This is a genomic window from Rhizobium sp. S163 (assembly GCF_030380805.1).
In the GTDB taxonomy this organism is placed as follows: Bacteria; Pseudomonadota; Alphaproteobacteria; order Rhizobiales; family Rhizobiaceae; genus Rhizobium.
The window spans coordinates 228,080-285,750 of the sequence record NZ_JAUDSA010000014.1 but is presented as its reverse complement, the minus strand read 5'-3'; the positions used below and the strand labels follow the sequence as shown (position 1 = coordinate 285,750).

The 57,671-nt window shown below is 58.8% G+C and carries 52 protein-coding genes and 3 pseudogenes (2 of these 55 running past the window's edge); 15 read left to right on the top strand and 40 right to left on the bottom strand.

The features are described from left to right. From QTL96_RS14210 to cyoA, 6 genes are all read right to left on the bottom strand, one after another. Window positions 1-742: the 5' portion of a phosphoglycerate mutase family protein gene (locus QTL96_RS14210; protein ID WP_289728115.1), read on the bottom strand. It extends 20 nt beyond the left edge of the window; 742 of the gene's 762 nt are visible here — the first part of the coding sequence; the start codon lies at window positions 740-742; its stop codon lies off the left edge, out of view. A 97-nt stretch (window positions 743-839) separates the two neighbouring features. Next, window positions 840-1,592, bottom strand: coding sequence for an SURF1 family protein (locus QTL96_RS14205; protein ID WP_113012143.1), 753 nt, complete (start codon window positions 1,590-1,592; stop codon window positions 840-842). A gap of 50 nt (window positions 1,593-1,642) precedes the next feature. Continuing rightward, the gene (cyoD, locus tag QTL96_RS14200) at window positions 1,643-2,044 is read right to left on the bottom strand and encodes a cytochrome o ubiquinol oxidase subunit IV (protein WP_112822537.1); all 402 of its coding nucleotides are present in this window, start codon (window positions 2,042-2,044) and stop codon (window positions 1,643-1,645) included. Then, window positions 2,041-2,661 (bottom strand): cytochrome o ubiquinol oxidase subunit III, encoded by a 621-nt coding sequence (gene cyoC / locus QTL96_RS14195; protein ID WP_112944094.1) that lies wholly within the window; start codon window positions 2,659-2,661, stop codon window positions 2,041-2,043. Before cyoC ends, cyoD begins: the two co-directional genes overlap by 4 nt. A 4-nt stretch (window positions 2,662-2,665) precedes the next feature. Further along, window positions 2,666-4,669, bottom strand: coding sequence for a cytochrome o ubiquinol oxidase subunit I (gene cyoB / locus QTL96_RS14190; protein WP_018896980.1), 2,004 nt, complete (start codon window positions 4,667-4,669; stop codon window positions 2,666-2,668). Window positions 4,670-4,718: 49 nt separating this feature from the next. After that, window positions 4,719-5,855 carry a ubiquinol oxidase subunit II gene (gene cyoA / locus QTL96_RS14185; RefSeq protein WP_112944093.1) on the bottom strand — a complete coding sequence of 379 codons (1,137 nt, stop codon included), beginning with the start codon at window positions 5,853-5,855 and terminating at the stop codon, window positions 4,719-4,721. A 387-nt stretch (window positions 5,856-6,242) separates the two neighbouring features. On the opposite strand from cyoA, the gene QTL96_RS14180 reads away from it, so the two are divergent. Then, complete coding sequence (locus QTL96_RS14180; protein ID WP_112972813.1) at window positions 6,243-7,574, top strand: MFS transporter; 1,332 nt, start codon at window positions 6,243-6,245, stop codon at window positions 7,572-7,574. An 87-nt stretch (window positions 7,575-7,661) separates the two neighbouring features. On the opposite strand, the gene QTL96_RS14175 is transcribed toward QTL96_RS14180, so the two are convergent. From QTL96_RS14175 to QTL96_RS14130, 10 genes are all read right to left on the bottom strand, one after another. After that, on the bottom strand, window positions 7,662-8,129 hold the full coding sequence (locus QTL96_RS14175) for a cyclic nucleotide-binding domain-containing protein (protein ID WP_112944091.1): 468 nt from the start codon (window positions 8,127-8,129) through the stop codon (window positions 7,662-7,664). Between the two features lie 94 nt (window positions 8,130-8,223). Then, window positions 8,224-10,938, bottom strand: a complete 2,715-nt coding sequence (locus QTL96_RS14170) for an ABC transporter ATP-binding protein (RefSeq protein ID WP_289728114.1) — start codon at window positions 10,936-10,938, stop codon at window positions 8,224-8,226. Between the two features lie 184 nt (window positions 10,939-11,122). Further along, the gene (locus QTL96_RS14165; protein ID WP_289728113.1) at window positions 11,123-12,262 is read right to left on the bottom strand and encodes a glycosyltransferase; all 1,140 of its coding nucleotides are present in this window, start codon (window positions 12,260-12,262) and stop codon (window positions 11,123-11,125) included. Continuing rightward, window positions 12,259-13,506 (bottom strand): glycosyltransferase, encoded by a 1,248-nt coding sequence (locus QTL96_RS14160; RefSeq protein ID WP_112972817.1) that lies wholly within the window; start codon window positions 13,504-13,506, stop codon window positions 12,259-12,261. The genes QTL96_RS14165 and QTL96_RS14160 overlap by 4 nt, the downstream gene beginning before the upstream one ends. 11 nt (window positions 13,507-13,517) lie before the next feature. After that, window positions 13,518-14,726, bottom strand: a complete 1,209-nt coding sequence (locus QTL96_RS14155) for a glycosyltransferase family protein (RefSeq protein ID WP_112822656.1) — start codon at window positions 14,724-14,726, stop codon at window positions 13,518-13,520. Window positions 14,727-14,813: 87 nt separating this feature from the next. Next, window positions 14,814-15,986, bottom strand: coding sequence for an ABC transporter permease (locus QTL96_RS14150; RefSeq protein ID WP_289728112.1), 1,173 nt, complete (start codon window positions 15,984-15,986; stop codon window positions 14,814-14,816). Continuing rightward, window positions 15,986-16,984: an ABC transporter permease gene (locus QTL96_RS14145; protein WP_112822545.1), complete on the bottom strand. Its 999-nt coding sequence runs from the start codon at window positions 16,982-16,984 to the stop codon at window positions 15,986-15,988. Before QTL96_RS14145 ends, QTL96_RS14150 begins: the two co-directional genes overlap by 1 nt. A gap of 3 nt (window positions 16,985-16,987) precedes the next feature. Continuing rightward, window positions 16,988-18,898 carry an ABC transporter substrate-binding protein gene (locus QTL96_RS14140; RefSeq protein WP_112822546.1) on the bottom strand — a complete coding sequence of 637 codons (1,911 nt, stop codon included), beginning with the start codon at window positions 18,896-18,898 and terminating at the stop codon, window positions 16,988-16,990. Next, complete coding sequence (locus QTL96_RS14135; protein WP_289728111.1) at window positions 18,892-20,790, bottom strand: ABC transporter ATP-binding protein; 1,899 nt, start codon at window positions 20,788-20,790, stop codon at window positions 18,892-18,894. Before QTL96_RS14135 ends, QTL96_RS14140 begins: the two co-directional genes overlap by 7 nt. A 146-nt stretch (window positions 20,791-20,936) precedes the next feature. Next, window positions 20,937-22,280 (bottom strand): adenylate/guanylate cyclase domain-containing protein, encoded by a 1,344-nt coding sequence (locus tag QTL96_RS14130; protein ID WP_112944083.1) that lies wholly within the window; start codon window positions 22,278-22,280, stop codon window positions 20,937-20,939. Between the two features lie 429 nt (window positions 22,281-22,709). Between QTL96_RS14130 and QTL96_RS14125 the strand changes: the two genes are divergently transcribed. Beyond that, on the top strand, window positions 22,710-24,050 hold the full coding sequence (locus QTL96_RS14125) for a nucleotide sugar dehydrogenase (RefSeq protein WP_113198992.1): 1,341 nt from the start codon (window positions 22,710-22,712) through the stop codon (window positions 24,048-24,050). Here the strand turns inward: QTL96_RS14125 and QTL96_RS14120 are convergent. Continuing rightward, window positions 24,040-25,215, bottom strand: coding sequence for a DUF3095 domain-containing protein (locus tag QTL96_RS14120; RefSeq protein ID WP_113198991.1), 1,176 nt, complete (start codon window positions 25,213-25,215; stop codon window positions 24,040-24,042). The genes QTL96_RS14125 and QTL96_RS14120 overlap by 11 nt on opposite strands. A 387-nt stretch (window positions 25,216-25,602) precedes the next feature. Between QTL96_RS14120 and QTL96_RS14115 the strand changes: the two genes are divergently transcribed. Beyond that, a complete protein-coding gene (locus QTL96_RS14115; RefSeq protein ID WP_113198990.1) occupies window positions 25,603-26,082 on the top strand; it encodes a class I SAM-dependent methyltransferase in 480 nt (159 codons plus the stop codon). Here QTL96_RS14115 and QTL96_RS14110 read toward each other — a convergent pair whose 3' ends face one another. Continuing rightward, on the bottom strand, window positions 26,083-26,961 hold the full coding sequence (locus QTL96_RS14110) for an FkbM family methyltransferase (protein ID WP_289728110.1): 879 nt from the start codon (window positions 26,959-26,961) through the stop codon (window positions 26,083-26,085). Then, window positions 26,961-28,677 (bottom strand): annotated as a pseudogene (locus tag QTL96_RS14105) (adenylate/guanylate cyclase domain-containing protein). Before QTL96_RS14105 ends, QTL96_RS14110 begins: the two are co-directional and overlap by 1 nt. 192 nt (window positions 28,678-28,869) lie before the next feature. Here QTL96_RS14105 and QTL96_RS14100 point away from each other — a divergent pair. Both QTL96_RS14100 and QTL96_RS14095 read left to right on the top strand, forming a co-directional pair. After that, window positions 28,870-29,958, top strand: a complete 1,089-nt coding sequence (locus tag QTL96_RS14100) for a glycosyltransferase family 4 protein (RefSeq protein ID WP_289728109.1) — start codon at window positions 28,870-28,872, stop codon at window positions 29,956-29,958. Then, the gene (locus QTL96_RS14095) at window positions 29,955-30,707 is read left to right on the top strand and encodes a polysaccharide deacetylase family protein (RefSeq protein WP_113198986.1); all 753 of its coding nucleotides are present in this window, start codon (window positions 29,955-29,957) and stop codon (window positions 30,705-30,707) included. The genes QTL96_RS14100 and QTL96_RS14095 overlap by 4 nt, the downstream gene beginning before the upstream one ends. Here QTL96_RS14095 and QTL96_RS14090 read toward each other — a convergent pair. Beyond that, complete coding sequence (locus QTL96_RS14090) at window positions 30,704-31,534, bottom strand: MBL fold metallo-hydrolase (protein ID WP_113198985.1); 831 nt, start codon at window positions 31,532-31,534, stop codon at window positions 30,704-30,706. The genes QTL96_RS14095 and QTL96_RS14090 overlap by 4 nt on opposite strands. A gap of 446 nt (window positions 31,535-31,980) precedes the next feature. Here QTL96_RS14090 and QTL96_RS14085 point away from each other — a divergent pair, with 446 nt between their 5' ends. Further along, entirely contained in the window at window positions 31,981-33,573 is a 1,593-nt protein-coding gene (locus QTL96_RS14085) for an adenylate/guanylate cyclase domain-containing protein (protein ID WP_112972829.1), read from the top strand. A gap of 28 nt (window positions 33,574-33,601) precedes the next feature. On the opposite strand, the gene glgX is transcribed toward QTL96_RS14085, so the two are convergent. The 5 genes from glgX to QTL96_RS14060 all read right to left on the bottom strand — a co-directional run bounded on the left by glgX (window position 33,602) and on the right by QTL96_RS14060 (window position 38,220). Then, window positions 33,602-35,692 carry a glycogen debranching protein GlgX gene (gene glgX, locus QTL96_RS14080; RefSeq protein WP_289728108.1) on the bottom strand — a complete coding sequence of 697 codons (2,091 nt, stop codon included), beginning with the start codon at window positions 35,690-35,692 and terminating at the stop codon, window positions 33,602-33,604. Window positions 35,693-35,788: 96 nt separating this feature from the next. Further along, window positions 35,789-36,583: an SDR family oxidoreductase gene (locus QTL96_RS14075; RefSeq protein ID WP_289728107.1), complete on the bottom strand. Its 795-nt coding sequence runs from the start codon at window positions 36,581-36,583 to the stop codon at window positions 35,789-35,791. A 77-nt stretch (window positions 36,584-36,660) separates the two neighbouring features. After that, window positions 36,661-37,392 carry a glutathione S-transferase gene (locus tag QTL96_RS14070; protein WP_289728106.1) on the bottom strand — a complete coding sequence of 244 codons (732 nt, stop codon included), beginning with the start codon at window positions 37,390-37,392 and terminating at the stop codon, window positions 36,661-36,663. A gap of 93 nt (window positions 37,393-37,485) precedes the next feature. Then, on the bottom strand, window positions 37,486-37,659 hold the full coding sequence (locus tag QTL96_RS14065; RefSeq protein WP_289728105.1) for a hypothetical protein: 174 nt from the start codon (window positions 37,657-37,659) through the stop codon (window positions 37,486-37,488). A gap of 297 nt (window positions 37,660-37,956) precedes the next feature. Beyond that, on the bottom strand, window positions 37,957-38,220 hold the full coding sequence (locus tag QTL96_RS14060) for a DUF2934 domain-containing protein (RefSeq protein ID WP_112944071.1): 264 nt from the start codon (window positions 38,218-38,220) through the stop codon (window positions 37,957-37,959). 299 nt (window positions 38,221-38,519) lie between these two features. Between QTL96_RS14060 and QTL96_RS14055 the strand changes: the two genes are divergently transcribed. From QTL96_RS14055 to QTL96_RS14045, 3 genes are all read left to right on the top strand, one after another. Then, the gene (locus QTL96_RS14055) at window positions 38,520-39,983 is read left to right on the top strand and encodes a phospholipase D-like domain-containing protein (RefSeq protein ID WP_289728104.1); all 1,464 of its coding nucleotides are present in this window, start codon (window positions 38,520-38,522) and stop codon (window positions 39,981-39,983) included. A 97-nt stretch (window positions 39,984-40,080) separates the two neighbouring features. Continuing rightward, window positions 40,081-40,902, top strand: coding sequence for an endonuclease/exonuclease/phosphatase family protein (locus QTL96_RS14050; protein WP_112944150.1), 822 nt, complete (start codon window positions 40,081-40,083; stop codon window positions 40,900-40,902). Window positions 40,903-41,098: 196 nt separating this feature from the next. Beyond that, window positions 41,099-42,067, top strand: a complete 969-nt coding sequence (locus tag QTL96_RS14045; RefSeq protein WP_289728162.1) for an alpha/beta hydrolase — start codon at window positions 41,099-41,101, stop codon at window positions 42,065-42,067. Between the two features lie 102 nt (window positions 42,068-42,169). On the opposite strand, the gene QTL96_RS14040 is transcribed toward QTL96_RS14045, so the two are convergent. After that, window positions 42,170-42,658, bottom strand: a complete 489-nt coding sequence (locus QTL96_RS14040; RefSeq protein WP_289728103.1) for a sigma-70 family RNA polymerase sigma factor — start codon at window positions 42,656-42,658, stop codon at window positions 42,170-42,172. A gap of 273 nt (window positions 42,659-42,931) precedes the next feature. Between QTL96_RS14040 and QTL96_RS14035 the strand changes: the two genes are divergently transcribed. Together QTL96_RS14035 and QTL96_RS14030 are read left to right on the top strand one after the other, a co-directional pair. Then, a complete protein-coding gene (locus QTL96_RS14035; protein ID WP_289728102.1) occupies window positions 42,932-43,321 on the top strand; it encodes a response regulator in 390 nt (129 codons plus the stop codon). A gap of 161 nt (window positions 43,322-43,482) precedes the next feature. Continuing rightward, on the top strand, window positions 43,483-44,214 hold the full coding sequence (locus tag QTL96_RS14030; RefSeq protein ID WP_289728101.1) for a Crp/Fnr family transcriptional regulator: 732 nt from the start codon (window positions 43,483-43,485) through the stop codon (window positions 44,212-44,214). 259 nt (window positions 44,215-44,473) lie between these two features. Here the strand turns inward: QTL96_RS14030 and QTL96_RS14025 are convergent, their stop codons facing one another. The 12 genes and pseudogenes from QTL96_RS14025 to QTL96_RS13970 form a co-directional block, all read right to left on the bottom strand. Further along, on the bottom strand, window positions 44,474-45,211 hold the full coding sequence (locus QTL96_RS14025) for a Crp/Fnr family transcriptional regulator (RefSeq protein WP_289728100.1): 738 nt from the start codon (window positions 45,209-45,211) through the stop codon (window positions 44,474-44,476). Between the two features lie 185 nt (window positions 45,212-45,396). Continuing rightward, window positions 45,397-45,750 carry a PAS domain-containing protein gene (locus tag QTL96_RS14020; RefSeq protein WP_289728099.1) on the bottom strand — a complete coding sequence of 118 codons (354 nt, stop codon included), beginning with the start codon at window positions 45,748-45,750 and terminating at the stop codon, window positions 45,397-45,399. Between the two features lie 186 nt (window positions 45,751-45,936). Beyond that, the gene (locus tag QTL96_RS14015; protein ID WP_289728098.1) at window positions 45,937-46,197 is read right to left on the bottom strand and encodes a DUF982 domain-containing protein; all 261 of its coding nucleotides are present in this window, start codon (window positions 46,195-46,197) and stop codon (window positions 45,937-45,939) included. Between the two features lie 130 nt (window positions 46,198-46,327). After that, window positions 46,328-47,026, bottom strand: a complete 699-nt coding sequence (locus QTL96_RS14010) for an MgtC/SapB family protein (protein WP_354669135.1) — start codon at window positions 47,024-47,026, stop codon at window positions 46,328-46,330. 7 nt (window positions 47,027-47,033) lie between these two features. Continuing rightward, window positions 47,034-47,414, bottom strand: coding sequence for a hypothetical protein (locus QTL96_RS14005; protein WP_113199046.1), 381 nt, complete (start codon window positions 47,412-47,414; stop codon window positions 47,034-47,036). 135 nt (window positions 47,415-47,549) lie between these two features. Continuing rightward, on the bottom strand, window positions 47,550-48,203 hold the full coding sequence (locus QTL96_RS14000) for a hypothetical protein (protein ID WP_289728160.1): 654 nt from the start codon (window positions 48,201-48,203) through the stop codon (window positions 47,550-47,552). Window positions 48,204-48,589: 386 nt separating this feature from the next. Further along, window positions 48,590-48,805: a response regulator gene (locus QTL96_RS31275; RefSeq protein WP_354669134.1), complete on the bottom strand. Its 216-nt coding sequence runs from the start codon at window positions 48,803-48,805 to the stop codon at window positions 48,590-48,592. Then, window positions 48,805-49,371: pseudogene (locus QTL96_RS13990) on the bottom strand (sensor histidine kinase). The gene QTL96_RS31275 and the pseudogene QTL96_RS13990 overlap by 1 nt, the downstream one beginning before the upstream one ends. Window positions 49,372-49,378: 7 nt before the next feature. Then, entirely contained in the window at window positions 49,379-50,146 is a 768-nt protein-coding gene (locus QTL96_RS13985) for a PAS domain-containing protein (RefSeq protein ID WP_289728097.1), read from the bottom strand. 517 nt (window positions 50,147-50,663) lie between these two features. Then, window positions 50,664-51,266, bottom strand: coding sequence for a general stress protein (locus tag QTL96_RS13980; protein WP_289728096.1), 603 nt, complete (start codon window positions 51,264-51,266; stop codon window positions 50,664-50,666). A gap of 43 nt (window positions 51,267-51,309) precedes the next feature. Next, a complete protein-coding gene (locus QTL96_RS13975; protein WP_289728095.1) occupies window positions 51,310-51,621 on the bottom strand; it encodes a PepSY domain-containing protein in 312 nt (103 codons plus the stop codon). A gap of 226 nt (window positions 51,622-51,847) precedes the next feature. Then, a pseudogene (locus QTL96_RS13970) lies at window positions 51,848-52,733 on the bottom strand (L,D-transpeptidase). Window positions 52,734-53,018: 285 nt separating this feature from the next. On the opposite strand from QTL96_RS13970, the gene QTL96_RS13965 reads away from it, so the two are divergent. Further along, entirely contained in the window at window positions 53,019-53,180 is a 162-nt protein-coding gene (locus QTL96_RS13965; RefSeq protein WP_289728094.1) for a hypothetical protein, read from the top strand. A 495-nt stretch (window positions 53,181-53,675) separates the two neighbouring features. Next, entirely contained in the window at window positions 53,676-54,092 is a 417-nt protein-coding gene (locus QTL96_RS13960) for a response regulator (RefSeq protein WP_289728093.1), read from the top strand. 76 nt (window positions 54,093-54,168) lie between these two features. Here the strand turns inward: QTL96_RS13960 and QTL96_RS13955 are convergent, their stop codons facing one another. Further along, a complete protein-coding gene (locus QTL96_RS13955) occupies window positions 54,169-54,528 on the bottom strand; it encodes a response regulator (protein ID WP_289728092.1) in 360 nt (119 codons plus the stop codon). A gap of 514 nt (window positions 54,529-55,042) precedes the next feature. Beyond that, window positions 55,043-55,585 (bottom strand): transcriptional regulator, encoded by a 543-nt coding sequence (locus QTL96_RS13950; RefSeq protein WP_289728091.1) that lies wholly within the window; start codon window positions 55,583-55,585, stop codon window positions 55,043-55,045. A 321-nt stretch (window positions 55,586-55,906) separates the two neighbouring features. Here QTL96_RS13950 and QTL96_RS13945 point away from each other — a divergent pair, with 321 nt between their 5' ends. After that, window positions 55,907-56,350 (top strand): DUF2231 domain-containing protein, encoded by a 444-nt coding sequence (locus QTL96_RS13945; protein ID WP_113198961.1) that lies wholly within the window; start codon window positions 55,907-55,909, stop codon window positions 56,348-56,350. A 1-nt stretch (window position 56,351) separates the two neighbouring features. After that, window positions 56,352-57,671: the 5' portion of a sorbosone dehydrogenase family protein gene (locus QTL96_RS13940; RefSeq protein WP_289728159.1), read on the top strand. 18 nt of this gene lie beyond the right edge of the window; the window shows 1,320 of its 1,338 coding nt (coding positions 1-1,320); its start codon is at window positions 56,352-56,354; the stop codon falls past the right edge of the window.

Below are 57,671 nucleotides of genomic sequence, written 5' to 3'. Positions count from 1 at the left end.
GAAGACCTGATCTCGGTGCGATCGTGACCTCCGCACCATAGGCCTCACGCATGTCATGGTCCTCGCCCGGCCCGCGATCGGCGGCGTGGTGAAGCAGTGTCGAGGCGTATCCCTGCGCATTCGATCCCTGGATTAGCGTCACGTCGGCATTGCCGGGATTATAGGATCGCTCGAACCAGTCGACCGGTTGCTGCAGGAAGTTCATTTCGAACGCCCGGTTGGTGACACCGTGGCCGACGATGACGACGGTTTCGTCTCCATCGCGGCTGTCGTGCAGTGCCGTCTGGATAAACAGGCGCATGCGCTGGGCGACATCGGCGCGGCTCTCGCCATCGGGGGGTCGTGCGTAGAATTTTCCACTATTGTTGCGCAGCCTTGCCCATTTCTCGAATTCGTCGGGAAACTTCTGCCTCTGCTCCGCGTGGTCGTAGATCTCGGTGAAGAGGCCGAAATCCTGCTCGCGCAACAGATAGTCTTCGCGGACCTTGCCTATGAGGTTGGGCGACAGAACCGAAAGCAGGGCATCCTTGGTCTGGCGCGTTCGCAAGAATGGGGAATACCAGATCTGCAACTGCGGGACGTCGGCCAACGTCTTCAGGTGGGAGGCTATCGCCTCGGCCGCGCCAATCGCCTGCCGGTGTCCCCATCTGGTCAGCGGGACATTGTGATCGCCGAACTGGCCGTAAGCCCGCTCATCAATATTGCCGAGGGATTCGCCGTGGCGAACAAGAAATATGCGCATCATGCGGCCCAGATTGTCCGGAATGGAATCGCCGTATCATGAACGGTGCGGCCGCCCGGGGCAACGCCGGGGATGTCGGGCCCAAAGGCCCGACCCGCTATCGACGTCGGCGCAGCTCGCTGCGCAACACGAAAACCAGAAGACCGGCCACCATCGCGGCAAGCGCGAACCAGGTAAGCGCATACTGCAGGTGGTTGTTGGGGAAGCTCACCTGCGTCAGCCCCCCGACGGGAAAGCCACCCGGATTGGCGGTGGCATCGGCGTCGATGAAGTATGGGGCGATATCGGTGACGCCCCGCTTTGCAGCCATCGCCTCCACGTCGCGCGAGTACCAGCGATCGTTCGCCGGATCGTTCGACTTGATGAAGGTGCCGCCCGGCTCGTTGAGACGTAGTAAGCCGGTAATCTTCACCGGGCCGGAGACCTGACCCTCAAGGCGCGTGTTCACGTCGCGTTTGTCCGTCGGCACGAAGCCGCGGTTGATCATCACGGATGTCCCGTCGGCAAGCGTCAGGGGCGTGATCACCCAATATCCGGCGCCCAGCGTCGTGGCCGCGAAGACGAGGCTTTCCTTGTCGTTCTGCAAGGCGCCTTCAGCCGTGACGCGGCGGTATTCGTCATTTTCTTTTGTGATATTTCCCCAGTCAGCGCGGGCGGGGGCGGCCAACGGTTCGGCATGGATGCGCTGATCGACACGGGCGATCAGATCCAGTTTCCAGGCGCGGCGTTCGACCTGCCAGACACCAAGCGCGAAAACCGCACAAAGGACGACGACGAGGAAGCCGCAGAAGATCGTAAGTGCGATCGCCGAACGACGTTTGGGAGCTTGGTCTGCAGGGGAGTTTGTCAAGGTCTTGAACCGTAACGGGCGGCGTTGCCGCCGCCCGTCCATTGTGCCCGTCAGGGCATGTTTTTCATCATTTCCGGGTTCATCGGCATCATGTTCGTATTGAGATGATGCATGACCCAGAGCGAGCCGGAGAGTGCGATGACCACGAGCAGGATCGTGAAGATCAGCGCCAGCAACGTCCAGCCACCCTCGGAGCGAGAGTTCATGTGCAGGAAGAAGATCATGTGAACGACGATCTGGATCACGCCGAAAATCATGATCAACGCAGCAGTGACAGCCTTGTTGTCGAAGACGCCGGCCATGACGAGCCAGAATGGAATGGCCGTCAGGATGACCGACAGGACAAAGCCGATCATGTAGCTCTTGAAGGTGCCGTGAGCGGCTTCATGCCCATGGCTGTGCCCATGATGGGCTTCGTGAGCATCCTCGTGTGCGGGTGCGTGCGAACTCATCCGAGTACTCCCATAAGATAAACAATCGAGAAGACGCCAATCCAGACCACGTCGAGGAAGTGCCAGAACATCGAAAGGCACATCAGGCGGCGCTTATTTTCGGGGATCAAGCCATGCATCGAAACCTGCACCATCAGCGTCACCAGCCAGATGATGCCGAAGGTCACGTGCAGACCGTGGGTCCCGACCAGCGTGAAGAAGGCCGACAAGAACGCCGAACGCTGCGGGCCCGCACCTTCATGGATCAGGTGGATGAACTCGTAAAGTTCGAGCGCGATGAACACGGCGCCAAACACGCCGGTGACGGCGAGCCAGAACAGTGTTTCAGCCTTCTTTGCCCGCTCCATCTGCAGCATGGCGAAGCCATAGGTGATGGAGGAGAGGAGCAGCATGGAGGTGTTGATCGCCACCAACGGCAGATCGAAGAGATCTGCCGGCGATGGGCCGGCCGCATAGCTGCGGCCGAGAACAGCGTAGGTTGCGAACAGGATCGCGAAGATCAGGCAGTCGCTCATCAGGTAGAGCCAGAAACCCAGCATCGTGCTGTTTTCGGGGTGATGCTCTTCCGTCAGGTAGAATTCGGGCTTCTCAGCCGTGTCGATTGCAGAGTTGCTCATGATCTTACACCTGCTCGGCAAGCAGCTTGGTGCGCTTGTCTTCCGTTTCCACGACTTCCTCTACGGGGATGTAGAAGTCACGCTTGTAGTTGAACGTGTGACCGATGGTGACCACGAGCATGGCAAGCGCGGACGCCGCGACCAGCCACCAGATGTACCAGATCATCGCGAAGCCGAAGACGACGCTCAGAGCACCGAGAATGACACCGGTACCGGTGTTCTTCGGCATGTGGATCGGCTTGAAGCCTTCCGTCGGACGAACGTGGCCGCGAGCCTTCATGTCGTACCAGCTGTCGTGGTCGTAGACGATCGGCGTCATCGCGAAGTTGTAGGCTGGAGGCGGCGACGAGGTCGACCACTCGAGCGTACGGGCACCCCACGGGTCGCCGGTTGTGTCACGCAGCTCTTCGCGCTTCAGGAAGCTGACGACGAGCTGGATCAGGAACGAACCGATGCCGAGCGCGATGAGGAAGGCGCCGAAGGCAGCGATGATGAACCAGATCTGCAGCGACGGATCTTCGAACTGCGACATGCGGCGGGTCACGCCCATCAGGCCGAGAACGTAAAGCGGCATGAAGGCGAAGTAGAAGCCGACCAGCCAGAACCAGAAGGACATCTTGCCCCAGAAAGGATCGAGCTTGAAGCCGAAAGCCTTCGGGAACCAGTAGGTCACACCGGCCATCAGACCGAATACCACGCCGCCGATGATGACGTTGTGGAAGTGGGCGATGAGGAACAGCGAGTTGTGCAGCACGAAGTCAGCCGGCGGGATCGCCAGCATGACACCGGTCATGCCGCCGATGACGAAGGTCACCATGAAGCCGATCGTCCACAGCATCGGGACTTCGTAGCGGATACGACCGCGATACATCGTAAACAGCCAGTTGAACATCTTCGCCCCTGTCGGGATGGAAATGATCATCGTGGTGATGCCGAAGAAGGAGTTCACGCTTGCGCCCGAACCCATGGTGAAGAAGTGGTGCAGCCAGACGAGGTACGACAGGATGGTGATGACGACGGTGGCGTAAACCATCGAGGCATAGCCAAACAGGCGCTTGCCGGTGAAGGTGGCGACGACTTCGGAGAAGATACCGAAGGCAGGCAGCACGAGGATATAGACTTCCGGGTGACCCCAGATCCAGATGAGGTTCACATACATCATCGGGTTGCCACCAAGGTCGTTGGTGAAGAAGTTCGTGCCGGCGTAGCGGTCGAGCGACAGCAGCGCGAGCGTTGCGGTCAGGATCGGGAAGGAGGCGACGATCAGCACGTTGGTGCAGAGCGAGGTCCAGGTGAAGACGGGCATCTTCATCATGGTCATGCCAGGCGCGCGCATCTTAACGATCGTCGCGATCAGGTTGATACCCGACAACGTCGTTCCGATACCGGCGACCTGCAGGCCCCAGATGTAATAGTCGACACCAACGCCGGGGCTATATTCGACGCCCGAGAGCGGCGGATAGGCCAGCCAGCCGGTACGAGCGAACTCGCCGATGAACAGCGACATCATGATCAGGACCGCGCCGGCCGTCGTCATCCAGAACGAGAAGTTGTTCAGGAATGGGAAGGACACGTCGCGTGCGCCGATCTGAAGCGGAACCACGAGGTTCATCAAGCCGGTGACGAACGGCATTGCCATGAAGAAAATCATGATGACACCGTGGGCCGTGAAGACCTGGTCGTAGTGGTGAGGCGGGAAAATGCCGGGATTGCCGTTGAAGGCCATCGCCTGCTGGGTACGCATCATGAGAGCGTCGGCAAAGCCGCGCAGAAGCATGACCAGGGCAAGAATGACATACATGATGCCGATCTTCTTGTGGTCGACGCTGGTGAACCACTCTTTCCAGAGATAGGTCCAGAGTTTGAAGTAGGTGATGAGACCGAGGACCGCGATCCCGCCGACCACGACCGCGCCAAACGTGGCGACGAGAATCGGCTCGTGATAGGGGATTGCCTCGATCGTCAACCGGCCGAAGATCAACTTCAGAAGGTCAGGATTGGAAAACATGGAGTAACCCGTTCATTGGTGTCTTTTCGACGCAAAGCGCCAGGTTGAATTATTTGGTCGCAGCAGGCGCGCTCGCGTCGGACGACGGCATAGTATGGCCGTCGTGCTGCATGGTTGTTCCGGACATGGTCATGCCGGGCATGTTTTCCATGTTGCCGGCACCATGGGCGGGGGCTTCGCCTGCGGCAGCTGGCTCGGGAAGGTGGATGCCGTCGATCGGCTCACCGTCGAATTTCAGCTTGTCGCGGTTCTCATGGCTTTCCTTGCCGGCGCCGCCCATCATGTCGATGTGCATCATTTCGCTCATGCACATTTTGCCGGGGGTGGCGCACATGTTCAGGATCGCGTTGAAGAGATCCTTGTCGGCGGTGGCGAAGTAGCGAACCGGCTCGCGCTCGCTCGGACGTTCGAGCTTGAGATAGGCGTCGCGGTTCAGCGCGGTGCCCTGGTTCTTGACCTGAGCCACCCAGCTTTCGAAGCCCTGCTGGTTCATGCCGTGGAACTTGAAGCGCATGTGGGAGAAGCCGGCGCCGCTATAGTTCGCGGAGAAACCGTCATACACGCCTTCCTTGTTGATGACGGCGTGCAGCTTGGTCTGCATGCCGGGCATCGCGTAGATCTGGCCAGCGAGTGCGGGGATGTAAAACGAGTTCATCACAGACGACGCGGTGATCTCGAAGTTGATCGGAACATCGACGGGAGCCGCCAGTTCGTTGACGGTTGCGATGCCCAGTTCCGGGTAGAAGAACAGCCATTTCCAGTCGAGAGCGACGACCTGGACGGTCAGGGGCTTTACGTCGGCGGGTATGGTGCGCTCCGCATCGATGCGGTCAAGCGGACGGTACGGATCGAGCTTGTGCGTGGTGATCCAGGTGATCGCACCGAGCACGATGATGATCGCGAGTGGAGCGGACCAGATGACCACTTCGAGGCGCGTGGAATGGTGCCATTCGGGATCATACGTGGCGGAGGTGTTCGACTGGCGGTAGCGCCAAGCGAAAAACAGCGTCAGACAAATCACCGGGATGATGATCAACAGCATCAGCAGGACTGACACGATGATCAGGTCTCGCTGTTGCATGGCGATATCGCCGGAAGGCGACATGACCACCAGGTTACATCCTGCGAGCATAAAAAATAGCGGCAGAATGACGAGATGGCGGGAAAACTTTGACAGCTTTTGCACGTCGTTATTGCTCTTTTTGTTTCGTCCGATCCGCGACTAAAGCACTATAACTTGTAGCAACATGAGGTGTTTGGTCGCAGCGCAGCAGAATTGCCGCAGTGCGGGATACGACGGAGCGCGTGCGATGTCAAAAACTTGAAGCGACGGAAAGAGGCATTTTTTTGCACGGCGCCGCATTCGTGCAACTATATATCCCAGAAAGGCCCCTCGACCACCATTCAGGGCCTTATTTTAGCGTTCTCGCGCACATTTCTTCACGCGAAGCTAATTTTCAAAATCCCTGCGCAACTATTTCTGCTCTCCGCACTTGATAACGGCGAGAGTTCGTTCAAACTCTTAGGGGAGACGCTTTGCCGCAAGTGTCTTAACGAGGGAGGCGTTTTGAATATGGCTACTGTGACTAACTATGGTCCTTCGTCCACGTCCATGGAACGGGACGCGAGACAAATTCATGCTGATAAGCCGGTTTCGCCGGGCAGCATCGCAATCGGTGTCGTCATTGGACGTACATCCGAGTTTTTCGATTTCTTCGTTTACGGGCTGGCGTCGGTGCTGGTCTTTCCGCAACTTGTCTTTCCGTTCGCGCCGGACAGGTTGACGGCTACACTTTATTCCTTTGCGATCTTTTCGCTTGCATTCCTGGCACGACCAGTCGGCTCCGTGGTCTTCATGACGATCGACCGCCTGTATGGTCGCGGCACCAAGCTCACCATCGCTCTGTTCCTGCTTGGTGGGTCCACCGCATCCATTGCGTTCCTGCCTGGTTATACTGAGATCGGCGTCTGGTCGATTGCGCTTCTTGCGCTGTTCCGCTTGGGGCAGGGCTTTGCGCTCGGTGGTGCCTGGGATGGCCTGGCGTCACTGTTGGCGCTGAACGCGCCGAAGAATCACCGCGGATGGTATGCGATGATCCCGCAGCTTGGCGCGCCGATCGGCTTTGCCCTGGCAAGTCTGCTTTTTGGCTACTTCGTCGCCAATCTGTCATCGGAGGATTTCCTTAGCTGGGGCTGGCGGTATCCGTTCTTTGTCGCCTTCGCCATTAACGTCGTTGCACTTTTTGCCCGTCTTCGCCTGGTGATGACGAAGGAATTCGGCACGGCGCTGGAACAGCATGAGCTCGAGGCGGCCCCGATTCGCGACGTCGTGCGCATCCACGGTCGCGATATCCTGATCGGCGCCTTCGTGCCGCTCGCGAGCTTCGCGATGTTCCACCTCGTCACGATCTTCCCGCTTGGCTGGATGAGCCTCTACGGCGACCAGCCGATCGGCGCCTTCATGCTGGTTCAGACGGTCGGCGCCATGGTGGGCATCTTGGCGATCATCGCTTCTGGCCTGATGGCTGACCGTATCGGCCGGCGCGGCCAGCTGGCGGTCTGCGCGGTTCTGATCGCGATCTTCAGCTTTGTTGGTCCCATCATGCTGGGCTCGGGTTCGAATGGGCACGATGCCTTCGTGATCATCGGCTTTGGCGTCCTCGGGCTGTCCTTCGGGCAGGCCACGGGCTCGATCTCCTCACGCTTCGGCCGGGGTTATCGCTACACTGGCGCTGCGTTCACGTCCGATCTGGCGTGGCTCGTCGGTGCCGGCTTCGCGCCGCTGGTCGCACTCAGCCTCTCCAGCCGGTTCGGACTGACCTTCGTTGGCTATTACCTGCTATCGGGCGCTATCTGTACGCTTGCTGCTCTGGCGTTCAGCCGGGCGCTGGAACAGCGCGACTGATCGATCGACGCCAATAAACAACAAAGCCCGCCTGAACTGATGTTTGGGCGGGCTTTTAGCATTTGCGTATAAGCTATGGTGGGTCGCCTAACTCACTGGCTCCGGCTTTTTTGCGGCGCGCGCGGCAGTGAGCTCGGCGGTCGTATGGTTCAGGCGGTCTGCGAGGACGCGCATGATCTCGACAGCCATCTCGGGAAAGTCGCTCAAAAGCTTCAGGAAATGCTCCTTGCTGATCCGGAGCACCTCAAGCGCCGAGGTGGCACGAACCGTCGCGGTACGCGAGACATCGCAGAGGATCGCGATCTCGCCAACGATCGAGTTGGGATCGACATCGGCGACTTTAATGTCGCCCGCGGGTGAGCGAACAAGAATGTCTGCTGTTCCCGACAGGACCACATAGGCAGCATCGCCCGGGTCACCTTGTCGGAACAGATCCTGTCCGGCACTATATGTCATGCGGTCTGAGGTGAAGGCCAAAAGTTTGAGCTTGGCCGGTGCTATCCGTGAAAAGATTGGCACGCGCCGTAGCATCTCGACTTCGTCTCTAAGCAGCATGACCTTATCTTCTCCCTGCGCGCTCGTGGCTCGCTTGCTAGAATTACGCGCGTCCTTTTTGGCAGGACGTCACTTTTGTAGCCCCTTTAGAATATTACGATAACAGTTCCTTGAACATACCGTTCTGTTCGGAAAGTTCCGGAAAATTACCGGCCTCGACCAGGCTTCCACGATCAAAAAGCAGGATTCGATCGAAGAGCGCGGCCAATCGGGCGTTCGAAAGAACCCAAACGATCGCTGGCCGCTCGCCCTCTTGATGCAGCTCGTTGACGAGATTGTTGGTGATCTGGTCCTGCACGCGCTGATCCAGCGCCGACAGCGGCCGATTGAGGATAATGTAGTCGGACCGCCTGAGCAGCGTACGCGCCAGGTTCAGCTTCTGGCGCTGGACCATCGTCAATCGCTTGCCGCCGGAGCCGACATCGAACTCCAGGCCAATCGACAGGACATCGTCGAAGAGCTCGAGCGTTTCGAACAGGCCGACCATGATTGACCGGATGCTTTCGGACGCGTCGGCACGCTGGTAGGCGATGCGACCGAAGAGAACGTTGTCCATCAGGCTTGCTGAAGAGATGAAATGTTCAGGGTCGTAGCGCTCAATGACAGCGGCAAGATCATCGGGAATATTCTCGTGGAACTGCTTGCGGGCGCTAACGATCTTGGCGGTCAATTCGTCGGTCAGGAGACCGAAGCGATGGCGAGGCTCGATATATGCGAAGCTCAGGCGGATAATCGCCGAGCGCTCTTCCGGCGTCGCGTCGTCAAACTTCCGGCTGCTGAGCTTCTGCAGCAGCGCCTGATAGGTCGGGATGTCGTCCGCCGTCATGAAGGTCAGCTGCTGAAAGAACGGGTGGTCCGGCGGTAGATCGTGGAAGAGTTCGACCGCGTTTTCGGCGATTTCCAGACCCATGGCGTAGAGGTCGTTGCTCAGACCCGTTTCCCGGAACAGTGTCTGGAAATAGGGATGCGCCGCCAGGCGCCGGTTGTTCATGATCGGCCGCTTCATGGAGCCGAAAAGCAGGTTTTCGCCAACGGTGGCCTGCGCGTTGTAGCTATCGAAGTCGAAGGGAACGACGATGTTGCCGAGTTCCGACTGTTGCATTTTCTCACGCAGGGCGGCACGCAGATCAACGATATGCCCTGCAAGCTTGGTGTGGACGTGCGTATCAACAGTCGAGCGCAGCGCGAGGTCGAGAATGTCTTCTGTGATGAGCACGGCGTCGAGAGCCGGGCGCATGGCCGTCAGGATATCGCCTGGACCGGTGGCGCCGGCTGCGCGGTAATCGACCCAGTCGCTGTTCGGATCGAGCGTCGGGTTGCCGGCCTTGATGGCTTCGGCGGCATGCCACTTGGCTTCCTGAGCCGTCTGCTCGTCGTAGTCAGGATCTTTCAGCGGCGCGTGCTTCAGCCCATAGAGAAGGTTGTCGCGAAGCGTGCCCTGGAAGAAATACAGGTCTGACGACGCATATGAAATCCGGCGGCCGGAAACCGATTCCGGCAGCTCCAGCAGATCCTTTCCGTCGATAGTGATACGGCCTGAATTCGGCCAGACCACGCGGCCAAGCGCCTCGGCAAAGGCTTCGGCACCACTCGAATTGGGGCCGACGACGGCCACCGTCTCGTTCGGCTTGATTTCGACGGAGACGTGATCGATCAGCTTGGCGCCGCTGTCGTCGCTGACGGCAAGATTGGTAACGACGATGGGGGCGGCCAAAGCCGCGACCTCTTCGATGGCAACCTTGTGGATGCTGTCGTCGATCAGCGGCTCGACGTTGAACTGCTCGTAGACCTGCTGATACTTCACCTGCACGTCCTGACGCATCTGGTCCCAGTCGATCAACTCCTTCAGCGGTCCCGGCAGGTCTTTGTAGGCGCTGATTACGGCCACGAGCTGCCCGATATCCAGCCTGCCCTGGAGCGCCAGATAACCGCCGATTGCGTAGAACAGGAACGGGGTCACCTGAGCCAGGAAGTTGTTCAGGAACTTGACCAGGAACTTCCACTGATAGAGATCGTAGCGGATCGAAAAGATGAGCCCCAGTCGGGCCGCGATGTCGGCACGTTCGAGGTTTGACGTGTCATTGCCGTGGATTGTTCCGATGCCATCGACGATTTCGCCGACGCGGCCGGAAAGCTCGCGCGCCGTCAACTGGCGCTGACGTCCGAGTTCCAGGAGCCGTTTGCGCATGCGGGGAATGACCACGGCTTGAACGCCGACAATCCCGGCGGCGATCATGCCCAGCCAGAAATTCTGCACGATGATGAAGGCGAGCGCCGTCAGGGCCTGGCCGCCGAGCAAGGCAGGCGAAACGAAGGCGTCCCCGGTGAAGCCGCCCATTGGCTCGACTTCGTCCTTGATCATGGTGGCGATTTCAGCGGATTTCACGCGCTTGAAGTGATTGGGCGGGAAACGCAGAACCCGATCGATCAGCTGGAAGCGGATACGCCGCAGCATGCGCTCGCCCAGCCGACCCTTGTAGGTATTGATGTAGAACTTGAAGAGACCGTTGAGCACCACGAGCGCCAAGAAAACCAGGCTGAGTGCCATCAGCATCTGCTCGCGACCGAGTTGAATGCCCTGGAAAAACTCCACCTTCCCGATCAGCGGAAACGTGTAGGATAGATGCATGAAGGTTTGCGTTGCGCCTTCGCCCTCGAAGCCCGAGCCCTGGATAGGTCCGTTGACGATCTGCTTGGGCAGGTCGAAGGACAGGAAGTAGGGCACCATCGAGAGAGCGACAACCGCCAGAATCCAAAGCTGCTGCAGCCGCGTGTTCGACCAAATGTAGCGCGCGAGGCTTTTTTCCATTGCTAACCGTCGATTGTCTGGAAAATTTGAGACATCAATCCTGCACGTGAAGGCGGTGGTACCGAGAACAGGATCATGCTACCGGATCGCTCAATAAAAACAACGCGAAGCGGCGTGTATTGCTGGACACCGATTCACGCGAGAACTGTTTTATATCACATGATTTTCATAAAGGGCGAGAGTTTCACGCGAGCATAGCGCGAATGATTTCCGCCGTTCGTCTCGCGCCTTCGAGGTCGATCGTAAGATCGGCGGTGCGACGCTTTGGAGCCGAAAGTGCCGCGCTCACGGCTGCTGCCACATGATCGGCCGTCAACCCTTTTTCAGGAAGCAAATCGGCCAGTCCAAGCTTTTCAAGGCGCTCGGCTCTGACGGTCTGTTCGGTCTCCCCGCCTGCCACGAACGGGATCAGGATCGGCCGGCAATCTGTCCGCAAGAGGTCACCTACAGTGTTGTAGCCGGCCTGCGAAATGGAAACGCGCGCGGCGCTGAGCAGCGAGGGGAAATCCTTGCGGAACCGCACGAGCGTGACATTGGACGGGATCGCTTGCGACAGGGACGCGAAATCTGCCTCCGGCAGGTTCGGACCGCTGATCAGCAGCCAGCGCAGATCGGCCGGCAGGGTCTTCGCGGCTTCGCCGGCTGCTTTCAAAAGCTCCATCCCAACCGCGCCGCCGCCGGCGGATGCGATAATGTCGAAGGTCTCCGACGCCTGCTTCGGTGCTGGCGGCGCCACGATGCCGGTGTAAGAGACCTTGTCGGCGATATCTGCTGTGAGCGGGAAAGTGTCTTCGAGGCGCACGAAGCCCGGGTCACCGTGAACGAGCACGCCGTCGAAATGCGCCTGCACAAGGCCCACGGTCTCGGCGTCGCGCCCAGCCTTGCGGTTCTCCTGCAATATGTCGCGCACCGAGCTAAGCAGTTTCGGTCGAGGGTTCGTCGCTTCGATTGCTTCGATCAAAGGCAGGAGTTCGAAGCGCATCTGCCTGCGTCCAAATGGAAAAGCCTCGATGATGACGACGTCGGGCCGCGCGTCGTGAAAGGCCTGCAATAGAAGATCGCGACGACGATCGAGGAAGTCCTGGTCGACGGCGACACCCCGCTCATCGGCAAGCCCGGAAAATCCGGCGTTGCTGGCCACCACGGGCGGCAATGCCACCGTCTTCAACCCCGTCGCCGGGAAGCCGGCAACGGCCAGGCCGCCAGTTACGACAGTGACATCGAAACCGTCGGCCTCAAGGGCATTTGCGATGCGGCTTGCGCGCGCGATATGACCGATACCGAGCAGGTGCTGAACGTAGAAGAAAACCCGTTGGGCGCTCATGATGCTTTCTGCCACTCCTGTTGGAAAAGCTGGCTGAGCTGATCGATGCTGGCATTGTAATCGAAGTGGCTGCGCACACGGCTCTCGGCAGCGTCACCCAGCCTTTGCCGCAGGTCCGGATCGCGAATGGCTGCCTCCAGCGCCTGGGCCAGCGCCTTGGGATCATCCGGTTCGACCAGCAGTCCATTTTCGCCATCTACCAACAGTTCCGGTACTCCGGACACGGAGGTGGAGATGCAGGCCAAGCGCTGGCTGGACGCTTCGACTAGAACATTCGGCAACCCATCGCGGTCGCCATTGGCCGCGATGCGGCAGGCGAGCATGAAAAGATCGGCTCGGCGATAGTGATCCAGAACCTCTTCCTGGGCGAGCGCACCCTTCCAGGTGATGCGCTGGGAGAGCTTGAGTTCGCTAGCCAGTGCCTTCAGTTTGGCCAGTTCGTCGCCGCCGCCGATATGCTCGAAACGCCAATTGAGATCGCTGGGTAGCAATGCCAGCGCTTGCAGTAAGGTGTCATAGCCCTTCTTTTCCACCGCGCGCCCGACACTGAGCAGGAAGACGGGTTTTGTTGGGTCGCTGCCATCATGGCCGGATCGTTCGCCGGAGAAATGACCGAAGCGGGCGAGATCGAGACCGTGATAGCTCAAATGCACCGCATCCTTACGCGATGTCAGCGTGCGCATATGCTGGTAACCGTTGCGGGTGCAGGTGACGGCCCATCGGGCGCTGGAGAGTTTTTCAGTCAGCTCCCAGTCCGGAGATGTCCAGATGTCCTTGGCGTGGGCAGAGCAGGTCCAGGGCACACCTGTCAAAAGGCTCGCATATTCGGTAACGGAGGCTGGCGTATGGATGAAATGCGCGTGCAGCCATTGTCCGCCATCCGGCCATTCGCGGGCGAGCACCATTGCCTGGCCAAGCCTTCGGAAGCGATTGCGCGAGACATCACGCGGCAAGTCCTTGAAAAAACGCTTCATGAGCGTGCCAAAGCCCGGTTTGCGGAGGCTTGCAAACAGCCCCTTCAGCACACGCAATGGCTCTTCGTGGAGGTATTCCGGCAGATAGACGACCCGCGCCTTGATCTCGTCGTGAACGGGATGGCGCTTCTTGTCGGTTGGACGCCGCATGGAGATCAGGGTCAGGTCAAAACCGGCCTTCTCTAGCCCCAGCAATTCCTGCGCGATGAAAGTTTCCGAAAGGCGCGGGTAGCCCTTCAAGACGACAAGCAGTTTGCGGCGTGGCAGCAATGATAAGACTCTCACTCGGCGCCGACGACGGAAAGGTGGCGGCCACGGTTGTCGAGCCAGCTGCCAACTGTCTCGGAGATATGGTTGAGGCCTTCAAGCCGCATGTTGGATCCGCTCATCGAAGGCGGCTGTCGATGCGGCAGACGCTTCAGCGCATCGGCCATGACGGCAGCGTCAGCCGAGGCCTCCGGCAAAAGCATCTCTACGAGGCCGAGGTCGCTGGCCCGCTTGGCGCGAAGCAGCTGTTCTTCGCGCGGCTTGACGCGGGGCACGATCAGCGCGGGCTTGTCGAAGGAGAGGATTTCGCAATAGGTGTTGTAGCCACCCATCGCCACCACGCCAGCGGCGCCGGCGATGAGTTCTTCCATATTGTTGTCGAATTCGATCACCTGGATGTAGGGGATCTTCGACCCCTTCTGCACCAGCGTCGTGCGCTCCGCTACCGGCATGTAGGGACCGAGCACAACCAACGCCTTTTGCTGCAAGGTCGGATCTTGCTCGTAGGCATTCATCACATCGTGCACCAGATCCGAGCCATCGCCACCGCCACCTGTCGTGACAAGAATGTAATTGTCGCTGCGGGCATTGATGGAGGTTTTATTGGCCGAGACGCTGCGCTGCAGGAAGCCGACGAAGTCCATCTTGCGGCGAACGCTGGCCGGCACATCGAGGCCGATGAGGGGGTCGTAGAAATCAGGCGGGCCATACACCCAGATCGAATCGTAATATTGGTCGATCTTCTGCATCACGCCGTTCTTCTTCCACTCGGCGTCGAGCAGGTGAGGGGCGTCCATGATCTCGCGCAGGCCAAGCACCAGTGTCGTGCCTCGTGCCTTCAGATAGTTCAACGTCTCCTCAACCTCGCCCTTCAGTCCCATCGGCTCCTTGTCGACGATGAAGATATCTGGCTGAAACGTCTCTGCTGTGTGGCGGATGATCGATTCGCGCATCTTCAGCGTATCCTGAAGATCGATATGGCTTGCCATCGACGTATACTCGCCGTTGCGCAGCTTGATGACGCTCGGCACCTTAACGAAGTCAACACGGGCGCGATAGTCGAAGGCACCGGCGATCGTTGCACCTGAGATGATCAGGATGTTGAGGCCGCGATAGTCCTCGACCAACGCATGCGCGATGGTGCGACAGCGTCGCAGATGGCCGAGCCCGAACGTATCATGGCTGTACATCAGGATGCGTGCGTCTTCCAGGCGCCTGGCCATGGACATTCCTTCCGGGCTATACATCATCTAGCACCGCCGCTTTCAACGGCGCTGGCGACGGATCGGGGAAGGATCAGTCGTCGGCCGTTATTTGTAGGGATCTGCCGCATCACGCAAGCCGTCTCCCAGAAAGTTGAACGCCAAAATAACCAAGACCACCGGTATAATCGGGAAAAGCAACCACGGATAGAACGCAATAACGCTTACGCTCTTGGCTTCCGTGAGCAGAATGCCCCAGCTTGTGATCGGCGGGCGAAGGCCAAGCCCCAGGAAGCTCAACGCCGTCTCGCCGAGAATCATGCTGGGAATGGAGATTGTTGCCGAAGCGATCAGGTGGGACATGAAGCCCGGGACGAGATGGCGGCCGATGACGCGAGGCGTGCTTGCGCCCATCAGCTGCGCTGCCTGCACGTAATCCTCTTCGCGCAGTGCCAATAGCTTGGAGCGCACGGCGCGCGCCAGGCCGGTCCAATCGATAATGCCGAGAATGATGGTGATGCCAAAATAGATAACAAGCGGGCTCCACGTCACCGGCATGATCGCTGCCAGCGCCATCCACAAAGGCAGGCTCGGAAGTGACTGCAGCACTTCGATCAGGCGTTGTACGATCAGGTCGAACACGCCGCCACGGTAGCCTGCAAGGCCGCCAATGACGATGCCGAGGCAGAAGCTGATGGATATGCCGATCAGGCCGATCGTCAGCGAGATGCGGGCTCCGTAGAGAATGCGCGAAAGCACGTCGCGCCCCAGACGGTCGGTGCCCAGTAGAAACATCTGTCCCCCCTCGGCGGGGCAGACCATATGCAGGTTCGAATCGAACACGCCCCAGAATTTGTAGGCGTCGCCGCGGCAGAAGAACCGGATCGGCTGCACGTCGCCAGGCTTGTCGCTGTAGAGGCGATGCAGCGTGTCCATATCCAGCGACATGGTACGACCATAGACGAACGGACCGACGAATTTGCCATCATTGAAAAAGTGCACGCGCTGCGGTGGCGAGTGGATAAAATCGACGTTCTTGGTGTGCAACCCGTAAGGCGCCACGAATTCCACGACGATGATCATCAGATAGACGGCGATCAGGAAGACCGCCGATGCAAGCGCCAGGCGGTGCTGCTTGAACTTCCACCACATCAGCTGCTTTTGCGACGCGAGGTGGATGCGCGATTGCGCCGCCGTCATGCTTTCGGTCGCCATCGGATCGAATGGCGCGGTCGAGACGTAGTGCGGCAAAGGTGCGCCGGGTGAGGGCAAGGGCGACATTATTTGGTGCTCCTGCCTTGCAGGCGAATACGCGGGTCGAGGAAGCCAAGGGCGATGTCCGATATCAGCACGCCAATGACGTTCAGGAATGCCAGGAACATCAGGAATGAACCGGCAAGATACATATCCTGGCTCTGAAGCGCCTTGATCAGCATCGGGCCCGTGGTTTCAAGTGACAGCACGATAGCGACGATTTCCGCGCCCGATATGATCGAAGGCAGGATCGAGCCGATATCGGCCACAAAGAAGTTCAGCGCCATGCGAAGTGGGTATTTTATGAGCGCGCGCAAAGGGTGAAGGCCCTTGGCGCGCGCCGTCACGACATATTGCTTCTGCATCTCGTCGAGCAGGTTGGCGCGAAGCCGTCGGATCATGCCTGCGGTGCCGGCCGTGCCGACGATGATCACGGGGATCCACAGATGGGACAGGATCGATCTGGCTTTCTCCCAGCTCATAGGCTCGGCGAGATATTTCTGGTCCATCAAGTGGCCAATCGAAACCCCGAACCAGATGTTGGCAAAATACATGAGGATCAGCGCCAGCATGAAGTTGGGAATGGCGATGCCGAGCAGGCCGAACAGTGTCAGGCCGTAATCGCCCCAGCTGTACTGATGGGTGGCGGAATAGATGCCGATCGGAAAGGCGATCAGCCAGGTCAGAAGGATCGTCGTAAAGGAGACCAGAATGGTCAACCACAATCGGTCACCCACGACCTCCGACACTGGCAGCTGGTATTCGAACGAATAGCCGAAGTCGCCATGCAGCATGCCGCCGACCCAGTAGAAATAGCGGACCACCGCCGGCTTGTCGAAACCGTACTGTTTCCTGAGTTCCTCGATTTCCTGCAGGTTGGCGCTTTCTCCCTGCGCGCGCAACTCAGCGATCTGGCTTTCGAAGAAGTCGCCTGGCGGCAGTTCGATGATGGTGAAGACCAGCGCCGATATGACGAACAGCGTGGGCACCATGGCGGCGATGCGCCAGAGGATATATCTCAACATCGCTCAGGCCTCCTTGAACCAGAAGGTGTCGGGCATGTAGATGCCGAGATAGGATGTCGGGTCAAAGCCATAGAGGCCTTGCTCCGGCACATTTTGCAATTTCGCTGATTTTAAAATGGGTTGCAGCGTGCTGTTGATCAATCCGATCGAGAAGACCTGCTGCGTGTAAAGCGACAGCATCTGGTGCCAGATCGCTTGACGTTCCTCGAAGTGAGAGGTCGCGCCCCAATGGCTGAGCAAGGTAACAAGCTGCTCGGCCTCCGGCAGATCAGGCGCGGTTCCAGCCTGGCCGGCGGATAGGTGGTACATGCCCCAGAGCGGCCATTGCAACTGATCGTCCATGGTTGGCGCCAGTTGGCTCGGCGACATGTCGGCGGTCGCCACCCCGTTGTCGATGCCGAACCAGATCGACATCATGATACGGCCGCTCATGGCGCGGTCGCGGAAGACGTCGCGCTGCGAGGTGCGGGTGTAGAGTGCAATGCCAACCTCCCGCCAGTGATCGCGTACCAATTCCAGCACGTCGGTGTCGAGATTGCTCTCGCCAGCGGTTTCCACCGTGATCTCGGCGCGGCGCCCATCCGGGAGCAGGCGAATGTCTTCGCTGTCGCGCCCGGTCAGCCCCAGCTCGTCAAGCAGACGGTTGGCTTCATCTGGATCATGGGCGATGAAGGCGTCGGCATATTCCTGTTTAAACAGCGGACTGTCCGGCAAAACGGTGTCCGCGCTCGGCTTGCCAAGGCCGTAGAAGGCCACCATGTTGATTTCGTGACGGTCGACAGCCAGCGAGAGGGCACGCCGGAAGCGCGTCTCGCGGAAAAGCTTGCGCCAGACATCGTCAGCGCAATTGAGGTTCGGCAAAAGCGCCACGCGCGATCCGCGCACCTGCTTCCACAGGTTTACCTTTACGGGAAAACGCTTCTCGGCGTCCTTGAGATAGGTATAGTCGTTGAAGTCGACGCCTGTTGCCTGCAGGTCGGATTCGCCCGCGCCCGCCTTGGCTGCGATGATCGAGGACGAGCTGACGTTCATGATGAACCGATCGACATAGGGCAGTTGGACGCCGTTCTCGTCGATCCGGTGGAAGAATGGGTTGCGCACAAAGACAAACTGCTCTGCCGGCGGCGGCGTGGTGTTGATCCAGGGATCGAGCGACGGCAAGTCGGGGTTTTCGGGGCGCGAGGCGCGCGACATCTTGATGTGCAGATCGGCCCATTTCTTGACGCGGTTCTGCTTCATCAACGCCGAAAGGCGAAAGTCGTCCTGATACTTCTTGTGGAACTGCTTCAGATAGTGCGCCGGCCCGTAAATGACCAGCGGCAGCGGTCCGGCAAGTGCCGGCATGAAGTTGGGGTTCGGCCGGTCCCAGGTGTAGCGCACGGTGACGGGGTCGAGGACCTCGAAGCGCGGAAGGTTACCGTGCGGGCGAAGCTCCAGCGCGCCTCCTCCCGGTGTCAGCTCCTTGTTGAGGATGACATCCTCCCACCAGTAGCGAAAATCGTCGGCAGTGAAGGGCGATCCATCGGACCAGCGGTGCCCTTCGCGCAGATGGAAGGTGAAGACGGCGTCGTTTTCCGAGGTAAAGCCCATCAGGATGTCGGGCTGGAACTGCAGCTTGGTATCGTAGCCGACAAGCCTGGAATAGCCATAGACTGTCATGTAGCGGATGTCTTTCGCGCTACCGATGATGGTGCGCACGGTGCCGCCGTAGACCCCGGGCTGTCGCCCGGTGGCCTTCATGTTGATGATCCTTGGATGGGTAGGCAGGCGCTCCACCATTGGGGGGATGCGATCTGCCCGCAGCCAGTCGCGCAGGAATTCGGGCTCGATATCCCGCTCTCCAACCGCTTTTGCCAATGACGGGGCGATGGCTGTGCCAACCAGTCCACCGATAAAGCCGCGACGCGTTACCATGCGCGCAACTCCTTTGCGTCGGCGCCTTTCCGGGCGCGCACGAAATGACCGTTGCCAAGATCGGCATAATCGAGTTCCGATGCGTCGTCGTGTTCGGCAGTAAAGGTCACGCCCCAGTTCTGCTTGTCAGCCGCACCGTTCTTGCGCAGAGCCTCGAAGTCCAGCGGCCGGTCGAGATCGGGGAAGGGGACGGCGGCCAGGAGAGATTTGGTGTAGGGATGGACCGGATCTCGCAGGATGATTTCCCGCGGCGCGATCTCCACGATGCGCCCCTTGCACATCACCGCGATGCGATCGGCCATGTAGTCGACCACGGCCAGATTGTGTGAGATGAACAGATAGGTCAGCCCGAGTTCCTTTTGGAGATCCTTTAACAGGTTAAGGATCTGGGCCTGGACCGAAACGTCAAGTGCGGAGACGGGTTCATCGAGAATGATGAGCTTAGGCCCGAGTGCCAGCGCGCGCGCAATCCCGATGCGCTGTCGTTGACCGCCAGAGAAACTGTGCGGATAGCGGTTGAGATAGCGCTTATCGAGCCCGATCGCGCCCATCAGCGCTTCAACCTTGCGATTGCGCTCTGCACTGTCACCGCGATCGTGGATTTCGAGCGGCTCGGAAAGTATATTGCGAACAGTCATACGAGGAGACAGCGACGATACCGGGTCCTGGAAGACCATCTGGATATTGGTGCGCAGTTCCTGCAGATCATCGCCGGTGACGGACAGGACGTCGACGACATCCTTGCCGTCGTTGAAGATCACCGAGCCGCTATCCGGCGCCATCGCCCGCATGAGGATCTTGCTGACGGTGGTCTTGCCGCAGCCAGATTCACCGACGAGGCCAAGGCACTCGCCACGGCGAATATCGAAGCTGACATCGTCGACCGCGCGAACGCCGGCGTGGTCGCCCATGCCGAACAGGCCGCGGTTGCGTGTCTTGAAGGTCTTGGTCAGATTGTTGACCGACAAGAGCACCTCAGGCCCTTCGACCGCCACCTTGGCCTTTTTCTTGCCGACGAGGGATTCGAGGTTGACCGGAACGTCCCGCAGCGCCTTCAGCCGCTCGCCTTCTCGCATGTCGAAGTGAGGAACGGCGGCCATCAGGCCCTTGAGATAGGGGTGCTGCGGATTGCGGAAGATCGATTCCACCGGCCCAGCTTCCATGATCTCGCCATGGTAGATGACGACGACTTCGTCGGCCATGTTGGCGACGACGCCGAGATCATGGGTGATCAGCAGCATTGCCATGCCAAGCTTGTGCTGCAGATCGCGCAGCAGTTCGAGGATCTGCGCCTGGATCGTCACGTCGAGCGCGGTCGTCGGCTCGTCGGCGATCAACAAAGCGGGTTTGCAGATGAGCGCCATGGCGATCATGGCGCGCTGGCGCATGCCGCCCGACAGTTCGAAGGGGTACATGTCGAATGTCCGCTTCGGATTGGCGAAGCCGACAAGACCGAGCATCTCCTCCGTCTTCTGCCGTGCTTCTTTCTTCGTCGCGTCCGTATGGATCAGCAGCGATTCACTGATCTGATTGCCCACAGTGTGCAGCGGTGACAGCGACGTCATCGGCTCCTGGAAGATCGTCGCCATGCGCCGGCCGCGCAAATCGCGCATCTCTTCGCTGTCGCGCGAGTATTTCAAAATATCCGTGGCTTTGCCGTCCAAGGGGTCGGTGAAGAGTATGCTTCCCGTAGCCTGGGCGGGATTGGGCAAAATACCCATAATGCTCTGGCTGATAACCGACTTGCCAGAACCCGACTCGCCCACCAGCGCCGTCACCTTGCCCGGCAGGATGCGCAAATTTGCGTTCTTCACGACACGCAGCTTGTCGCCGAAAACCGTAAAGGAGATATCAAGATTTTCGATGCGTAGCAGATCGGACGCGGACGCCATGCCAATGAGATTCCCCAGTTTTCTTCGTACCTATTGCGAAGACACTAGCGTACGGCAATCAGGGTGTCCAGTTGATGACGAACTGATTGAAATTGGGGAGATTTCTGCCTTTTTGTCAGCCTCGGCCCAAGGGTTTGCCCCGAACGTTACTGCATGAACTTGTCGGCTGTCGGGGCTGTGGCCTGCTTGCGAGCATCGCGGTGGAGAAGGATGACCTGCTCGGCCTCCGACAGCGCATCGTGAGGTGCCTCATCGATGCCCTCGTCGGTGTGCAGCTGCGGGGTTGGCGCGTGCGGTTGCAAAACAGTGATTTTCTGGCGCACGCCGCGCAGCTTTTCCTCACCCAGCGTCGTCCATTCTCCTCCGCAATAGCCAGCAAAGGCCTGGCTGGCAACGACCTCGCGCGAATATTTCTTGGTCAGCGACTGCAGCCGCTGCACCTCGTTGACGGCGGAGCCGAAGGCCGAAAACGTCAGCCTGTCCTTCAAGCCGACATTGCCGAACATGACATTGCCGACATGCAGGCCGATGCCGTAGGAGATCTTGCCCAGGCCGTTGGCCTGGCGCTCGCTGTTGAGTTCGCAGACCCGAGACTGGGCCTGGTGAACAGCCGATAGGGCGGCCTGACAGGCGATTTTCGACGGATCCTTGTGGCGCCCGCATGGATAGACGGCTAGGAAGCCATCCCCTATGAAGCTCAGGATCTCGCCACCATTGCGATTGAATGGCGCGGCGATTGCGTCGAAAAACTGGTTCAACGTGTCGATGTAATTCTGGCGGCCTTCCTTTTCGGCGTAGACGGTAGACTGTCGCATGTCACCCATCACCAGCGCGGCACGGATGGTTTCGCCATCTCCGCGACGGATCTGGCCGTTGAGGACGCGCTTGCCCGCATCACCGCCAAGATAGGTTGTCAGCATGTTGTTGGCGAGCTTGCCGAGTACGGCCATCTTGGCTGCAACGGCGAGGTGGTTCTGCATCCGCAACAAGGCGTCGATCATGTCGTCGGAAAAGCCGGAATGGCTGTCGGTGGACCATGAACCCATCATGCCCTGCACTGAGCCATCGCCGAATGGCTGCACGAAGGCGAGGTAATCGGTGATCCGTTCAGCCCGCAGATCGGCGAAAACGGGAAACTCCACCTGCCCGTCGGCCGGTATATGGCGACGGATATGCTGTAAATTATTGTCGAGGAGATAGTAATAAGGGCTCTGCAGGAAGCGATCGGGCTTCTGCCCCGCTGCATGGCGATACCCTTCAATCGTCACACCGCTTGCTCTTTTCCAAGTGAAGCTGAGTGCATCGTACAAGGGATGCAACATCGAGAAGGTGAGGTGAACCCGCGCGATCGGAAGGCCTGCAGCCGCGATGCGCTCGCAGAAGCCGCGAACGATGTTTTCGAGATCGTCGCCGGCCAGCGACGAATTTGTTAGCCACTCAGCAACACGGTCCAGTAGAATTGAAGATACCCTGGTATCGATCGCGCCCATGCCTGCTAATATCCTCATAAGGCGCGTCACCCCGAAAAACGACGGAAAATCGTCCAGACGCGTCATGTGCGCCAGGCGAAATTCAGGATGAACGAGCAGTATTATTGTGTCAACGATCCGCCAGAGCGGTGGAGGTACCTGTCAGGCCACAGGTGAATGCGGCCGGATAAGCTGCCTTTTGATGGTTGGTTATACACTCTAGATAGGTCCGCCATCCACACGAGACAATGGGCGTGGGCCAAATTCCGCTGTTCCTCCAAATGTCTGCGGGAGGCCCGAGTCATTTTAGCAACACCGCGACGATCAGCCTGCTAGGTGCCGCCCCGTGTTCACGTTCGCGTCAGTTGTCCAATATCCCGATTAGCGGGTTTAATTCGCCGCGATCTTACACTAGATCAGAATTCCTTTCTGTTTCAGGCGAGACCCGCTTTGCAAAGCACCTCTGTATTCGACGATCTTTCCAACAAGATTGAGACCCGCACGGCTCGCGCCGGTATCATCGGCCTCGGCTATGTCGGCTTACCGCTCGCCATGGCGATCGCCCGTAGCGGCTTCGCGGTCACCGGCTTCGATGTCGATCCGAAGAAGATCGTCGCCATCGATGCGCGCAGCTCCTATATCGATGCGGTCACCAGTGCCGACTTGCAGGCTCAGATCGATGCCGGCCGCTTTGCCGCGACGACCGAATTTGCCGGCCTAGCCGAGTGCGACGTCATCGTCATCTGTGTGCCGACGCCGCTCACCAAGCACCGGGACCCGGACTTGTCCTTCGTCGAAGCGACGTCGCGCACGATCGGCGAGCATCTGCGCAAGGGCCAGCTGGTGGTGCTGGAATCGACCACATATCCTGGCACCACCGACGATGTCGTGAAGGTCATCCTTGAAAAGACCGGCCTGAAATCTGGAACTGACTTTTTTGTCGGCTTTTCGCCGGAGCGCGAAGACCCTGGCAACCAGCATTTCAATACGGCTACGATCCCCAAGGTCGTTGCCGGCGATGGTGCCGAGGCCCTGTCGCTGATGTCCGCCTTCTATGGAGCTGCCGTGAAGACAGTTGTTCCCGTGTCGTCGAATGCCACCGCGGAAGCCGTCAAGCTGACGGAGAACATCTTCCGGTCCGTCAATATCGCGCTCGTCAACGAGCTGAAGACCGTCTACGCGGCGATGGGTATCGACGTCTGGGAAGTGATCGATGCGGCCAAGACCAAGCCGTTCGGCTACATGCCGTTCTATCCGGGTCCGGGGCTGGGCGGTCACTGCATTCCGATCGATCCCTTTTATCTCACCTGGAAGTCGCGCGAATACGAACTTCCCACGCGTTTCATAGAGCTCGCCGGCGAGATCAACTCGGCGATGCCGCGCTATGTGGTCGGCAAGCTTGCGGAAGCGCTGGATATCCGTGTCGGCAAGGCGCTCAGCCGTTCGCGTGTTCTCATGATCGGCCTTGCCTACAAGAAGAACGTGGCCGATATTCGCGAGAGCCCGTCCCTGCGGCTGATCGAGGTGATCGAGGAACGTGGCGGCCGCGCGGATTATCACGATCCGCATGTGCGGGAGATCCCATCAACGCGTGAGTACCAAGCGCTAAAGGGGCGTCAGTCCGTGGCGCTCACCGATGAGGTGCTCGCAGGATATGACGCGATCCTGATCGCAACGGATCACGACGGTGTCGACTACAAGCGCCTTGCCGAAAGCGGCGCACTGATCGTCGACACGCGCAACGTATTCGCGCGGCTCGGGATTGCCGCCGAGACCATCGTCAAGGCGTGACTTCGTCGATCGACAGCGTTTTGCCCGTTATCTGGCTGGCGGCGACAGCATAGCCGCCGCTCGCTCCATCGATGAAATGCATATGATCGCGCGACAGCGGCGTCGGCACGAAACAGGTCATGAGTGCCGATGCCTGGCTGTGTAGGCCGTAACGCGCTGTGCCGTCGGCCTGTGCCTTTTCCAGGAGCGTCCGGATGAGGCCGAGGCGATGTGCATCAATGTCGATCGTCATCTTCAGCCCGTCATCGAACTTGCGAAAGTCGGAGTTGCCGGCGACATCACGCTTGTAGAGCCGGGCGTCGAAGGTTCCAAACTTCAGGTTCAGCTTGTGCAGGATCACAGTCAGAGCGATCTGCAGCATGATGATGATGCGCTGCCTGAGCCGTCCAGCATGGGGCGCCGTCGCGTGCGCCTCCCTGTTGATGCCTTTCAGCGAGAAGCCGAGAGCGGGGCCGTCGGCTGGTACCGGATGTGCATCGCGGCTCTGCTCGGCGGAAATGGCGACCACGTCGCTGACCAGTTGCCGGAACTGCGGCGTCACGCCATGGACGCCCGGCACGACGATGATCGACGCGATTTCGCCGTTTCGGGACTGGATCGGGTTCCATCGGCAAGAAAGGCCAGTCAGATCGGGGCGCGACCCTGGAGGTGCGGGTTCGATGGCGTAGTTGCCTTTTTTCATCTGACCTTCCGCCCAGCTGCCTCCGCCACCTGCAAACATCGCGTAGCTCACGAAGGGACTTGCCGAATAGCGTGCAACGCGCACGTCCAGTCCCTCGCGCCTGATGTCACGGATGGGGACCAGGGCAATACGCAGCGTCAGTTGCAAATCTTCTTCAGCCCAACGCTGTGCGGCCGCAAGGGCTTGGCGCGCAGCGCTTTCCATCGAGCCGGGCAGGGCGACGATAGCGCCATCGCCACCAAAGACGAAGGGGTAGTCACCCTTCGCGAGCGCGTTGAGCACCGCGGAGATGACGCTGGCACCCGCCATGTTCACGTCCTTGTAGCGGCCGTCCATGATCGCCTGCGTCGAGCCAACGATGTCGGCAACCGCCAACACCCAATCATCGGGAAGACGCCGATAGTTGTTCGTATCGGTCACACCCTCGAACTGATCGAAGATCGGCACGCTTTGGAAGAAGCTGTCATTGGAAATGTCGTTCATGCCAGAACTTAGACCAGACAGCCGGATCTGCGGCAATGCCAATTCGTTCGGGCAAGGCGTGGTGACCGGCTTCAATCCGATCCGCCAGCGGCAACCGACCGTGTCATTTGAACCTGGCTTGGATCCTGTGTTGGACCCCGCCCTGCCTCCCGCCTTGGCTCGCGTATTGGAACTCAACCGGGATACCGCCTTGGGTCGGTGCAAACCGACTTGCACGCTTGAACCTTTGCCGCTAGCTCTGTCGCCAACGCACATGCTTTGAACGCGTGGCTGCAAAACCGCGCCCCACTGGCTTTGCGGCAAGCGCTCACGGCTGTCAGGCATCCATACCACAAGCGTGATGTCTTTTTATCCGCTTTCAAGAACGACGATCGGACACAGTTACAGATGAGCCGCCTCGACAGCTTCATTCGCCGTTTGACGGCCCAGCGTGATATTCTCAATGCAATCGTTGATTTGGTTCAAAAAATAGAGGGCCCGGTGCTCGAATTCGGGCTCGGCAATGGCCGGACCTACGATCATCTGCGAGAGCATTTTCCCGATCGCCGTATAGTCGCCTTCGATCGCGACGTGCGTTCTTATTCCTCCTCGACGCCGCCGGCCGAGAACATGGTAACCGGCGAGATCCGCGAATCGGGCCAGGCGTTCATCGGTATCGGTGCTGCACTCGCGCATGCCGATATCGGCACCGGTCATGATGAAATTGATGCGGTAACGCTGACGTGGCTGCCTCAACTGATGGTTGGCGTTTTGGCAAAGGGCGGGGTCGCCGTCAGCGGCTTGCCGATCGAACGGCCAGAGCTTGAGCCACTGCCGCTTCCATCAGGCATCAAGGAAGGCCGCTACTACCTGTACCGCCGCCGTTGATCAGGGTAGGAAAAGCACGTCGTACTGATCTATGTCGCCGGGCAGGTCGTTGACGGCCATTTCCTTCGCGCCCGTCTCGAAAAAGACGAGGCAGCGATCGTAAAAGCCGGCAAGCATGGCGATGAAAGCGCGGGTCTGCTCGGACCCGTAAAAACTGGGTGTGAATTCCATGTAAAGCGGTACGCGGCGCGACAGGAGCGGCCCCATGGATCGGCACGCGACAGGTTCATATCCTTCGATATCCATCCAGACCAGGCCGATATCGGCAGGGTCGATCGAAAAATCGTTCAAGATCTCCGTCACTGAGCGAACCGGCACGCTGATCTTGGTGTCACTCGGGCTTTGCCGGATCGCGCTGCTCTTGCCGTGATTGTTGGCGTTCATGAAGAAGTCGATCTCGCCAGAGATGTCGCCGGCTGCGCAATTAACGGCCGTCACCATGTGGTCGAGCCGATTTTGACGCAGGTTTTGTTGCAGGAGCGGAAAATTGCGCGGGTCCGGCTCGATCGTGACGATATGCCGATAGGCCCCCGCTAGCGCGAAATAGACGGTCTGGGTGCCGATATTGCCACCGATTTCGAGCAAGTAGCTGTCATCTTTCAAAATCGAGCGCTGCCGCAGGATATTCAGCAGTCGGTCAACGTGATCGCGCTCGAAATGGCCTTTGCGAAACACCTTGCGGCCAATGTAGTCTGAGGGAGAAAAGGTCATCAGGTGGTCGCCCGCGTCGACCGTCATGGAGACGACACGCGGCCCCATACTCTCGATGAGGATCCGGCGACCCCTACGCGTGTCAAAAAGCTTGCGCGCGATCGCGTTGCGCATCTTGCGCCAGCGTTTTGTCCAGTATTTGGCGGTTAGCCGCGATTGGGCGGGCATCAGGTCTGTCCTTCAAGCAGTTGGATCGCCTTGTCGCGTGCAATGACATAGACTTTCAAGGGCAGTGCGCGGCCTCTGACGCTGATTTCACGACTTTCTATGCCGCCCATGTCGGCACCGGCCAGCATTGCAACGGGCTCTGAGACGACAAGCGCAACCTCGAATTCCTTTGCTGCAGCCTCCAGGCGACTTGCGACGTTGACCATGTCGCCAATTGCCGTCGTGCTGCGAACGCGGCCAAAACCCAGCGTTCCCACCACTGCCGGGCCGGTATGGATACCGATGGCGATGCGCAGCGGCATCGACAGTTCGTCCGACAGCTCCTCGCTCAGCTTCTCAATGTCACGTGCAATCGAGGCTGCGGCCGACAGCGCCTGACGGCAGGCCTCCTCGGGCGTGGTTCCTATGCCGAAAAGTGCCATTGCGCCATCACCGATAAATTTATCGATACGGCCACCGGCCTTCTCAACCGCATTGCCGACCAAGGCGAAATAGCGGTTGAGCAAAAAGACAATATCGAAAGGCAGGCGATCTTCGGTTAGCGCGGTAAAGTCACGGATGTCGCAAAACAGAACGGCGATCTCTCGCTCGCGGCCGGGTGTCGTCTCTTGTGTGTTGGCGGGCAGGGCCGCTTCTGCCGCACGCAGCAACAGTGGAACCACCGTTACGTCTTGCGTCGGGCGCAACTGACAGGCAAGCCGGACATCGGGTGCAGCATTGATCCGCTTCAAGGTCGATTGCTCCATCCGATCGGGGGACGGGAGAGCGTCAAGATCGCTCAACACCTGCACGCGACACGTTGAGCACTGGCCCTTGCCCCCGCACACGGAATAATGAGGAATGCCGCCAAGCCTGCTTGCTTCAAGAACCGTGAAGCCGCGCGGAACACGCACCACTTCCCCGCCTTGATAGTGCACGGTGATCTGGTCGACGCGCTCCTTCCAGCGGCGACGCGTTCTGGCCGCGACGACGAGAAAAAGCGCTCCTGCAAAGGAGCCGTAAAGCCCGGTGCGGATCATCCTGACCTCAGCGATCGCCTGCGGGTCCTTCATGTAGCGGGAATTGAGGTTTGCCTCATAGCGACCGATGTCGGCTATCCCCTCATAGGCCGGCTCGGCAATGGTGCGCCCCATTTCGATAAAACCGAGAATGGCAAGAACCGGAACGAGAATGGCTACGACCAGCAGCGAGGCGGCGATGTCATTGTACCAGTTTCGATACCGCAGCCAGTAGTGGAGGCCGATGCAGCCGTGGAACCAGACGGCCACGAGGGCCACGACCTGACGCAAGCCATTGCCAGGCGCGGTGATCCACAGGGTGCGCATGATTGTTTCGTAATTGTCGCGATAGCCATATAAAGCGTGCACCACACGGGTGCCGATCACGTGATCGATCAACAGAATAGGAATTGCCAGGCCAAGAATGATCTGGGCGGCCTCACCCTTGGGCATGACGAGGCTACGGCGGATATAGATCGAGCGCAAGACCAGGGCGATATGAGTGAAGATCGCGCCGTAGAGCACCAGCGAGCCGACGGGATTTCGCCACAGTGCGGTGAAAAACCGTCTGCCGTCTTCCGCTGCAGAAACCGAAATGAGGCCGAGCGCGTGATTGGAAAAATGCAGGAAAGCAAAGGCGAACATGACAAGGCCGGAGCCGAGCCTGGCGCGCCTTCGAGCGTTCCGAAAAAATGCTGCTGCCTGCGACGCTCGCCATTCAATCCCGTTCTTGAAACCCAAATCACATTTGCATTAGTGATAGGGTAATTGAGGTTTTATTGCCGCCTTTCGACCGTCTGTGCACGTCACATGTTCGTCAGCAAGCCGTAAGGATGAAGACCATAGCAAACTTTCGCCCGGCGGGCACAGGGGCCGGTCTTGAACACTGCGTCTTAGAGTGCGTGACCAGATGCGCATAGCATTTTACGCACCGCTGAAGTCGCCCAACCATCCGGTGCCCTCGGGTGACCGGCTGATGGCGCGCCTGCTGATCCGCGCCTTGCAGATGGGCGGTCATACGGTCCAGGTCGCATCCGAATTCCGCAGCTTCGCATCGACGCCGGAAGCAGCGGCAAGGGTCGAAGGCGAGGCGGCCTTGGACCTGCAGCGGCTGCGGGCCGCGTGGTCGGGCGGAAACATGCCCGATCTGTGGTTCTGCTATCATCCCTATTACAAGTCGGTCGATCCGTTCGGGCCGGTGCTATGTGCGGAATTCGGCATACCCTTGATTACTGCTGAAGCATCCTACTCTCCCAAACGCGAGCAGACCGATTGGGCGCCGTACCAGGCGCGGATCGGCGCAATGGTTCGCGATGCCGCGGTCAATATCGGCTTCACGCGGCGAGACCGAGAGGGCCTTGAGCGGGCAATCCCCGAGGCGCACATCGCGGCACTCGCCCCTTTCATCGATACGGCGGCATTCGAAGGCCTCCAGCCAGTGCCGGAGCCCACACGGCTGATCACGGTCGCGATGATGCGTGCCGGCGACAAGATGCAGAGCTACGCGATGCTCGCCGAAGCGCTGGCCACGATAAGAGACAAACCTTGGACGCTCGCGATCGTGGGGGACGGTCCGATGCGTGGTGAGGTCGAACGCCTCTTCGCAACATTCGAGCCGGGGCGGATCGATTGGCTCGGAGAGCGTGGTGCTGACGATATCGTTGAGGACCTTGGAAGATCAGGCATCTACGTATGGCCCGGCTGCGGTGAAGCGTATGGGCTTGCCTATCTCGAGGCACAGGCGGCGGGCCTACCTGTGGTCGCGCAGAATACAGCTGGCGTTCCGGAAGTCGTCCAGCCTGGCTTGACCGGATTGCTGACGGCAGAGGGGGATATTGCCGCCTACGCTTCGGCGATCAGCGGATTGCTCGACGATGCCTCGAAACGCACCGATATGGCGAACGCGGCACGCCTCTTCGTCTTGGCCGAACGATCGCTTGCAATCGCGGCAAAGGCGATCAACTCCAATTTACGCAGATACATAGGAAAAGAACGATGATGGCTCACGACATCTGGGCGCCGTTGCGGGTGGAGCTCGAGCGTTGGCAAGCCGCCGGCAAGACCGCCAGCTTCTGGCTTCGCGACGATGATGCGATCGAGCCGACGCCGGCGCTGGAACAGCTGCTGAAGTTGACCAGCGGCGCCGACGTGCCGTTGACCCTCGCCGTCATCCCGGCTTCCACGGGCGAGCCGCTTACCGCGCGGTTGGCTGAGGAGCGGCATGTGCTGGTGGCCTTGCATGGATGGTCGCATACCAATCACGCAGGGCCTGACGAGAAGAAGCAGGAGCTTGGCGCCCATCGCGCGCCTGATATCGTCCTCGGCGAGTTGCGCGACGGATATGCCATTCTGCAACGGCTGTTCGGGTCGCAGTTCATCTCCATCCTGGTGCCGCCCTGGAACCGGATCAACAGTGCGCTCATTGGGGAGTTGCCGGCGTTTGGTCTTGAGGTCCTGTCCGTCTACGGAGCCGCCAAGGCGGGAAGCCCGATACGGCTGCTGAATACCCACGTCGACATCATGAACTGGCACGGCATCCGTGGCGGCAGGCCGCATGACGAGCTGGTAGCTGACGTGGTGAAGGAACTGCGGGCCCGCTTCGATGATGATGCGGAGCCGATCGGCATTCTCACGCACCATCTCGTGCATGATCAGACCGCCTGGGCGTTCCTCTCCGACCTTATGGCAGAGACGAGCGCCCATCCCGCCGTCGACTGGAAATCAGCGGCGGCTCTGGTCGAAGCCTAGAGATCCAGAACCTGGTTGTCGCGGGCGGCGAACGAGCTCGGGAAGGCGGCCTGCGCCTGCCTTTCCATATCTTCCAGTTGCGCATCTGTGCGCGAGGGCGCGTGGTGGAAAAGTGCGAACTGTTTGGTGCCGGCCATCTTCGCCAGTTCGATGCCGTGCTGCCACGTCGAGTGGCCGAAGCCCTTGAAGCGCTGCATTTCGTCTTCGTTATAAGTGCAGTCGTAGACAGCGAGATCGACGTCCCGCATCATTTCCAACGCGACGGGGTCGTGGCTGCCGGGCGTGTGCTCGATATCGTAGACCAGCGCGATGGAACGGCCCTGATACTCGACGCGATAGCCGATCGCGCCACCAGGGTGGTTCAGCATGAAGGTCTTGATACTGATGCCTGGATGCGGTTCCAGGATCTGCCCGGCGTGAAAATCGCGGAAGCTCATCGTTGCTTGGCAGATGTCGGTCTTCACAGGGAACCATGGCGGGCTGATGAATTGCTCGATCATTTCGCGCGTGGTCATCTTGCCATCGAGATGGCCGGACCAGATGCGCAGATCGATTGACGGATAGTAGATGGCCTTGAAGAACGGCAGCCCGATTATGTGGTCATAGTGACAGTGGCTGAAGAACAGGTCGACGTCGCGAACCTGCTCGTTGAGCATGCAAAGCCCCGCCTCGCGGGCGCCGGAGCCCGCGTCGAAGATCATACGGTGTTCGCCACAGCGAATTTCGATGCAGGAGGTGTTGCCACCATAGCGATCGAACTCAGGCCCGGAGACCGGGATACTGCCGCGCACGCCCCAGAACTTTACTTGAAAGAGATCTTTACTCATCGCTTTTTCAAAATGGTCCGACCCACCGCACTACCGTGATCATCATCTGAACCTGATGCCAAGCGTTGCATTTCCACAAGCCGTTTGTCTTACGTACCGCATCAACCTTATCAATCCAACCGGTCGAATATCTTAAGCAATCGGGTTTTGTCGCAGAAAGCAACAGCTTATGGTTTGATTTTCGTAAATTGCGATACGCTATCAGCCAGCTTGCGGCGCCGAATCCTGATTTTCCTTAAAAATATATGGGAATTCGCATACGGGAATGCAAATGGCGGGCGATCCCACTTAAGTCGAAGGTTTCGATGCCGTATCGCTCGACGCTGATCGGTCGCCGTGCGATTATCCAGTTCGTTGTCGCTTGATCGTTTAATGTCCCGCGACGGCATGTGCATGGCATTCGGTGGCGTCCGGTAGGATGATCCTTGTTAAAAACGAGGGGGTGCATGGCAGGCAACGCTGATCACGGTTCCATTGCGAGGAAGAACGGCTACTTCATCACGACTGTGGTGATCGCGATGCTCGCCGGGCTGCCGCTTGCCGTGTGGATGGATGTCAGCAACCTCTCGCAAAGTGCACTGAAGCGGCAGGCTCAAGACATGAGCTCGCTCATTACGAGCATTCGCTCCTATTATGCCACCAACGTGGTCGGCCGGATACTTGCGGCCCACGCTGCCGGAATGGATACCGGCACGCCGGTCACCCATGAATACGCGACCATTCCCGGTGCGATCCCCATACCCGCCACGCTTTCGCTCGAACTCGGGGACGTGATCAAGCAACAGCAGGCGAACATCACCTATCGCTTCGTTTCCGACCTGCCGTTTCAAAAACGGGCACCGCATGATCTCGACCACTTCGAGACCGCGTCGCTAGCCGCGCTGCGCGCCGATCCGAAGCAGACCTTGAGTGACATAAACCGGAGCGGGTTCACCAACACCTTCCGTCTGGTCACGCCGGTGCTCATGGCGCAGGCCTGCGTTGCCTGTCACAACACACACCCGCAGAGCCCGAAGACAGACTGGAAGATTGGAGACGTTCGCGGCATCCAGGAGATCATCATCCGGCAGCCCTTCGCCGGCAACGTCTTTGCCTTCAAGTACCTTCTATTTTACTTTCTTTGCTCAGCCGTGCTCGGCATGGCATTGATTTTTCTCCAACAACGGCAAGCGGCGTTGATACAGGGGTTCAATCGTGACCTGGAATCCACCAACGAGTTTCTGGCAAGCATATCGCTTAAGATTTCTCGATATCTGTCGCCTCAGATCTACAAGGGGATCTTCAGCGGTCAGAAGGACGTCGTGGTTCATACCGAACGCAAGCGGCTGACGATCTTTTTCTCCGACATCAAGGATTTCACGGCAACGACCGAACGCCTGCAGCCGGAGGCGTTGACGGAAATGCTCAACGAATACCTGACGGAGATGTCAGCGATCGCACTCAAGCATGGCGGCACGCTCGACAAGTTCATCGGAGACGCCGTGCTGGTCTTCTTCGGCGATCCCGAGACGAATGGGGCGGCAGAAGATGCCAAAGCCTGTCTGAAGATGGCGATTGACATGCAGCACCGGCTTGGCGAGCTGAAAGCGAAATGGCGCGGCGAGGGCACGGAAGAGCCGTTCGTCGTCCGCATGGGGATCAATAGTGGCTACTGCAATGTTGGCAATTTCGGCAGCAATGACCGGATGGATTACACGATTATTGGCGCCGAGGCCAATCTGGCCGCCCGCCTGCAATCGATCGCCGAGGGCGGCAAGATCGTCATCAGCTACGAGACATACGCGCTGGTGAAGGATATGGTCGATGCCACGCCGTTGCCGCCGATCACCATGAAGGGGATCCAGCGGGAAATCGTGCCCTATGCCGTCAATGGCCTGATTCTGGGCGAGGATCAGGCGATCCGCGTCATGAGCGAGCATTTTTCGGGGCTCGATCTGCACCTGGATCTTGGTCAGTTGGACCCCAAGGAGCGCGACCGGGTGCGCGCAGCACTGGCCGAGGCAATGGCCGCGCTCGACGAGCGTGACGTGCAGCCATAAGCCACGGGGGCTCGCTCCTTGCTTTCGTCTAGCCGCCCCTTGGAATGAACGCGGCTACGCTTTCGCGCTCAACCGTCAGCGGTTCATCAACATCCAGTCTGGTGAAGGGGTCGTCCACACCGGTGGAAAGCACACGGCTCCACTCGTTGATCTCGTTGACCTGAGGCAGACGGATCTCGCAATCTCCGCCGGCGTTGAGTACCATGAACAGACCTGCACGCTTGTCGACGTCAGGCGTGTTGGCGCTATAGGAAATATAAACGCTGAGCAGACGAAGCTCCGGATCGTTCCAGTCCTCTTCGCCCATCTGTTGTCCATCAGGGCGATACCAGGCGATTTCGGTGCGCCCGTCCTCGCCGACTGCGCCGGTCAAGAAGCGTTCCTGGCGAAGCTCGGGGTGATCTTTGCGCAAAGCGATCATCTTCTGGCAGAAGGTCAGGAAGGGATCGTCAAGGCCGGACCAATCGACCCAGCCGGTTTCGTTGTCCTGACAATAGGTGTTGTTGTTTCCGCCCTGGCTATTTCCGACTTCGTCGCCCGCCACGATCATCGGCACGCCTTGGCTGAGAAGCAGGGTCGCCATCATGTTACGACGGCGGCGAGAGCGAGCTTCGCGGATGCCGTTGTCGTCGGTCGCGCCCTCTGCCCCCATGTTGTCGGAGTGATTGTCGGAATGGCCGTCCCGATTGTCTTCGCCGTTCGCATCGTTATGCTTTTCGTTGAACGAGACTGTGTCCATCAGCGTGAAGCCGTCATGGGCGGACAGAAGGTTGACCGACGATGTCGAAGCGCGGTCGGAGTGATTGAACTGCAACTGCGAGCCGGTGAGCCGTGCTGCCATGTCGGGCGCCATGCTGCCGTCGCCTTTCCAAAAACGCCTGGTGTCGTCGCGGAACTTGTCGTTCCATTCCCGGAAGGGATGTGGAAAGCCACCGACCTGGTAGCCGCCTTCACCGACATCCCAGGGTTCGGCGATGAGTTTCACGCCCGAAAGGATCGGGTCCTGACGGATCGCGCTGAAGAAGATGCCCTGGCGGTCGAAGTCGAGGTCCTGGCGCCCCAACGTGCTGGCGAGGTCAAAACGGAAGCCATCGACGTGCATCACGCCGACCCAGTAACGCAGGCTGTCGAGCACCATCCGCATGACCATGGGGTGCGCAACGTTCAGCGTGTTGCCGGTCCCTGTCGTGTCATAGGTGTGGCGCGGATCATCAGGCGAGAGGATGTAGTAGCTGGCATTGTCGAGCCCACGAAAAGAGAGCGTCGGCCCGCGTTCGCTGCCTTCGGCGGTGTGGTTATAGACCACATCCATGATGACCTCGATGCCGGCGGCGTGGAACGCCTTCACCATCGTCTTGAACTCGGTGATCCTGCTTCCCGACAAGTATCGCGGCTGCGGCGCGAAGAAGCCCAGCGTTTGATAACCCCAGTAGTTGGTAAGGCCTTTCTCGAGGAGATAGCGGTCGTTTGGAAAATGCTGGATCGGCAGCAGCTCGATTGCTGAGATTCCGAGTTTGGTCAGGTGATCGATGATCGGCTCGCTGCACATGCCGAGAAACGTGCCACGCAGCTCATCGGGCACATCGGGGTGCGTCATCGTCATCCCGCGCACATGCGCCTCATAGATGATCGTATCCGTCCAGGTACGGCGGATCGCCTGGTCGCCGTCCCAGTCGAAATCCGGGTCCTGCACGATGCCCTTGACCATATAGGGAGCGCTGTCGCGGTCGTCGAAGGAGAGGTCGTCATCCTTGGCGCCGATCGTGTAGCCGTAGAGTGCGTCGTCCCACTTGAGTTCGCCAAGAACCTGCTTGGCATAGGGGTCGAGCAGCAGCTTATTCGGGTTGAACCGATGACCGGCCTGCGGATCGTAAGGGCCGTGGGCGCGATAGCCGTAAACGGTACCTGGGCCGACACCTGCGATGTAGCCGGACCAGATGTCGCCCTCGCGTTTGGGAAGTGCCATGCGCGCGACCTCCTCCTTGCCATCGGGCGAGAAGAGGCAGAGCTCCATCTGTTCGGCATGGGCGGAAAACACCGCGAAATGCGTTCCCTGGCCGGTATATTCAGCGCCGAGTTCAGGCTTGAGAAAGTCGAGTTCTGAAAACGAAAAGCTCATGGAACGCCCCGCTTGGTTGTTAGCCTGCAGGAAACGTTGTTGCGCTGCAAAAGTTCCTTGGATCGACGTCAGGCCTATCGAATTGCCCACTGCCAGTCAGGGCATGAGCTGTCCGCCGTTTACCTCGATGATCTGGCCGGTGACGTAGCCGGATAGCGTCGGCGATGCGAGAAACAGATAAGCACCGATGCAATCCTCCGGCGTGCCGACGAAACCCATCGGAATCGACTTGCGCTGCATCTCCATCTGGTCGTCGTTGGTATAGCGCTCGTGGAACGGCGTAGCGATCACTCCTGGTGCCACCGCGTTGACGCGAATGCGGTCGGGCACGAACTCCTTCGCATGGCCCCGGGTGATAGTGGAGACGAAGCCCTTGGCTGCGGCGTAAAGAATGGCGCCGCCACCACCGCCGTTTCGGGCTGCTATCGATGTGGTGTTGATGATGAACCCGCCCTGTTTTTTCAACCAGGGATGGGCCGCGCGGGTGGCAGCCAGCACGGAGCGCGCGTTGAGGTCCATCACCTTCTCGTAATGCTCGTCGGTGAACTCTGCCGTCGGCTTGCGGCCCAGCATGCCCCCAGCGTTGTTTACCAAGCCGTCGAGATGGCCAAATGTCTTGGCGGTTTCTTCGACAACGCGCTCGGTCTCACCCTCTTTGGACACGTCGCCATGGACGAGATGAACGTGACCGCCCGCCGCCTTGATCTCGTCGGCCAGCGCCTGCGCCTGCTCGCGGCTCGAATTGTAGTGAATGCCGACTTTCATCTGCTGGGCGGCGAACGCCCTGGCGAGTGCGGCGCCAATTCCGGTCGAGGCGCCGGTGATCAGAACTGCCTTGCCGCTCAGATCGGGAATTTTGATTGCCGCAAGCGATTGCGCAAGATGTACCATGAAAAAGATCTCCCAGTTTTATCGAAAGGCCGACGCGAGCCTGGCCAAGATGATGGATCGCTGGATTAGATTGGAGATCAGTTGCCCGCGTCAAGCTCCGGGTAGTGGCGGAATATGCCGTCTTCGTTGAAAGGGAGCCGGCGAGGGGAGGCGAGATAGGCGGCGATCCGGGGGCGCTCGCGCACCACCGCACGGAGATCGGCCAAGGCGGGGTAACGGTCCTGATATCCCTTCATGGCATTGGGGAATGCATAGCTGAGCCCCTCGGTCACCTGGAACAGCGATAGATCGACATAGGAAAGCTGCGAGCCGACGATGTGCTGCGAGCCGCTCGGGTTCTGGTGCAGCGTTCGCTCGAAATAACCGAGGTACTTCGGGATGCGCTCATTGATGAACGCCACCGATCGCGCCTTCGCTTCAGCCTTCTGATCCTCGTAATAGAGTCCAGTCGAGATTGGATGGTGAGTGTCGTGCACCTCGCAGACAAAGTCGGTAATTGTCAGTTGGAGGCCGTTTGCGACATACCTCAGCGTCTCGTTCGATTGAGCAAGCCCTAGCTTGGGGCCAAGATAAAAGAGGATGTTGGCGACGTGCGAAACAAGGATGTCTCCATCCTTTAGAAAAGGCGGAGCAAATGCGGTCGCAGAATTCAGCCCCTGATCAAGGATTTCGAGCATCGCATCTGTGCCCATCCCCGGCTGCTCGTGTCTCACGACATCGACGTAATCCGCGCCCGCTTCCTCCAGCGCGAGGCGCACGAACTCGCCCCGCCCCTGAATGCCGTTCCAATAGTATAATTGATAAGCCATCGGAGCCCTCCTGAGGGCGCCTGATTGCTGGATCGTCGTCCAGACGCCGCCTTTTAAAATGATTGGATCAAGACGGGCCGACCGCCGACAGCTTTACTTGCGGCCATACCAGCGTGAAAGGGCCGCGATACGCTCAACCGCCGATCGACGCATCGAAAAAACAGCCGGCTTTTCTCCAAAGAAGAAGCCAACTAGATTGTCGACGACGACGACAAGAAGCATGGCGAGCGCTAGATAGGCGGTTGCAGCAAGGACCAGGGTCGGCATTGTATCTCACACCGGAGCGATGAACATGTAGCAACCTGCTACAATGAGGGAAACGAGAATGACGTCGAAATAGCTGCGGTTCATGACTGTTCTCCCAGTTTTGCAGGAGAACCGTCGAAGGTCACTTTTGTTCCATTGGGAACCGCTGCCGTCACGCTTTTAAGCGGGGTTCGCATTGCGCTGCGACTGAAGATCTTTCTGGCATTAGTTCAGTACGACTGAATTAATGCAAAGATATGACTGAAATAAAAACAGGGCGCCTTATCGGCGCCCTTTGTAAACAATTACTCGCCCTGATCAGGCAGGCTTTCGCGCGGTAGACTTCTTGGGGGCGGTTTTGGCCGCGGCCTTGGCAGCACCGCTTACCTTAATCTCCGCAGGCGCCCGTTTCGGCTTACTCTTGACTTCTCGGCCATCGGAAGACGCAGCCGTTCCTTCAAGCGCGGCACGCTCCTTCATAGCCTGTTCCCAATGTGCATGTTCACGCCCGGTAGGGCGGCCTTCCTCTTCCCAAAGCGCATAGGCGCGCTTTTGAACCCACTCTATCTGAGTTTCCGTCATCGCCGATCTCCACTGCACGGATGCCATCGTTCAAACGCGATACTGTTTGAAGAGTTCCAGACGAATCGGATTGTTTCAAGTGATTTCTGACACACTGCAAAAATATATGCGGCATTGCAGCACGATACCTAACCAAAGCGATGCCTCTGCTCCAGATCCGCGCATATCTGCTAGCAGCGTATCACTCTCCGTTCATCAGACCGCGTCTACGATCCGCACGAATGTCCATTGCGTCTAGGCGAAATACGTAGGCTTAGGTGTGATTGAACAGTCTGAAATTGCCGCTATAACTCAGCGGCATGTTTTATCTCATATCGACCTATTGGCCGCATATCCTGTTCGTGATTTCGTTGCTCATGGGGGCTGCCGCGGCGATCCACGCGACCATGACGAAGGAAGAGGTGCGCGCTGCCATCGGCTGGGTTGGCGTGATTGTCCTGTCCCCCATTGTTGGCGCCGTACTCTACGCGATTGCCGGCATCAACCGTATCCGGCGCGCCTCCTTGAGCCTACGCCGCGACGCGTTGATGCCGCAGGCCGATCTCGATGAATTGGAAACCTTCGACGCTGAAGCCGAGATTGTCATCAGCGGTTTCGGGCGCCGTTTCGCCGCCTTGCAGACGCTTGGCGACCGTGTGGCCCGCAGCCCGATTTCGACCGGCAACACGATCGACATGCTTGAAACTGGCGACGACTGCTACGCCGCGATGAAGACAGCGATCGACAGCGCCGAGCGAAGCGTTCTTCTCGAAACCTATATTTTCGACCGTGATCCGATCGGTCTGAGGATCGCAGATGCGCTGATCGCTGCGACAAAGCGTGGCGTTGAGGTCCGTGTGCTGATCGACGCCGTAGGCGCCCGTTACTCGGTGCCAAGCATTCTCGGCTACCTGGAAGACGGAGGTGTTTCCGTCTCGGTCTTCAACGGCAACGTCATCATCGGTCTGCGCTTGCCCTACGCTAACCTCAGAACCCACAGAAAGATGGTTGTCGTCGATGGGCGGGTGGCGCTGACTGGTGGCATGAACATACGGGCTGGTTTCACCCGCGAATTTGCGGGGGAAGATTTCGCGCGCGACACGCATTTCATGGTCACCGGGCCCGTTGTCGCAGATCTCTTCGATATTGCCGCCGAAGACTGGCGCTTTACGACGGGCGAGGAGCTGACCGGCGACGAGTGGCGTATCGCACCACCCGAGCGGGAGCCGGGCGATCCTGTCTTCATGCGCGTGGTCGCGTCAGGACCAGACAGGCGGGTGGAGACAAACCACAAGATGTTGATGGGCGCTTTTTCCGTCGCCCGAACCTCGATCAAGATCATGTCACCTTACTTTCTGCCGGACAGGGAACTGATCAGCGCGCTGGCAACGGCGGCGCGCCGGGGTGTCGAGGTCGACATTGTGGTTCCGGCGTCCAACAATCTCGTGCTTGTCGACCGGGCGATGACGGCGCAGTTCGATCAGATCGTCAGCAATTACTGCCGTATCTGGCGCGCGAGCGGGGCATTCAGCCATTCGAAGCTGCTATCGATCGATGGCGTCTGGTCTTATGTCGGCTCGTCCAATCTTGATCCACGCTCGCTACGGCTTAATTTCGAGATCGATCTCGAAGTGTTGAACGAAGGTTTCGCCGATGAGATCGAGGAACATATCGACGAGGCGATCCGCTCTGCAACGCCGGTCACGTTGCAGGGGTTGCGGTCCGCACCGTTCGCGGTGCGCCTTTTAAACAAGGTACTGTGGCTTGGTTCGCCGTACCTCTGAGCGATTTTTTTGCGCGCTTCAACATGGCAAGTTCAATTGGAACGCCTATACTGAAGCCAAGGAAACCAATGCCTTCATGGAGCACCGGAACACAGCGATGCATGCCAGGAACAACAATCTGCCAGCAAGCATTCTTGCCTCCATCCGAAACCACAGGAAGCGCGTAGAAGTGGCGCATGTCAGTCCGATGGTCCGCCCGGAAGGTACGCTGATTGCTTCTTACAACGTGCATAAATGTGTTGGAAACGACAGGCGGTTCGACCCGGAGCGTACGAGCCGCGTCATCCACGAGATCGACGCCGATGTCATTGCGCTTCAGGAAGCAGATACCCGATTTGGGGAGCGAACGGGCATTCTTGATTTGCCGAGGCTGGAAAGGGAGAGCGGCTTGGTGCCGGTGCCAATCAGCGGCGTCAACAAGGCGCATGGCTGGCACGGCAACGTGGTGCTCTTCAAGAAGGGTCTGGTCCGAGACGTCCACCAGATCAAGCTTCCGGGCTTGGAACCACGCGGCGCGCTTGTTGCGGAACTCGATTTGGAACGGGGCGGCGCACTTCGCATCATCGCCGCGCATTTCGGCCTGCTCAGGCATTCGAGGGCACAACAGGCCAAAGTGCTGCTCGAATTGATGGCGGACAAGTCCGACATGCCGACCATCCTGCTTGGCGATCTCAACGAATGGCGGCTCGGGGATCGCTCGTCGCTTCATTCGTTTCAGTCGATCTTCGGTCCCCAGCCGCTGGCCGTGCCGAGCTTTCCGGCCCGCCTGCCTGTACTGGCGCTCGATCGCATCATAGCAAATCGCAAAGGCGTGCTGTCCACCGTCGAGGCGCATGATACGCCATTGTCGCGCATCGCCTCTGATCATCTGCCGATCAAGGCGCTGGTCAATTTACACGAAGACGCCGGTTCTGCCTGATACCGGCAGTCACGAAGGCGCACCAGTTTACCATAGGTGCCTCGTGCGTCTTGACACAGCTTTCAGTCGTGAGAGGGTCGCGCGGACCGGCATGGGGCCGTCACGAAGAGGTCGAGCAATGGGAAGCCAACGCCAGCATGCAGATGCGCTCAGCCGGGCGATAGCGACGGCGCTGCGTACCGCTTCGATCGGCACAATGCTCTTGCTCATCGCGGCGCCGTCGGCTGGCGCTGAGGATCGCGTGCAGACGCAGGCGTCGATGGCGCAGGTGGCGAAGCTTTTGGACACAATGAGCGAGCAGTTCGCCAAGGCCAATACGCTTTTAGAGCGCCGCGACGCCTTCGAGCAGCTGATGCAGAAGACGCCGGGACCATCACGTGTGCAGATCCGGGAAGTTGATGCGGGCGGCGTTGACGCAGAGCTGATATGGCCCGCGCGTCTTCACTATACGCTCGGCAAACGCGCTATCCTCTATGTTCATGGTGGTGGCTTCTACAGCGGGTCGCTGGACACCCATCGTGCGTCGGCTGCCTCCTTTGCAAAGGCGGCGTCGGCGGATGTTCTGCTGATCGATTACCGCCTGGCGCCTGAGTACCCCTATCCCTCGCAAATCGACGACACCTTGACCGCCTACCTTTGGCTGCTCGATGCGGGGTATGAGAGCAGCAACATCATTATGCTTGGCGATGCCGTCGGAGGCAATCTTGCGATCGAAGCGGTGTTACGGCAGATCAAGTTGAAGGGGCCGTCGCCGGCTGCCGTCATCACGATCAGCGCCGTGACCGATCTTGCCGCGACGGGCGCATCGATCAGGACCAATGCAGCCAATGATCCCTTCGGCAATGCATTGCAGCTCGACGCAGCGCGAAAGGCCTATCTCGCAGATCGCTCGCCGACGGATCCGCGCGTGTCGCCGCTTTATGCCGACATGAAGGGTTTTCCGCCATTATTGATGCAGGTCGGCTCGAGAGAAATTTCGCTCGACGACACGCTGCGCCTCGCCGACAGGGCCAGACAGGCGGGTGTCGATGTGACGACCGAGGTGCTGCCCGGTATGGTGCATCAATGGCATCTCTTTCCCTTCTGGCTGGATGACGCACGCAAGTCCAACCAACGCGCGGCCGAGTTTGCGCTACAGCATTTCGCTGACAAGCCGCGCGAGTAATGAGAAGGCGTGCATCGACCGACGCTGAGGCGCCATTGCCCCAATGTCGGCTGATGTTGGTGGAGACGCTTACCTTGGTGAAGAGGCTTACCTTGGTAAAGACTAGGCGATAGTCCCGCCGCACTCGTCAGCGATACGCTGGCGGGCGCGATTGACGCGGCTTTTAACTGTTCCGGGCGCACAGTGGAAATACGCGGCCGCTTCCTCATAACTGCGGCCATCGATGAAGACGAATTCAAAGGCGGACCTGAAGGGTTCCTTCAGACTGCCGCAGGCCCGCTCCAGTTCATGGCCGCGTATTCGCCACTCCTGCTCGGCGGCGGCGCTTCTAGTATCTGATACGCATTCGTCCAAGCCCACCATCTCGCGCTTGCCGATGCGAAAACGGGAGCAAAACAGGTTTCTCATTATTGTAAAAAGCCAGGATTTGAGGTTGGAGCCGGGGCAAAAACTATCGATATTGCCGAGAGCTCTTGTCAGCGTCTCCTGGACGAGGTCGTCAACGTCGCTCGGGCTGCGGTAAAATGTCCTCGCAAAGGAATTCAAAGCGGGAATGAGGTCGACCACGTCCTCTTCGAAGGAATTTGTCATCTGTCGAGAAATCATAACGCGTCATTCAGTCAGAGGAAGCGAGCGCGCCTTGCTTTGTTCCTTATGACCGTCCCTGTGTACGGTTTCGACAAATGCGGGCGAGTGGCAGCGTGAACGTCTGTCCGAGCCGAGCACCACGTGACAAGCAGCCCCGACGATCAAAGCCTGGAAATAGAGTTCTGACAGATAGCTTCCGACAATAGACATTGTGCGAAAGCGTACGCTCAGGCCCGTAGCAATTGCAACGCGCTGCGCGCGCCACATGTCATCTGGATGAACGCGAAGCAAGAAAAGACCGCGTTGATTGTCGAGGACGAGCTTCTAATCGTGCTTGAACTTGAAGAAACGCTACAGGAGCTCGGATATGACAAGGTTGTGACCTTTTCCAAGGTCGATGCAGCCATGGCCTGGCTTCAAAAAGCGGTGCCCGATATTGCGATCACCGATTACCACCTCAGGAACGAGGTCGCTGATGAGCTCATCCGGGCTCTTGCAGCATCGACAGTGCCGACCGTGGTCTACTCCGGTCGATCGCTGGATATTGAGGCCGACAGTGACGTTCTCAAGGCTTGTGAATGGCTGATGAAGCCAGCGGACGAACGAATGCTTGCAGCCGCAATTGCGCGTGCCTGCAGGCTTGGCGAGGTTGCGACCATTCCCTAACCAAGCTTTTCCTCAGTGCCACGCGGATCCCACCGGACGCATAAGCCCGCTGGTTGTTCGGGAACTTTGGCTGGCGCTAGCGGTTGAACTAGGTCCGAGTGGTTGACCTGGTCAAAGAGCGCGGTGAAGAGCTCAGGAAAAGGATACGCGAAGGAGCCGGCATGTCATTCATGACGATCGACCGCTTGAAGGTGACCAATCACCTTCTCAAGCAGCTTCCCGAAGCGGCTTATGGAGCCCTGGAGCCGCATATGGAGCGGGTAGTGCTGCCTGTACGCGAATTCCTGGTCGTACCAAACCGCAGGACCGAATTCGTCTATTTTGTCGAATCGGGGATAGCATCGGTCGTGACCGTCAGTGCAAACGGGCAAAGCGTCGAGGTCGGACATCTCGGACGCGAGGCGATGGCGGGGGGGCATGTGATCCTCAAAGCGGACCGCACACCGACCAGCACCTACATGCAGGTTCGAGGAGAGGGGATCAGGGTTCCAGTTACGGCGTTCACCAAGGCGTTGACTGCTAGTGATGAAGCACAGGCTCTCTTCTTGCGTTTCATGCAATATCTGTCGATCCAGGTCGCTCAATCCGCGCTTGCGAACGCTCGTTACGACGTGCCGGCGCGGTTGGCTCGCTGGCTTCTCATGTCGCATGACCGGATTGATTCCGACGACCTTCCGCTGACCCACGAGTTTCTGGCGTTGATGCTTGGTGTCAGGCGTTCCGGGGTCACCGACCAACTCCACATCGCGGAAGGGATTGGCGCGATCAAGGCGACACGCGGTAACATCCGAATCCGTGATCGTGGCAAGTTGCTGGAGATCGCCGGAGATTGCTATGGTTTGCCGGAGCGCGAGTACGCGCGCCTTGTGGCGCTCGACGAGCCGGTTATATAAGCAAACCTGATCGGACAACCGATGCCAATCTACTATTTTCACCTCGTTGGCAAAGATAGGGCTGGAAACGAGACCAGGGTCGAGGATCCGGAGGGAACGAACTGCGCCGATCTTTCAGGCGTAAGGGAGGAGGCGGTCGCCAATGCCCGGGAGCTGATGGCAAATGCGATCAGGCAGGGGCGCGATATCTCGTCAAGATCGATCGAGGTCCGTGATACCGACTGTCACATCGTGCTGACGTTGCCTTTTCACCAAGCGATCAGCGGGAGCGGCTGACGCCGTTTAGTGGCTTTCGAAACAAATCCTCGTAGATAAGCTCAGGCATGCCATAGCTACCGGCGGCAATCGCCTCGAGCTTCGCCCTGTCTAGAATGCGCACATTCCCGCGGGTCGCCCTGATTGCATGTATTCCCTCGAGAACATGCAGTTCATTGGTAATCCCGGAACGGCGCACCCCCAGCATAAGTGCCAGAAATTCGTGGGTCAGCGGTAGGTCGTCGCGCAGCAGCCTGTCGTGTACCATAAGCAGCCACCGCGACAGCCTCTCGTTGATGCTGTAGCGCGCATTGGCCAAGGCGGAATTGGCGAGTTGGAGGGCGGCGTAGTGGTTGTAGCGCAGAAGCAGTTCGAGAAGCAGCGCATCGCTATCCGCCAGCTCCCGCAGACAGTCGATTGGTAAAGCGTATCCGTGTCCGGCGACCTGCACGAAGGTGCGGTTTGGCGTCGTGTCGGTCCCCAGCACGGTATGGGCTGCCGACATGCCTTCAAAGCCGATATGCCCGACTTCGACGCTCTCGCCATCCGCACTCATGGCAATCATCGATGCTAGGCCGCTTTCGATGAAGTAAGCATGCAGCGGCCGCTCGTTTGTCTGTACGAGGACTTTCCTCGATGACAGTTCAACCTGCCTGAGATGCGGCATCAGGGCGGACAGACTGTTTTCAGGAAGGGCGCATAAGATCCTGTTCCTGATGTCCGTCATTTCAAAGCCTGCCATTGCGATCCCCGAGTCGCCGATCCGCCGGCCCCGGCCACGACAATATGCAAGAAAGGCGTGCCTGTTCCATAGGGCGAGCGCGTCTGTGCGGTTTCGACAATTGAGGGACGGGAGCTGCTAAGCCATTGCTTCTACGTAATTTGCTCTGTCACATCGACAATAGGTGACGGCCCCGCCGGGATCGCTCAGAGAGCGTCGAGCGGATAGGTTATTCCGGCATAATGAACGGGGTTTCCGGATCTGTCGCGAAAGCATCTGCCGAGCGCCATCACGCGCCTCGTTTCGCCATATCCGTCCTCGACGCGATACTCTTCGAAGTAGGGCATGCCGCCGATGACAGCATCGGACATGGAATTGGCCACGCGTCGCCTGTCGTCTGGATGAATTCGCGCGACATAACGGTCGACCGGTAGGCCAACTAGCGTTTCGACGGCATCGAGCCCGAAAAGCCCCGCCAGAGCGGTATCGGCGTAAAGGACATTTCGTTCCAGACACCAGGTCCAGATGCCCGGTTCGTCGCTCGCTTCGTCACAGATCATCGTGTCATTTGCCTTTCCAGCTCACTCCAAGCACGCGGTTCACTCAACCGTGGGGTGGTTGGCGAATAACTGGGACGAGGTGCGACGATTTGCCAGAAATGGTCATGAAACGTACAGTCCAACGTGAATCCAATGCATAGTAGTTCTTCTTGCCATCAGGTCGGCGACCAGTTGTGCCAAGCGACCTCAGGCAAGAACTCTCGCTTCGATGGCGGCGGCGATAACGGCCTCTCTGGCTGCCTCGCACGGTATTTCGGAAATCCGGGCTTCGAGGCAGCGGCGCCTTGCTGTATCAAGCGCGAGTGAACGCTTCATGGGCCAGCGGTAACGAAGGTAATAAAGTGCGTCGTCAGGGCCATGGATGAGTTCGGCATGGCCGCTGCCGAGCCGCACAGATATGGGCGCTGCCCAATGTTGTTCTATGGCTTTGCCCGGTTCGACCGTCATGTTGCACGTCCTATCTGGGACGCCATCGTCCCTTGCGAACTTTGCCGCCTTGACCTCCAACGGCGACGGCGCGCCTGAGTTCCCGGCTCGTAGGTCTTTGCTTTAACGAGCAGCTCGGCAGACCGGTTAATCAATTGACTGTTGTGCGATGTTCAAACTCCATCAGGCAAAATTTGGCCCTTAGCGCATGCGCGATTGCGAACGCGTCTGTGCCGCTTTGCCCCGATGTCCAACGGATTTCGAAAATAGCGGCCTCGTTGCGGTCGTCGATCTCGTGAAGGGCGTTGAAGACGGCAGCCGAGCCAGCAGGCAGGAAGGTTTCCAATTCAGGGATGTCGTCGGCTTTTGAGATCTTGATTGTGACCGAGCCTTTTTCTTCGCATGGCATCAACATTTGCAGGTGTTTCAGCGGCGCGAGAACGATCAGTGTAAGGGCTGTCGCAACTGCGCCGACAACGATCTGGCCGCCACCGAAGCAAAGCCCAATTGCGGTTATCACCCAAAGTGTCGCGGCGGTCGTCACCCCGGTCGCGATATCGCCGCGACACAAAATCGCCCCGCCACCGATAAACCCGACCCCCGTCAGGATCCCGAGCGGAAAGCGAAGGATATCCATGGAGCCGCCAGTATTGAGGCTTGTCGCAAGTATCGTGTTGGCCTGGATCATGGAGATACAGGCTGCCAGCCCGACCAGGGTCGTCGTGCGTAGCCCGGCGGTGTGGCCTCCCTGTTCCCTATTGGCGCCAATCAGGACGCCGGCAGCTAGCGCCGAGCAGATGCGAAGGGCGATGTCCGGCCAACCGGGCGTGATCGGCATCAGATCGAGCACGGCGATCCTACTTTTCTGCGCGGCTGAGAAGGATGCGCATTTCTTCGAAACGACGCTTGCGGTCGCCATCATCGACCGTCGGTGAGTAGCATGTGCTCGAGACGCAAAAGCGCGCCAGATTGTGGGGCTTTTGGGCCTTGTCGAACTCACATTCGAAAATGTCGGTCATCTCGGCGGGTGCTGTTCCCTGTCGTGTCGAATAGGACATGCGAACACCTGGTGGCTTCAATTCTGGGAAGGATTGCACGGTGCCAATGGCGAGCTGATCGGTCATGAAGAAGCTCTTTGCCACAGATTTGCAGGTGTCTTCGAGTTCGCTCGATTGGGCAAGTGCCGCTGCGGGCAGAGCAAAAAGGGCAAATGCAATGGGTATGATCGGCTTATGCACTGGCATGTCCTCCACTGTGTCTTCAGATGGAGGTAGAGCGGTTGCTTCAAAAGCAAATGGTAGGCGGATGTCGGCTGATGCGGCGGCACGCCCATCGGCTTGATGGCTACGACATAAAGCATAACGTTCTAAATTTCAGCGCAGCAGTCCGTCGATGTCGAACTCCGCCCAGCCTCGCAGCGCCTCGGCTTGCTCGTTGGCTTTCTCGTCGGCACTGATGTTGCCTGCGCCGCCCCGCGCCTTCTCGGCTTTGCCAAGCGCCTTCAAAGATCGCGTGAGCTTGGCGGCGTATGCCGCCTTACGCCGATTTTCTGCCTTCGAGATGGCGTCTTCCTCTCGCCAGTCCTCAACGAGGCCGCGGTCAAGGATGTCTTCGACGACCTTCGGATCGAACACGTGAAAGGTAATCCTTCGGGCACGACCGTTTAGTCGGACGGTTCTTGTCCCAGCGCTCGGTAGCCGGCCGTCGGACAGCCAGCGATGACGCTCGCTCGTCTTGATGGTCAAGATATCCTCGATCTCACGGGGGATCACGGGCAGCGTCTCGCAATGCAGGAGCAGGTCTGAAACAACCGCTGTGGCAGCACGAAATTCGCCCGTCGCGCTCGCGGGCATCGCCAGGGTCAGGTCGGTCCCATCGAGATCGAGCAACTTTTTGACAGGAGTTGGCAAGCGCGCTCGCGCTTCAAGAAGAATGCCTTTCGCCCGCACGCCAGAACCTAACGTCGCAGATGGTGGCAGCACCCAGGTCTTGAGCAGCTCTACTTCGTTTTTTTGGTGTTTCGGCATCGTCTTCAAAGATGGGGAGAAGTCCCAAGGGCGTCAAGATGGTTGTTGAACAAGTGCACTGACGGCGACCTTCAGTCATCCGCAAACCGTCCTTCAAACAGATTTGGAATCGTCGGCCGCCCTTGCGCGTCAAACCCAATGTCGATCCTGGTCCGACAAAGCCGATCGGCGGCCGCGGCCCCGACGTTAGGAGATGCCCGCAAGACTGGTGCAGCGCTGCTATTGGCAGGCGATAAAACGAAGCGCGGCAGTTACTTCGAAGTGGTCGTAAGGCTTGGCGAAGAACACCGTACGCGGTGGGATCGCGTGATGGTCGAGGCGGACATGGCCGGAGGTCATCAGGACCTCAATAAGAGGCCATCGTTCCCCTATTACGCCTGCAAGCTTTAAACCGTCCATCGAACCGGCATGTCAACATCGGTGAAGACGATCGTGATGTCGTTGCGTGTCTCGAGAATTGTGATGGCCTCATCTGCGTCTCGTGCCTCGACCGCTTGGAAGCCTGCGTCCTCGACCAGATCAATTGCCATTAGTCGCAGAAGGGGTCCGTCTTCCACCACCAGGACCGTCTTTAGACAGGACTTCTCGAAATGTCCCATCATTACGGCGTATGTTGCAGTTGTTGGAGTGGTGCAGTCATGCACGCCTGGAAGCCGGCAGGGTCATAGCGAACCTCTACCCCGCCGGTTCCGATCAGACCGAGACGGATCAATTTGGACCCGAACCCTTTTCCACTTGGGGAGGTGACGCTAGGCCCGCCGCTCTCGATCCAAGTCAAATGAAAGACGGCATGTTCACCGACACCTTCTACATGCCAGGACACGGCAACACGTCCACTATCGTTCGAAAATGCCCCGTACTTGACTGCATTGGTCGCCATCTCGTGGAGGACCAGTGAAAGCGACAGTGCACTTTTGGGACCGATCATCACGTCTGCGCCCTCGACGTCCAATCGGTCTTCGGGCACGAGGCGTCGCAGTGTCGAGAAGACGACGGATCGGATCGGCGCCTTGTGCCAATATTTGTCGAACAGAATGTCATGGGCGCTGCTCAGGGCCTGAATCCGCTCCTGTAGTGCCACAACATATTGGCGCTCGCCGACCGGTCTGAGGGTCTACGTGGCAATTGCCTGGACCATGGCCAACGAGTTCTTCAAGCGATGGCTCATCTCCCTGTTAATGACCTCCTGGTGTTCTTCGGCGAGCTTCCAGTCGTTGATGTCGGACGCTGCACCAAACCATTCGAGAATTGCGCCTGCCATCTGCCCGTCTGACGCGGTGTTCGTGCGCAAACATCGCCTTAGCTGCAATGGCCTCACCGCTGGCGCGCTCGATTACCGGCAGGTCTTCGACGAAGAGGTATTTACTTTGCCAGGTGATGCTCGGTTGCAGGGTATCTGCAAGAAAGCCACGGCCTTCGAGCTGGTGCATTTCCTTCCAATCGGCGCTCATGCGATAGACGACATCGCTGGTCGCGTTGGTGAACGCCCTAAAACGCGCCTCGCTCTGTCGCAAGCCGTGCTCGGCAAGGACGGCCGCGGTGGTTTCCACCACCGTGTCCATCATTCCGGCGACGGAGCCGTCGTCGCCGCGAATAGGGCTGTAGCAGAAGGTGAAATAGGCGGTCTCGTTAAACCCATGGCGGTCGATGACGAGAGGGAAATTCTCAATGTAGGTGGATTCGCCGCGATAGGCTTTCTCGGCGATTGGCGCAATATCGTCCCAGGCTTCTTCCCACACGTCTGCGAATGAACGGCCGAGCGCCGATGGCTTATCGCCCAGGATCGGGAGAAAGGCATCGTTATGGATCGTAGTCATGGCTGGCCCCCAAACGATTGCCTGGGGAAATTTCGACCCGAGCGCTAGGTCGACAACGGTGCCGCAGCGAGACGATGCCCTCATTCGTTTCATCGCGATCGATGTCTTGGAGGAAGCGGGCTTCATTTGAAACAGACAGTGTTCTGGAGGCAGTTGGCATACTCGCGCAACATACGCAAATCGGCGTGGTCTTCACCGACGTCAATCTGGGCAGCGGGCCGACTGGTCTCGATCTCGCAGCGTTACTATCAAAAACGCGAAGCGGACTTGGTGTTATCGTTACATCCGGGCGACGCCGGATTGCGAAAGCGGATCTTCCAGGCGACGCCTGCTTTCTACCCAAACCCTATAATCTCGAGCAGTTGGTCGCACTCGTGCAGACAATGATGCCGAAGCACACACTGTCTGAAGTGGGCAGCCGCTAGCCGCGGTTCGCTCTCCGCCAGACAGTGGCGATGACATTTCATCATCGCTCAGCAAGTCGGACAAGTGGTCGGGATTTGTGTGATTGGATTTGTGATTAGCCTGAACAGCTGGATTGCGGCCTCTCGCGCCATTGACGACTGGTCAGCCGTGAGTAGGTCTGGGATGAGGGTAGAGCGGTCCATGGATGGACCGCTCTGCGAGCTCAAGCCGTGCGTGATCAGCCACGACGATAGCGTTGACGTTCCGCTTCGATCTGCTCGGCCGTGTAGGGTGTGGCGCTCTCATCAAAGCGTGACCAGCCCTGTTCAACATAGCTTGCACGTCTTGAGGCGTAGTCGACCGGACGTGACTGGGAAAGGATTGATTGGGCCGATCCTACCTTGCTTTCGTCTACTTTTGCTGTCACCACGGAGCCCCCGCGGCGAATTCCTTCGGCATAGAAGTTGGCTTCGTCTTCGGGGACACCTTCCCGGACCATCGCACCAACTATCCCGCCGACTGCCCCGCCTGCTACCGCACCGGCGACAGCACCCGCGGCCGTTGCCGCCAGCCAGCCTGCGGCGACGACGGGCCCGACGCCAGGAATGGCCAACATGCCGAGACCGGTCAGTAGGCCGCCCGCGCCGCCGGCAACTGCGCCGACGCCTGCGCCGGTTCCAGCCCCTTCAGCGGCATAAGATCCCTGTCCTTCGACATCGACGCCGTTTGCCTTGTTCGTCACGATGCTGATGTCGTCGGACGGAACGCCAGCGTCTTCGAGCGCCTTCACGGCGAAGCGGGCATCGTCGTAGCTGTCATATAGTCCAGTTACTGTTTGCATGTTGTATCTCCTCGATTGTCGATTGCCTGCCCAAGGGCGGCCGTTACTTGGCCAATGTCACGTTGCCCTGGAAATCCACAGAGACCGCGACATCGGCCCCGTCCTTTTTGGCGCTGGCGCGCCAAACACCCTGGTCGTCGAGTTTCAAACCAGCCACGTCGGTGTAGCCGGCGCCTTCGATGCGCGCCTTCGCCTGGTCTTCGGTAAAGCTGTTTTTGCCAGCGACGGGCGCCCCGGCATTATGTTCTGTATTAACGGCTGGTGTTGTCTGCGAGGTGGAAGGGGTCTCACTCTGCGCGAAGGCGGCGGTTGCCGACAATAGAATAGCGACAGACAGCGTCGTGATCTTTTTCATTGGGGTCTCCTCGATTTGCAAAGACCCAACCTAGAAAAACACTGATTGTTCCTAAGCTTGTTCGAAATAGTTGGGCTCTGGCCCGATAAAAGCCAGCCAGTGGTGGTCATTCGCGATCAGCTTGCAGCCGAGGCCGCCTCGTTTGAGATTTCGTGCCCGAACCCACCGTGAAACGCAGTCGTCTCCCAGCCAACGTGTTTACGCGCCAGGCGGCACCGCGTTCGATCTATCTGACGAAATCGACTTCGACGCCAGACTTGACCATGCTGGCCAGTTCCTCGGCGTCCCCATTCGTCAACCGGACGCATCCATGCGAGCCTGCCTCGTCTATCTTGTCCGGTTCGGGCGTGCCATGAATGCCGTAGGTCGTTCGACAGATCGATCCATACCGCGCCGCCGGAATTGTTGGGACCGCTTGGTAACTCCAGCTTCTTTGGTTCTTGCCCTGCTGGAAATTGATTTCGGATTATATTCATATTGGGATCGCGCGAGCCGCCGTTGATTTTGTGATGGCCGGTGGGAGAGGGATTATCCTCGCTTCCGATCGTGGCTGGATAGGTGGCAATGATTGATCCGTCTTTCGCGAACGCGATCACCTCGCCACTTCCACGCCGCGTTTCGACCCGGTTGACAGTTGCTGTTCGCGGCGCACCGACGACGGCGACCGCTATCGTGTCGCCGGCCGCAAACGCCACACCGGGGTTCAGCGCACGCAAGAGATCGATATCCATATGGAACCTCTCGGAAAGCTTCTCGTCGACGCTTGTGTAACCAAGACGCGCCGTCTTGGCTTGCAGCGCATAATCTTCCGGGATCCTATCGACGAGATCTGCCAGGTCATCTGGCTCGATCTGGTAGGTGCCGACAACCTGCCTGTTGTCGTTCAAATGTGACAACATCTCGGGATCGATCTTACCGTCCACATCGATCTTACCGTCCACGGGCAAGCCGCGCATCGCTTCGAAGCCCTTGATGGCCTTATACAGGTTCGGGCCGTTGCGGACATCGATCAAACCGCGCGATGCGCCGGCCGAGTCGAGAAGTATCTGGAGACGGACGACTGCCGCATCGGGGCGGCGGCTTTGTCCCGGCTGGATGATCGGGTTGCCCACTCAACATATTTGCGTCCTCAATTGTGGAAGACCGGCAAAAGCGTAAGGGGAGTTTTCGGTTCAAAGAGCGCTCGCAGTAGCGATTGCTGCGATAGACCATGGAGAACGCAACGTTTCCGGGGCGCGGGGTGAGGAGATCGTGTAACCAGGGGGCATCGCCAAAGCCCAATTGGCCCGGTTCTTCGCAACTTGGTACGTTTTCTGACGGTGGCGGTGCGGTTAGGTTTTACTTAAGGAGCATTAGAAAAGATGCATATGTTGCACATGCAGAGGAGAAAGACATACATGTCGCAAATGCATCTCATCGATCACCTCGACACCGCAAGAAAGCTCGCCGAGATCAACCAACGTCCGTTGCTCGTTTATCTGATCGAGCTGGCAAAGGAGGAGGCTTTCAGGCCAAAGCCGGCGCCAGAAGGATCCCGCTGCCCCCATGAACGTCCTTGATAACGAGGAAAGCGGCAGAAGGTCGGAGGCTTCGCCCGTGCGTATAGTTTGGGCTTGGACTTTCGGGGCCGCAATGGCGAGTGCTTCCGAGCCGTTTTTCACCCGGGCCGACACACAGGGCAAAGAAGCCCTACTTGAATGCTGCTGAGGCTTCGTATCGATCGCCACTTCTCCCTGCGACGAAAGGGCTGCGGGTGGGAAGTGCGATGGACCGACATCGTGAAGGTCCTCGACGACGTCACGGGATTCTGCATGCCTCCACACAGCCGAAGCCCCTTGGAAAAACGCACAGCATTCATGACAGTCTTTTCTCCTGCCTAAGCCCGTTGGTTGTCGCCCGGCGTACCTGCGGGCGAGCAGGCGCGGCGATAATCGCTAACGATCTAAAGTCGCCGGACAATAACGGAAAGAGACGCCGCATTTTTCCGGAAACGCCTTCATGTGGAACCGTCTTTGTGTAGATCAGTTAAGCCTGGAGGACCAAGGAGTGAAACAATGTCTTTCAACCTACTGATCGTAGAAGATCAGCCACTTATCGCTTTGAACCTGCAAGATGCGGCGGAAGAGCTTGGCCACCACACGGTTGGAATAGCCGGAAACGTGTATCAGGCGCTGGCACTGTCGAACAACGTCGATATCGCGTTCGTTGACGTCAACCTGGAGGACGGGCCGACGGGACCCATCGTTGGACGTGCGCTTGCCGAAGACGACGTCGCCGTACTCTTTATGACAAGTGACCCGGGTGCGATCCGTGGTGGGGTCCCCGGCGCTCTTGGTGTTATCGAAAAGCCAGTGATGGACCGTGACTTGATCGCTTCCGTTGAGTATGTTGCAGACCGCAGGGCGAGAAGAACAACGATCGTGCCGCCAAAATCTCTCATCGAGTTCGACCCGCCGAATGCTGGCGCCTGAAAGAGGCCGGCCCCGCCAGCCTGCCAGCCTACCAAGATGGCTTTCCCGTCGTGTCTTGCGCGGCGGCCTTCGGCCTTCAGTCCGTGGCGAGAAGACGAACCAGTGTCTCCCCAAGCATCTCGGGAGCAGCCGGTTTGGCGAGCCACACGCCCCGGTCGAAAGCGTCCTTTGCCTCGTCGTCTACCTCGGCGCCGGAATACACAACAAAGGGAATATTCGCCTCTGCCAGTGCTGCGACCGCTCCCGTGCAAAGCCCATCATTCAATCTTGGATCGACCACCGCGACCTGTGGCCGGTTGGATGCCAGCCAAATCAGCGCTTGCGCTTGCGTGTCGAATGACGTCACGGAAGATGCGCCGCAGCCTTTGAGCATGTCTTCGATGTCGAGCGCAATGAATGGCTCGTTTTCGAGGACCAGTACGTCTGCAAGCTTCATCGCTGCGATTGCCTCCTGAGGTCACAACGTTAACCAAGACCCTGGATCGGGCAATTACATTCTAGCGAGTCGCTAGGCGAAGCGCTGTTCTGTACGCTAGCGAACGGTGACATCTTCGGATCTCGGACGTTCTTCCTGAAAATGGAGCGTAAAGATCATGACAGATGCTACCGTCAACCGCCGCGCGACGCTGAGCCGGGCCGAGAAAACAGAAGCCCGGATGCGGACCGACGAGGTCGCACGCCACACGATCGCTGAAGAACGCCGACGCCGGGATGCTAAGACTGAGCGACTTCGGATTGCAAGGATGCAGGCCCAAGAGCAGGCAAGGCAGTTGTAATCGCGCGCAATTCTGTCTCGAGCTATTTTTATCAAAAGTTTAGCTGCTACGATGGAACGAAACGTTGGCGTGCTATTGGCCGCTTTTCGAAGGCTGAGTGTGCGGGCGCGGAGGTGGACCTTTCGTGAGCAGTGGAAATAGCAGCGGCGCTCGAAATCCAGGGGACCGCAGCGTTCAAGCCCGCCCGGCGACGACCTTCCTCGCTTCTGCCTGCACCATGCCTAGCCGCTTCAACTCGTGCAAGGCATCGGGAAGAGCCCGGTGTGCTGGTGATGTCGGCTCCGACGCCTCGATGACACTGGCAACGAGCCCCGCAAGATCGACATTCGCGACAAGGTTGCCGAGGATGGTTGCGGCCGCCTCGGCAAATAGGTCGTCGGATTTTCTCAGTCTCAACGCATGACGTGGGCGGCCTGCAGCCCGCAGCAGGACGCTGAGCCACTTGCCATCCCATGATGGTGAGCTAGCATGAAGAACATGCCCTTCAAGATCCCGCATCATTTCCTCCACAACGAAGGGGATGGATGTTCCCTTTGAAGCAAGCGTTTCGCGCGTAATACCGTGGATCCTTTGGGCATCTGGGGACCAGTCGGTCCAATTCGCCAGCGGCGCAATCAAAAACGATCGCGAACGGCCGTCTTCGAAGACCCATGCTATTTCGATCGGATAACTATGTTTGCTCAAGGATGAGGCTTCGAAGTCGAGGAATACGTTCATGGGAGAGATTTAATTGTCTTAATCCTGCTTTCCAGTTCCTCGCTCGGCTCCAGTCCCAGTTTCAATGCCGGTTAAGGCGCAATTCCTCGGGGCAGACGATCAGGGGCTGCCAGATGCATGGACCGGATCTTGGGGGCGAGATGGTTCGAACAGCATCGCTTTGGACCAGAGCACTGTCAACCAGAATGCTGCATCGTCAATGTGGGGCAACGAAGGCCGCGTCGTCAATGGCTTGGGTTTCGCGCAAATATAGGCGCGGCGGGAACAATCGGCGTGATTGCCAGTTGAACATCGAGTTGCCAGTCGCTTCGGACATTGCTCATGACCTATGCCACCTCTTTACCGGTGCCGCCGACCTATAAAGCGTCCTATCGTTCGCTACCCGCCCATTTCGCCGCTGCCTGCTTCATCGGTGTTCTTTTGACAGACATCGCCTATTGGAGAACGATGCAGATGATGTGGACCAATTTCTCCGCATGGCTTCTGCTTGCCGGGGCGGTGCTCGGCGCGATCGGCCTGCTGGCGGGGCTGATCGACGCCGCAAGAGGTCTTCTAGCCCTGCGCACCGGTGTGGGGTGGCTTTATGTGGCAGGCAGCCTGCTTGTGTTTGCCATCACCGTTTTCAATTCCTTCGTTCATAGCCGTGACGCCTGGACTTCCGTAATGCCCCTGGGCCTGGCTTTGTCAGCGATTACTGTGGTTTTGATGGTGGTCGTTGCGCTGCTTGGAGCGCGCGTGCGCCGGCTGGCTGCAGGAGGGTGGTAGGATGACAAGTATATCTCGGCGATACGTCATCATTGCTGCGGGCCTTGTTGCCAACGCTTTTCTATTAGCACTTGCCGGATGCAGCGACAACGAGCCGGAGCCGACGGAGATCGGAGCCAACCCCAAGCTTCCACCCCAGGCAGAATATTTCGTGCCACCGATGAACGTAGCTAAGGTGATCGGCTGGAAGGATGGCGAGACACCAAGGGTGGCGGCAGGACTGAAGATCCAGGCTCTCGCAACCGGCCTAGCACATCCGCGTTTCGTCTATACACTTCCCAACGGCGATGTTCTGGCGGTCGAATCCACTGCGCCGAAGGGCGCGCCGGCCACGCGGCCCAAGGATCTAATCGTTGGCTGGATACAGTCGCTGGCGACAGGCGGCGGCGGGGCGGTCAGCGGAACCAGCAACCGCATAACATTGCTCCGCGACGCCGATGGAGACGGCGTTGCCGAGACAAGAGAGGTGTTTCTCGATCATTTGAACTCGCCCTTCGGCGTGGCGCTGGTCGGCAGCGATCTTTATGTTGCCAACACTGATCAAATTCTTCGCTATCCTTATCGCGAAGGCGAAACAAGGATAACTGACCCCGGCTCTGTGCTCACCGAGTTGCCGGGTGGACCGATCGATCACCACTGGACCAAGAGCCTGGTGGCGAGCGACGACGGACGTCTGCTTTATGTTGGCGTCGGCTCTAACAGCAACATTACTGAGAACGGCATCGAAGCGGAAAAGAACCGGGCGGCGATCTGGGAGGTCGACCGCCAGACGGGCAGCCACCGAATTTTCGCCTCCGGTCTGCGCAATCCGAACGGGTTGAGCCTGGAGCCGGTCACGAAAGCGCTGTGGACGGTTGTAAATGAGCGTGATGAACTCGGCCCGAACCTTGTGCCCGACTACATGACTTCGGTGAAGGATGGCGGTTTTTACGGCTGGCCATACAGCTATTATGGACAGAATATTGATCCGCGCGTCATGCCTCAGCGCCCGGACCTCGTCGCAAAGGCAATTGTGCCGGACTACGCCTTGAGTTCGCACGTGGCGCCGCTCGGCATGACATTTTATACAGACTCCACGCTTCCCGAGGGCTATCGGGGCGGCGCGTTCATCGGCGAACACGGGAGTTGGAACAGGCATGCCTTTAACGGCTATAAGGTTGTGTTCGTGCCTTTCAAGAACGGAAAACCGAACGGCGTGCCGCAGGACGTTGTGACGAGCTTCCTCAGTGATCAAAACGAGGCACGCGGTCGACCGGTCGGAGTGGGTGTCGACGCCAAGGGCGCGCTGCTGGTGGCTGACGATGTCGGCAATGCGATCTGG

Coding starts and splice junctions, on each gene's coding strand:
- cyoD (WP_112822537.1), bottom strand. CDS start 2,044: ATGAGTTCGCACGCACCCGCACACGAGGATGCTCACGAAGCCCATCAT.
- cyoC (WP_112944094.1), bottom strand. CDS start 2,661: ATGAGCAACTCTGCAATCGACACGGCTGAGAAGCCCGAATTCTACCTG.
- cyoB (WP_018896980.1), bottom strand. CDS start 4,669: ATGTTTTCCAATCCTGACCTTCTGAAGTTGATCTTCGGCCGGTTGACG.
- QTL96_RS14180 (WP_112972813.1), top strand. CDS start 6,243: ATGGCTACTGTGACTAACTATGGTCCTTCGTCCACGTCCATGGAACGG.
- QTL96_RS14175 (WP_112944091.1), bottom strand. CDS start 8,129: ATGCTGCTTAGAGACGAAGTCGAGATGCTACGGCGCGTGCCAATCTTT.
- QTL96_RS14170 (WP_289728114.1), bottom strand. CDS start 10,938: ATGGAAAAAAGCCTCGCGCGCTACATTTGGTCGAACACGCGGCTGCAG.
- QTL96_RS14165 (WP_289728113.1), bottom strand. CDS start 12,262: ATGAGCGCCCAACGGGTTTTCTTCTACGTTCAGCACCTGCTCGGTATC.
- QTL96_RS14155 (WP_112822656.1), bottom strand. CDS start 14,726: ATGGCCAGGCGCCTGGAAGACGCACGCATCCTGATGTACAGCCATGAT.
- QTL96_RS14150 (WP_289728112.1), bottom strand. CDS start 15,986: ATGTCGCCCTTGCCCTCACCCGGCGCACCTTTGCCGCACTACGTCTCG.
- QTL96_RS14145 (WP_112822545.1), bottom strand. CDS start 16,984: ATGTTGAGATATATCCTCTGGCGCATCGCCGCCATGGTGCCCACGCTG.
- QTL96_RS14140 (WP_112822546.1), bottom strand. CDS start 18,898: ATGGTAACGCGTCGCGGCTTTATCGGTGGACTGGTTGGCACAGCCATC.
- QTL96_RS14135 (WP_289728111.1), bottom strand. CDS start 20,790: ATGGCGTCCGCGTCCGATCTGCTACGCATCGAAAATCTTGATATCTCC.
- QTL96_RS14130 (WP_112944083.1), bottom strand. CDS start 22,280: ATGGGCGCGATCGATACCAGGGTATCTTCAATTCTACTGGACCGTGTT.
- QTL96_RS14120 (WP_113198991.1), bottom strand. CDS start 25,215: ATGAACGACATTTCCAATGACAGCTTCTTCCAAAGCGTGCCGATCTTC.
- QTL96_RS14115 (WP_113198990.1), top strand. CDS start 25,603: ATGAGCCGCCTCGACAGCTTCATTCGCCGTTTGACGGCCCAGCGTGAT.
- QTL96_RS14110 (WP_289728110.1), bottom strand. CDS start 26,961: ATGCCCGCCCAATCGCGGCTAACCGCCAAATACTGGACAAAACGCTGG.
- QTL96_RS14100 (WP_289728109.1), top strand. CDS start 28,870: ATGCGCATAGCATTTTACGCACCGCTGAAGTCGCCCAACCATCCGGTG.
- QTL96_RS14095 (WP_113198986.1), top strand. CDS start 29,955: ATGATGGCTCACGACATCTGGGCGCCGTTGCGGGTGGAGCTCGAGCGT.
- QTL96_RS14090 (WP_113198985.1), bottom strand. CDS start 31,534: ATGAGTAAAGATCTCTTTCAAGTAAAGTTCTGGGGCGTGCGCGGCAGT.
- QTL96_RS14085 (WP_112972829.1), top strand. CDS start 31,981: ATGGCAGGCAACGCTGATCACGGTTCCATTGCGAGGAAGAACGGCTAC.
- glgX (WP_289728108.1), bottom strand. CDS start 35,692: ATGAGCTTTTCGTTTTCAGAACTCGACTTTCTCAAGCCTGAACTCGGC.
- QTL96_RS14075 (WP_289728107.1), bottom strand. CDS start 36,583: ATGGTACATCTTGCGCAATCGCTTGCGGCAATCAAAATTCCCGATCTG.
- QTL96_RS14070 (WP_289728106.1), bottom strand. CDS start 37,392: ATGGCTTATCAATTATACTATTGGAACGGCATTCAGGGGCGGGGCGAG.
- QTL96_RS14065 (WP_289728105.1), bottom strand. CDS start 37,659: ATGCCGACCCTGGTCCTTGCTGCAACCGCCTATCTAGCGCTCGCCATG.
- QTL96_RS14060 (WP_112944071.1), bottom strand. CDS start 38,220: ATGACGGAAACTCAGATAGAGTGGGTTCAAAAGCGCGCCTATGCGCTT.
- QTL96_RS14055 (WP_289728104.1), top strand. CDS start 38,520: ATGTTTTATCTCATATCGACCTATTGGCCGCATATCCTGTTCGTGATT.
- QTL96_RS14050 (WP_112944150.1), top strand. CDS start 40,081: ATGCATGCCAGGAACAACAATCTGCCAGCAAGCATTCTTGCCTCCATC.
- QTL96_RS14045 (WP_289728162.1), top strand. CDS start 41,099: ATGCTCTTGCTCATCGCGGCGCCGTCGGCTGGCGCTGAGGATCGCGTG.
- QTL96_RS14040 (WP_289728103.1), bottom strand. CDS start 42,658: ATGACAAATTCCTTCGAAGAGGACGTGGTCGACCTCATTCCCGCTTTG.
- QTL96_RS14035 (WP_289728102.1), top strand. CDS start 42,932: ATGAACGCGAAGCAAGAAAAGACCGCGTTGATTGTCGAGGACGAGCTT.
- QTL96_RS14030 (WP_289728101.1), top strand. CDS start 43,483: ATGTCATTCATGACGATCGACCGCTTGAAGGTGACCAATCACCTTCTC.
- QTL96_RS14025 (WP_289728100.1), bottom strand. CDS start 45,211: ATGGCAGGCTTTGAAATGACGGACATCAGGAACAGGATCTTATGCGCC.
- QTL96_RS14020 (WP_289728099.1), bottom strand. CDS start 45,750: ATGATCTGTGACGAAGCGAGCGACGAACCGGGCATCTGGACCTGGTGT.
- QTL96_RS14015 (WP_289728098.1), bottom strand. CDS start 46,197: ATGACGGTCGAACCGGGCAAAGCCATAGAACAACATTGGGCAGCGCCC.
- QTL96_RS14000 (WP_289728160.1), bottom strand. CDS start 48,203: ATGCCGAAACACCAAAAAAACGAAGTAGAGCTGCTCAAGACCTGGGTG.
- QTL96_RS31275 (WP_354669134.1), bottom strand. CDS start 48,805: ATGATGGGACATTTCGAGAAGTCCTGTCTAAAGACGGTCCTGGTGGTG.
- QTL96_RS13985 (WP_289728097.1), bottom strand. CDS start 50,146: ATGAAGCCCGCTTCCTCCAAGACATCGATCGCGATGAAACGAATGAGG.
- QTL96_RS13980 (WP_289728096.1), bottom strand. CDS start 51,266: ATGCAAACAGTAACTGGACTATATGACAGCTACGACGATGCCCGCTTC.
- QTL96_RS13975 (WP_289728095.1), bottom strand. CDS start 51,621: ATGAAAAAGATCACGACGCTGTCTGTCGCTATTCTATTGTCGGCAACC.
- QTL96_RS13965 (WP_289728094.1), top strand. CDS start 53,019: ATGTCGCAAATGCATCTCATCGATCACCTCGACACCGCAAGAAAGCTC.
- QTL96_RS13960 (WP_289728093.1), top strand. CDS start 53,676: ATGTCTTTCAACCTACTGATCGTAGAAGATCAGCCACTTATCGCTTTG.
- QTL96_RS13955 (WP_289728092.1), bottom strand. CDS start 54,528: ATGAAGCTTGCAGACGTACTGGTCCTCGAAAACGAGCCATTCATTGCG.
- QTL96_RS13950 (WP_289728091.1), bottom strand. CDS start 55,585: ATGAACGTATTCCTCGACTTCGAAGCCTCATCCTTGAGCAAACATAGT.
- QTL96_RS13945 (WP_113198961.1), top strand. CDS start 55,907: ATGACCTATGCCACCTCTTTACCGGTGCCGCCGACCTATAAAGCGTCC.